Genomic DNA, 54,802 nt, shown 5'->3' with positions numbered 1-54,802 from the left:
CCGCCGCCGTACGGTCGGCCAGGACCCGGCGGCCGGCACGGCGTCCACGACGCCGAAGGCCGGAAGCGATGACCGGGCCTCCTTCGCCACGCTCTCCGGGGCGGTCATCTGCCGGTCCATAGTGTTCGTCGGCCGCAGCGCCTTCGTCTCCCTCTACACCCGGCAGCGCACCGGCGGCGGCTCCGCCGCAGGCACCGCGGTCCTGTTCATCCTCTACATCGGCACCGCCATCGGCACCGTCCTCGGCGCCGCAGTGGCCAACTGGTTCGGCCGCATCCGCGTGGTGCGCTGGTCCTACACCCCCGACAATCCTGGCCGTCGCCGGCGTCGTCTTCATCCCCGGCCCCTTCATCTACCTCTTCATCGCGCTGACCCCGGCCGACCTGTACGTCCCGTTCTCCCTGCACGTCACGCTCGGACAGGACTACCTGCCGGGACGCGTGGGCACGGCCGGCGGCGTGACCCCGGGCCTTGCCGTCAGCATTGGCGGCCTGGCCACACCGGTGATCGGCACGATCGCCGACCACACGTCGCTGCAGGTGGCCCTGATGCCCCTGATCGTCCCGCCCGCCATCGGAGGGCTGCTGCTCCAATCGCTCCAAGAGCCCAAGAAACCGGGCACCTCCCCGAAGCGCCTCACACAGGACGCGGCCGCCAGCCGCACCGCTCCGTAAGCGCGACGGCCAACGGTCACACCCATAGGACGGGGCACTCACCCATCGGCAACTCCTGAAAAGGGCAAACGCTCCCCCACAACACGCGGACGGACAACCCAGAATCGGGAGTAAACGCCGATAACGGCGCATATGACGACTGCCGGTGTCCTCATACCTCAGCTCCCTTCCCTGCATTGGGAAGGGAGCTGAGGTATGGGCCGGTGAACCAGCTGCTGGCGCGGCAGATCCCGCCGCCCTTGCCCCAGAAGGCCTGTTCGATGCCGAGCAAGACTTTTCTGCATGTCCGGGCCGCCAACGCACGGAAGGAGCTGGGACCTTCTCATCTCTGCACACTTGCACGGGGCAGGATGAAGATTTCAAACGCGTAAATAGCGCTCAACGGGTAGTGGCCGCCCGCCTTATGCGGGGCAGTGCACGTTGCCCCAGAAGGAGCACAGCACCGCACAGAACGATTCCGGCGGCGCTCCACAGGCTCGGGGCGACCGGACAGGAGGTGTTCAGGAGGTTCTCGAGGGCGTCGTGCTCAGCCTGGGTCATCCAAAGCCCTACTTGGCCTTCACAGCGGTCTGCAGCGCAACGTATTCACATCGCAAGCCCTTGTTCGGCGGCAGCCAAGTGGCGGCGTCGCCGTCGCCCTTGGCGCCATTGGTCCGGCCGTCGGCGGCCATTAGGTTCAACGGATCGTTAGCGAACGCCTCCCGCTGGTCGGTGGAGAGCTGTTGGGCACCCTTCTCCCAGGCGCCGGAGAGGGCCACGGTGTGGTCGATCTGGACGAGCGTGCCGGTCTTGTTGCCCCGGACGATGTCGATGGAGGTGCCCGTGTAGGGGTCGGCCAGCACCATGCAGTCGGTGGTGCCGGGCTTGAAGCTCTCGTTGGAAAGGTCGCGGGCGAGGGTGTTGTTGCGCGCATCGCACCCCTTGCGGTCCGGGTCCGGCCAGCCGTTGCCGAACTGCTCGCGCGAGTACCCGGTTTTCGGGGCGCGGCCCTTGATCGTGATGCTGGCCAGCTGCTCCGGTGGCGTTCCGGCGGCAGCCGGCTTCGACGGCCCCCGGGCGGCTTCCTGGGTCGGAGTCGAGGCCGGTTCAGTCGAGGGCGCTGCGGTCCAGGTGGTCTCGGCGGCGCTGGCCGGGGCCGGAACCTCGGTTTCGGTGGCCGGGATGAGGACCTAGGCTGGCCGCGTACCCGGCGGAGAAACAGGAGAGGCCCATGGATGCTGGAGAACGCCGCGCGATGCTGACGCGGCAGGACGCGGCCCTGTCCGTCTACAGCTACGGACCGCCTCCGGGGCCCGGAGTCCCGGCCATCGTGTTCGTCCATGGTTATCCGGACGATCATGCCGTCTTCGCACCCGTCATCGCCGAGCTAAGCGTCGACCACCATGTCATCGCCTATGACACCCGCAATGCAGGGGCCTCCCGCGCGGCTCGGGAGCGGCTGGATTCCTACCGGCTGCCGGCCTTGGTCGATGACCTCTTCGCCGTAATCGACGCCTCCAGCGCCGGCCCGGTCCATCTGGTAGGGCACGACTGGGGATCCATCCAGGGCTGGGCGGCCATCCAGAATGCCCGCGCCGAGGGGAGGATCCTGAGCTTCACCAGTATTTCCGGACCGGACCTTGGGCACCTGCGCCGCTGGATGCGTCACCGGCTGCACCACCTGGCACTGTGGCCGCAGGCTCTGGCCCAGGTGCTGCGCAGCTCCTACGTTGCCGTCTTCCAGCTGCCGATGCTGCCGGAACTGGCCTGGCGGATGTTCCTAACCCGCCGCTACGAGCGCCTCAGCGGCCGGCGCATTGGCGACAATGCCATCCGTGGTCTGGCCCTGTACCGGGCGAACTGGCTCCGCGCTCAGCAGTTGCCCGGCCGCTGTACGGTCCCGGTGCAGGTGATCGTCCCACAGCGGGATCCGTTTCTGTCGCCCCTGCTCGTGGACGGGCTTCAGGACTGGGTGCCACAACTGAAAATCGTGGACGTGAATGCCGGGCACTGGTGGCCGGCAGAGGAGGCGCAGTCGTTCGCCTTGCTGCTGAGGAAATGGATCGCACAAACGCCAGGACCCTCCGCACCCCAAGCGAAGAAACGCCGATAACAGCGCATATGTCCGTTCCGGCGCTACTTGGTGACGCCGTCGTCAGGGGCCCCTGTGTAGCTGCCGGGGCGGGCTGCTTCCAGAGAGTTGACATCACGGTCGGTTCGACCCGTGTCACAGTGCCTCAGGGCGGGCGAAAGCACGATAACCCTGTCCCGGGTGGGGGTCTCCGCCAACGGCTCGGGCCTGGTGCCGGCGGTTTCCCGGGCCGTCCTGGTCATCCGGGATTGGCGGCAACATGTCCGGTTGGTGTGCCCGGGACGGTGCTGCCGGTTGTCCCCGGCAGCACCGTCCCCTTGGTTTTTATCGCGCCGGTACGGTTGCGGGTTCCGCGGACCCGGCGGCTTGTGCGGCTTGGCGTGCGGCGGCATTGTCCTGCAGCCGGCGCCGGTAGGCGGCGGCTGGGTGGTCCTCGCGGATGCGCGTCTGGCCGGGTTCGTAGATGCGTTCGCGCAGGGTGGTGGATTCGTCGTAGTCGCTCCAGTAGCGGCCGCGGGCCTGCAGTTCGGGCACGACGTGCTCGATGAAGTCCTCGAAGGTACCGGGGGTGGTGACGTAGGCGATGTTGAAGCCGTCAATGTCGGCCTCGTCGATCCAGTGTTCGAGTTCGTCGGCGATGGTTTTCGGTGAACCGACGAGGACCGGGCCCATGGCGCCGATGGAGACGAAGTTGGCCACCTCGCGCGGGGTCCAGGTCCGGTCCGGGTCGGCCTTGGAGAAGATTTCCAGGGCGAAGCGGGCGGAGTCCGTTTCGACGTATTCGAGCGGCTGGTCCGGATCGAGCGTGGACAGGTCGATCCCGGTGATGCCGGCGTAGAAGGCGAGGGCACCTTCGTAATCGGCCCAGGTGAGGAACTCCTCGTACTTGGCCCGGGCTTCGGCGTCGGTGGGGGCGGTGACGGTGGCGATTTCGGTGTAGATTTTCACGCTGCGCGGGTCGCGGCCGTGGTCGGCGGCGACGGCGCGGATGTCGTCGACGTATTTGCGCAGGATGGCCGGTGTGGGTGCGACGGTGAAGACGGCTTCGGCGTGCCGGGCGGCGAAGGCGCGGCCCTTGGTGGAGGTGCCGGCCTGCCAGATGACGGGGGTGCGCTGCGGGGAGGGTTCGGAGAGGTGGATGCCGGGGACTGAGAAGTATTTGCCCTTGTGGTTGATGGGATGGACCTTGTCCGGGTCGGCGTAGACCTGGGTCTTGCGGTCGGCGATGACGGCGTCTTCTTCCCAGGAGCCTTCCCAGAGCTTGTAGCAGACGTCGACGACTTCCTCGGCCAGGTCGTAGCGTTCGTCGTGGGACATCTGCCGGTCCATGCCCAGGTTCCGGGCGGCGCCGTCGAGGTAGGAGGTGACGATGTTCCAGGCGATGCGGCCGCGGGTGAGGTGGTCCAGGGAGCTGAAGCGGCGGGCCAGGGCGTAGGGCTGTTCGTAGGTGGCCGAGACGGTGATGCCGAAGCCGAGTTTTTCGGTGGCCGCGGCCATGGCGGAGACCTGCATGAGCGGGTCGTGCACAGGCACCTGCATGGCCCGGCGCACGGAGGCGTCGTGGGAGTTCTGGTAGGTGTCGTAAACGCCGAGGACGTCGGCGATGAACAGGCCGTCGAACTTCCCCCGCTCGAGCAGTTTGGCCAGGTCGACCCAGTAGTCCAGGTCGTTGTAGCGGGTGGACTGGTCGGTCGGGTGTGCCCACAGGCCCGGGGACTGGTGCATGATGCACGTCATGTCGAAGGCGTTGAAGCGAATCCGTTTCTTGGTCATCGTCTCTACTTTCCGGTCGGGTTCAGGTGTGCCGCAGGGCGCGGGAGGTGCGGCGGACCAGGTGGTCGCCGAGGAACTGGATGGTCTGGGCGGCGGCGATCAGCAGGATCACGCACACGGCCATGATGGTGGCGTCGAAGCGCTGATAGCCGTAATTGACCGCCAGGTAGCCCAGGCCGCCGGCTCCGATGGCCCCGGCGATGGCGGAGTATTCGATCATGGCGATCAGGTTCAGGGTCAGGCCGGCGAGGAGGCCGGGCAGGGCTTCGCTGAGCTGGATCCTGCCGATGATCTGCAGGGTGCTGCCGCCGGAGACGTGGCCGATGTCGATGCGTTCGGCCGGGACTTCGCGGATGGCGTTTTCGACCAGCCGGGCGAAGAACGGGATTCCGGCCAGGGACATCGGCACGATTGCGGCCTGGATGCCCAGGGTGGTGCCGACCAGCAGTTTGGTCAGCGGGATGACCGCCGCCATCAGCACCAAAAACGGCAGGGAGCGGCCGAGATTGGCGATCCAGGAGAGCACGGCGTGCACGCGCGGGCGGGGAAACAGGCCGGCCGGGCCGGTGTTGTGCAGGATGATGCCGAGCGGGATGCCGGCCAGCACGACGATGAGCATCACGAGGCCCACCATCAGCGCGGTCTGCCCGATCGCCGGCAGCACCAGTGCGGGCACCTCGGACCAGGGAGTGTTCACGGGGCACCGACTTCCACTCCGGGTGCGTCCGAATGAACGGTTGCCGGCAGGGCCGGGTGGCCGTGCAGGCCCACTGCGGCCAGGGACTCATGGACGGAGGCCTCCGGCAGGCCGGCCCGGACGGAGATGGTGGCGCGGCCGGCGGGCGGACCGCCGATGGATTCGATGCTGGCGGCCAGCATCTCCACCGGGCTGCCCAGGGCGGCGCCCAGGCGCTGGGGCCAGTCCAGGGCCACGGCCCCGGGGCCGTACTGCACCTGCCACACCTCGGTCCCGGGGGTCGGGCGTACCGGCGCGCCGTGGCGGAGCAGGTCTGCGGCCAGGGCCGAGGACGGGTCGGCGGCGATCGTGCCCACCGGCCCGGACTCCACGATCCGGCCGGCTTCCAGCCGGGCTACCGTGTCCGCCGCGGCGCGCACGACGTCCATTTCATGGGTGATGAGCACGACGCTGACGTTTTGCGTGTCGCGGATGCTGCGGATCAGGTCCAGGATCGAGACGGTGGTGGACGGGTCCAGTCCGGAGGTCGCCTCGTCGGCCAGCAGGACGGAGGGCTTCAGCGCCAGCGCCCGGGCAATGCCGACGCGCTGGCGCTGGCCGCCGGACAGCTGGGCCGGATAGGCGCCGGCTTTGTCGCCCAGGCCGACCAGGTCCAGCAGTTCGCCCACGCGCCGGGCGGCCGAGGCCCGGGTCGCGCCCAGGAAGTCCAGCGGCAGCGCGATGTTCTCGGCAACGGTGGCGCGGGCGAGCAGGTTTGATCCCTGGAAGATGGTCCCGATGGACTGACGGGCGGAGCGCAGCTGCCGGCGCCCCAGGCGGGTCAGGTCCTGCCCGTCCACGGACACGGTGCCGGCGGTGGGCCGGGTCAGCAGGCTGATGCAGCGGGACAGCGTCGATTTGCCGGCCCCGCTGGGGCCGGTGATGGCGGCGATTTCCCCGGCCTCGACCCTGAGGCTGACCTTATCCAGGGCCTGGAACTTCTTCGGGCCCGGTCCGTAGGCCTTGCTGACCCGGTCCAGTTCGATCATGGCCGGCTGACCGGGGCGAGCTGGTCCTTGACCGCCGGATCGTCGGTGGTGGCCAGATAGTCCTGCAGCTTCGGGTCCTTGAAGGCCTCGATGAGCTTTTCGATGTTGGGATCGTCCAGGTAGCCGGTGCCGATGGCCAGCTGGGAGGCGAAGACCTGGGGTGCCTCCGGGGCGTAGATCCTGTACTTGGCGGGCGTTCCGGCGGCGACGAATTCAAAGTTGTAGCTGATGATAGCGTCCAGGTCACCCAGGCTGCGGGCCGCGGTGCCGAAGGCGATCGGCTGCAGCTTCAGGCCGCGCGGGTTCTCCTTGATGTCCTTCAGCGTGGCCTTGGAGGCCTCCACGGCCGAATCCAGGGTGATGGCGCCGGCGCCCTGCAGCAGCATCAGGGCCTGGGCGGTGTTGGCCGGATCGTCCAGGATCCCGATCCTCGCCCCGTCGGGAAGGTCCTTCAGGGAACCGTACCGGGAGGAGTAGAGGGAGTAGGACCACTGGAACACGGGTTCGGCCGGGGTGATCTTCCAGCCCTTCGCGGCGTTGGTCTGCTCGATCCAGGGCTTGTGCGCGTAGATGGTGGCGGCCAGTTCGCCGTCGTTGGCGGCCTGGGAAATCTGGTTCGGATCCCCGATCCCGGTCGGGATGACGTGGATGCCGTAGTCCGGGGCGATGTCCTCGGCAACATATTCGAGCACCGCCTCCTGCGCGGCGTCGGTGGACAGGTAGCCGACCTTCAGGTCCGTGCCGAACGCCGCGGTGCTGCCGCTGCCGGCCGCGTTCACGCCGATCACGGCCCCGACAGCAGCGGCGACGACGAGGGCCGCCCCGCCGATCAGCGCCGGCTTTCTGGACTTCTTCTTCAGTTCAAGACCGTGGCCCGCGGACGGTTTGTCGGCATGTTTGGTTTCGCTGGGGGAAGACATCTTGCTGTGTACCTCTGTCTGGTCACGGCACAACACCGCGTGCGGCGCCGTACTTGCCGGCAGCGGATCCTCTTCCCGCCGCGGGCCGAATCTTCATCTGGGGCACCCCGCTACAGCGAGAGGGTTGCCGTCCAACCAGCCAGGACTTCACGTTGGAGCTCTTGATTCAGTAAAAAAATGATGGTGGAAATGTGACGCGAAGAAAACCCCGGCCATGGTTCCAGCCATACGGGGAAATGGAACGAAATACGCGGACATAAAACTCAACAACGGGTCACACAGCCATCGCGGTCCCGGACGGGGCAGGCATATGGCAGGGCGATCACCACGATCCCTGCCGGACCGGCCGCGTCACCGGCCTGCCCGGTGCACATGCACCCGCCGCCGCTGGTCCGGCCCAAGGCACGGGAAGCGAAGACGTGCGCCTTCTGACTCCTGATGTGTGGCCGGCGACGTCGTTTCACCGTGCCGTGAACCCGTCTTCCTGCCGACACTCTCCGTAACTGCCTATGCAGCGGTCCAAGGAACACTGATAACAGCGCATATGTCCCAGTAGGGAACCGGGCTGCCCCGGCGTCCTGGTCCCGCCGTTGGTCCTGCAACACGGGATGGCCATCGGGTGGGAGGCGGCCGGATGAGCCGGCCGGGACCGGGCATGGGCAGTCTTCGGGCACCGGCCGTTGGCCGGCTTGCGTGACGTTTGCTCCTGCAGCGGCGTGTTGGACGGTCCGGTCCCGTGCCAGGGGTGACGATATGACGGTGGGGGACATGCGGAAACGGGGGAATGCGCCGGCGGGCACAGGTAGGTCTGCCTTCGGCGTGGGCTCCGGACCGCGTTTCGGCGGCCCGGAGCAGCAGCGCCAAACGGTCTCTCCGGTTCTGCAGGATCGTCCCGGCGGTCCGCGTCCCCGGCCGCTGCCGGCCCGTCTCCCTGCCGGGCGCAGCCCGTGGGCGGCCCTGGCCGCAGCCGCCCTGTTTTGGGTCTGGGTCGGCCTCGGGGGCCTGGCTGCCCCTGCGCACCCGTCCCTGCCCGCTGCCGCGGTATCCCTGTACCTGGCCGGCGCGCTGCTGGCGTCCGGCGTCATTCTCACCTGCGCCGCGCTGGCTTCCATCCTGGCCCGCCGCAGCCTGCCGCTTCGGGCCGGGCGCCGGGAAGGAACGGCAGAGGTTTCCTCCCCGGCGGCCGGCACCGTGTGACCGAAGGACATGCATCGGCCACTCTTATGCTGGAAGGGAGGGCGCCTGCGTGACCGGCCGGGCACCGGTGGCAGGAGGAGCTCCGTTCATGGCATTTGTGTTCCCGCAGCGGGCCCATGTCTTCGTGGACGGGTCCAAGGCCCGCGGGTACTACATCGCCGCTGCAGTCATCTCCCCGCAGGACGTCGCCTCGGCCCGGTCCGTGATTACCGGCCTGCGCCACAAGAATTCGGCCTCGGTCCACTTCAAGAACGGAAAGGACGCGCAGCGCCGGGCCTTCCCCAGGGGCGCGGCCGCCACCGGGGCCCAGACGCTCCTGTACGTGGTGAAGGACCGGCCCGACAAGATCGCCCGGCCGGCCTGCCTCGAGGCCCTGGTCACGGACCTGTGCCGGAACGCGGCCGGACGCCTGATCCTGGAACAGGACGATTCGCTGACCGCGGCCGACCGGCGGATCATTGCCGCCCGGCTGCGCGCCCACCGATGCCGGGACCTGGACTACCTGCATCAGAAGCGCCGGGAGGAACCGCTGCTCCGGGCCGGTGACTCGGTGGCCCGGAGCTGCCGGAAGGGCGGGGACTGGATCCGTCAGGCGGCTCCCCTGGTCGCGGGGTCCGTGTCCTGTAAAAGCGCGGGCCTGGCTCGTCGTACCATCCGGAAGCCGGTTACAACCAGGCGCCCGTGACGGCCCGACGCAACCAACGCCGAGAACGGCGCCTATGACAGCTTCCTGGTTGGGGGACGTTGACGAAAAGCTGGCGCGTGGATGGGACGCCCGCGAAAAAGCCCGTGAAGGCATCCGGCCGCCGGCACTGGTTGTCCAACGGGTGGAGTAATTTTCGGAAAAATTACGACACGGTTGTTTTGCGTAATCCCATGCGGTGTGTACCCTTCCGTTGTTAGGCAAGCCTCAGCTTAGTTCTCCGAAGTCTGAGTACCAGCTGGCGACAAGCTCCTGCCTCATGGGACAGCATGAGGCAGGGCAAACTCACTGCCACCGTGCAGACCGGCCTGCCTGCACCAGACACCGCCGGTGTGCTGCCGTGACCGCGCACCGGTGCCGTCTGGATCGCTCCCGACCGCACCCGAGACATTCCAAGGATCCCAATGCCTGGCTTGACCCTGCCCAAAAACGGGCCTATTGCCGCTTCCCGTGCGGCCTTCATGGCAGCGGCAGCCGTACTGCCGCTGGCCCTGGCCTCCTGCACCGGCCCTGCACCGGCTGACCCCGCCTCCTCCGGCGCCATCAGGGTGACCAGCACCGGTTCCGGGTGCAAGGTCTCCACAACTGAAGCATCCAGCGGCAACCTCACCTTCGCGGTCACCAACAACGGCGCGGAGGTGACCGAGTTCTACCTGCTGGCCGGGGACGGCCTGCGCATCATCGGAGAGGCGGAGAACATCGGACCCGGGCTGACCCGGAACCTGGTGGTGACGGCCCCGGCCGGTACGTACATCACCGCCTGCAAGCCCGGCATGCAGGGCGAGGGCATCCGCGCCGGCTTCACCGTCAAGGAGTCCGGCGGGCAGGCCGGCGTCGATGCCGGTTCCCAGGAACTGGTGGACACCGGCGTCGCCCAGTACACCGCCTACGTCAAGGACCAGGCGGAGCAGCTGGTGGCCGGCACCCAGGCCTTTGCCGAGGCCTACGCGGCAGGCGATGCCGCCAAGGCCCGCAGCCTCTACGCGGCCACCCGCATGCACTGGGAGCGTATCGAGCCCGTGGCCGAGTCCTTCGGTGACCTGGACCCCAGGCTGGATGCCCGCGAAGCCGACCTCGAGCCCGGCCAGGAATGGACCGGCTGGCACCGGGCCGAGAAGGACTTGTTCCCTCCGGCCGGCTACACGCCGCAGACGGCGGGTGAGCGTTCCGTGATTGCCCGGCAGCTTGTGGCGGACACCGAGCACCTCGGACAGCGCACACGCTCGGTGGAACTGAGCGCCGACGACCTCGGCAACGGTGCCAAGGAGCTCCTGGACGAGGTGGCCAGGGGCAAGGTCACGGGCGAGGAGGAAGCCTGGTCGCACACCGACCTGTGGGACTTCCAGGCCAACGTCGACGGCGCGCGGATCGCCTTCGAGAGCCTCCGGCCGGCCCTGCTCCAAAAGGACGCAGCACTGGCCGCGTCCCTGGACGGGAAGTTCGCGGCCCTGCAGGCGGAGCTGAAGAAGTACCGCAAGGGTGAGGGCTTCGCCTCCTACGACGAGCTCAGTCAGTCCGAGGTCCAGCGGCTTGCCGGCCTGGTTGATTCCCTGGGCGAGCCGCTGTCCCAGCTCACCGCGGCGGTCGTGCTGTGACCGGCTGCCCGTTCGGGGGCAGCCAGCCACCGTCCCCCGACAGTGCGGCGCCTCAACAGGTGTCTGTGCCGGACGGCGCGGACCGCCGGCTGTCGCGCCGGAAGCTGCTCTCCCTGGCCGGCGGTGCCGGGGCGGCCGTCGGCATCGCTGCAGGCTTCCTGAGCCAGAATGCGCTCTCCGCTGCCGCGGCGCCGGCAGGGGAACCCCTCGGCGCCACCGTCCCGTTCCACGGCGACCGCCAGGCAGGGATCACAACGCCGGCGCAGGACCGCCTGCACATGGCGGCGTTCGATGTCACCACGGAGGACCGCAGCGCACTCATCACGCTCCTTCGGGATTGGACGGCAGCAGCCAAAGCGATGACGGCCGGGCGCACGGTCGGCGACACCGGCGCCGTCGGCGGCCCTTACGACGCCCCGCCGGATGACAGCGGTGAGGCTTTGGGCCTGGCCCCCGGCAGGCTCACGCTGACGTTCGGCTTCGGGCCGGGACTGTTCGACAAGGACGGCAAGGCGCGCTTCGGGCTGGAGGGCCGCCGTCCCGATGCCCTGGTCGACCTGCCCCACTTCCCCGGCGATGCCCTGGAAGCAGCCCGCACGGGCGGGGACCTGGTAGTCCAGGCCTGCGCCGACGATCCGCAGGTGGCCGTGCACGCGGTCCGCAACCTGGCACGCATCGGCTTCGGCAAGGTACGGGTGCGCTGGTCGCAGCTGGGCTTTGGCCGGACATCGTCCACGTCGCGGACGCAAACAACCCCGCGCAATCTCTTCGGCTTCAAGGACGGAACCAACAACCTCAAGGCCGAGGACACGGACCTTCTCAACGAGCACGTTTGGGTCACCGCCGGTTCCCGTCCCGGGGAAGCGTGGATGACCGGCGGCAGCTACCTGATAGCCCGGCGCATCCGGATGCATATCGAGATCTGGGACCGCACGTCCCTGCGCGAACAGGAAGGCCTGATCGGCCGGACCAAGGGCGAAGGAGCACCGCTTTCCGGAGGCACGGAATTCACCGCACCCGACTTCACCATCAAGGGCCGCGACGGCCAACCCCTCATCCCCCTGGATTCCCACCTGCGGCTGGCCCACCCGGACCACAACGACGGCGTGCGGATGCTGCGCCGCGGCTACAACTACACCGACGGATCCGACGGGCTGGGGCACCTCGACGCCGGCCTGTTCTTCATCGCCTTCGTCAAGGATCCGCGGACACACTACGTGCCCATGCAGATGGCCATGGCAAAGCAGGACGTCCTGGCCCTTGAGTACCTCAAGCACACCGGCTCGGGCCTGTTCGCCGTGCCGCCGGGCGCCAGGCCCGGCGGCTTCATCGGTGAAGGACTCTTCACATGAGCACCGCCGGCCTCAAGCCCCGCGCCGGTACGGACACCCGGGAACCCAGACCGGTCCCTGCCGAACGGAACCCCGGCAGCCAGTCCCCCGCGGCGCCCGGGCAGCCGGGGCGCAGGAGGGGCATGTTCCTGGCCACCGGCTGCACGCTGGCATGGCTGATGTCCGTGTCCGTCGGGGCCCTCGTGGACTGTGGTCCGGTCCTGCACCGCGTGGGCCTGGCCTGCCATATCATTGCGCTGGTCCTGTCCTTCGGTGCCATCCTGATCGTCGACTGGGTGGGCCTCCTCTGGCTGCTGGGCAAACGGGACATCCACGACACCCGCCGCCTGGAGGCTGCCGCCCAGCCGCTGATCTGGGGCGGGCTGGCCGTGCTGCTGGCATCAGGTGCCATGATCAAGCCGGACATCACCAACCCCCTCACGCAGGCCAAGCTCCTGTGCGTCCTGATCCTCATGCTGAACGGCATCGCCCTGGCACCGGCCATGCGCCGGCTCCGTGCCCTCCCCGCGGGGACACATTTCAGGTCAGTGGCCGTGCGGCTGCGGATCCGGATACTGACCGCCCTGTCCATCTCACAGTGCTGCTGGTGGACAGCGATCATCGTGGGCCTGGTCAACAGCACCCTGCGCCGCTGGGCGGGAGGATAACCGGACAGGCGCCACTGCCGCCCGGTTGATCCCGGGCTCAGCAGCCCCTGAATCCATCACCAACCCTGATGTATCGACCACAATATTCAGCGCCGACACCAGAGCATTACAGACATCATCAAGGACGTCGAGCCGTTGCGAACCAGCTGACCTGCCCCAACACAAGTGCCGATATCGGCGCATATGACAACTGGAAGCCGGTGAATCGCGCTGCGATTCCGGAGTTTGATACTGCCGTCCGTCTGGCAGTACCGGGTCTGGCGCCGCCCCGATACCGTGCCTGGCGGCTGGGATGGCCGCCACGCTCCCGCATCCGGTCCTTTCTATATGTCTATATGGTCCCGGTGCATCACGGACGAGACTGAAGGCATGACGATCCGAAGTCCGTTGTCCTGTTTACCTTGGCCGCCCTCGCCGCGATCGGGGTGTCTGACTGATCCGGCAGGCCGTGCGCGAGGGGCGCTCCTGGTGGTGGATAGGCATGTGCGCCATTGTCCTGTGGTTCTAGGGATTCGTCGCAACGCTGCAGCCAACGCTCACTTCGGACGCATCCTTGCCACCTGCGCAGGCCTCCTTCCAGCATGCTAGGATCCGAGGCGTCACCCGTCCCTTTGGAAGCCCGGGAGAGCCTATGGCACAGACAGGTCCGGCGCTCCGCCGGGAAGAGATTACCGTTGGCGGGACCGGGCTGTCCGTCCTGACCTGCGGGGATCCCGGTGCCGCTCCCTTGCTGCTGCTGCACGGCACCTTCTGGAGCCGAGTCTGGCAGCCGGTCCTGCCGCAGTTGGCCTCCCGCCTGCACTGCATGGCGCTGGATTTTCCCGGCTTCGGCCGCAGCGGCGGGGAACTGGACGAGGCCGAAGCCACCATCCCGGCCCTGGCGCGGACCGCCCTGCAGGCCGCCGACGCGCTGGGGCTGGATGCCTTCGCCCTGGCCGGGCACGACATCGGCGGAGGGGTGGCTCAGCATGTGGCCGCCTACAGCGGCCGGGTCAGCCGCCTGGTGCTGATGAACTCGGTCATGTTCGATTCCTGGCCGGTCCCGGCCGTCGAGCGGTTCCGCGATCCGGCCGTGCGCGCTGCCACCACCGGCGAGCAGCTGCTCGAGGCGCGTGCCCGGTCCACCCGCGGCGCCGTTGCCCGGGAACTGTCCGAGGCGGAACTGGACGACTACCTCTCCCCCTGGCACAGCCCCGCCCGGGTCCGGTCCTGGACGGCCATGGCCGCGGCCGCCGACAGCAGCTACACCCTCGACCTGGTCCCTGCCCTGCAGGCGGCCGCCGTGCCGACCCGGCTCGTCTGGGGACGCGGCGACGAATTCCAGAAAATCGGCTACGCCCGCCGCTACGTCGAGGAAATCCCCGGCTCGGACCTGGTCGAGGTCGCCGGCAAGCACATTCCCACCGAGGACTCACCCGCCGACGTCGCCGACGCAATCCTTCAGCACCTCGCGCACTGACCTGCCATGCAGCGGGGCAGGGCACCCGTTTACGGCCCGCAGACCTCAGGAGAGCCGGCTCGGCGTGCGGGACGGATACTCAGATTCCGCCGTCCTGCCCGCCGGTGCCATCGATGCCGCTCAGGAGCCGCGGGTCGAGCGGGGCACCGCGTTTGATGATGCTGATTGCGCCGGTTCCTTCCAGCACGACGAGGGCGACTTCGGTGAGGTTGCGGATCCCTCCGCTGCGCAGGGTTTCCCACAGTTCCGCTTCCGAGACCCGGGCACGTTTGAGGTTGCCGGCCAGGATGCGCTCCCCGTCCACCAGCAGGATCGGCCGGTCGCGGACCAAAAGCGCGCCGATCCGTGTCCGTGCCAGCTTGTCGGCGGCCCACCGCAGTACCGCCAGGGCGGCCAGGGCGATGGCACCGGCGGCCAGGGTCGGTGTGTAGCCGGTAATGACCCGGCCGCCGGCGGAGCCGAGAACGAGCAGAACGGCGACGTCGAAGGTGGACATCCGCGCCACGGACCGCTGCCCGAGCAGCCTCAGAAGCAGCAGGAACACGAGCGCAATCCCGACCGCCGACACGACCACGGCCACCGCCTCGAAGGGCGAGACCCCCAGCGCCTTCCACATGCCTACTCCTCCCTTGACCCGGCCGCGGCAGGGCTCTGTCCTTCCCGGCCCTGCCACGGCCACCTGCCCGTGATCTCCAGTTCCAGCGACCAGCTCAGGAAGGTGCGGATAAGCACGATCAGGGCCAGCACCCCCACGCTCCCCAGGGACGGACTCACGGCGACGGTGCGGATAATGTCGGCTGCGACCAGCAGTTCCAGCCCCAGCAGGATCGAGCGGCCCAGGAACCGGCGGAACCCCCCGTACACCCCGGCCTGCCGCCGCATCAGCCGGGGCACGGCCAGCAGGGCGGCCAGCACGGCACCGACAACCACCGCGGCCACGCCGGCGGCATCGATGACCCGGCCGACCGACTCAATCACTTCCTGGAATTCCATGGCGACCACGGTACCTGCACGGCAGCCAAAAACCCTCCAGGCACGGACGCCCGAAACAGCCCGCCGGAGCGGATACCGGCCAGACCGTGACAGGAGACAAGATCAGGGCGGCAGACTTGCTTCCGGTGGATGCAGTCCCGGCCTAAAAGGGCAACAGCCGGCACCGGCACTGTTACCGGACGGGCCCGCCGTGTGCCGAACCGGCACCTGCTGCCAGCAAAAGATCTGGCAGCAGGCACAGACCGGAGTCCGGGCCCCGGTTCCAGGCGGAGGCCGCGTTCCCGAAAAAGCCCCCGCATACTTCGCACGGAAGCCACGGTGGTGGCGAAGTATGAATTCATCGACTCCCTGCGAACCGGCCCGGCGCACACGGTCCCGGTGGTAAAGATGTGCCGGGGCGGACATCACAGCCAGGCTCTGGCAGGCGGTTGAACGGGACTGTCCGGACGCGGTGGCAGCGTCGGTCCGCGGCGAACATGTGCAGATCCGGACAGGCCGGGTGCCGGTACGCGGCGGACGGGCGTAAGCTGCCCGGCGTCGGCTGCGCCACCTGCGAGGAAGGACCTTCCCATGAGTACCACACCGTCGGTCATCGTTTTCGATGTCAATGGAACCCTCTCGGACATGTCCGCCATGGCCCGGCACTTCACGGAAACCGGAGCACCGGCCCATTTGGCTCAACTGTGGTTCGCCGGCGTGCTCCGGGACGGCTTCGCCCTGGCAGCCAGCGGAGACAACGCCGGCTTTGCCGACATCGGCGCGGAATCCCTCCGCGGGCTGCTCCGGCCGCTGCCGCTGAACCGGGACCCGGACCAGGCCGTCGAACACATCATGGGCGCCTTCTCCGAACTGGCGGTCCACACGGACGTTCCCGGCGGGATCCGGCAGCTGAAATCGGCAGGCTTCCGCCTGGTCACGCTCAGCAACGGATCGCCGGAGGTGGCCGGCAGGCTCTTCCGCACCGCCGGGATCCGCGAGGACTTCGAGGCCCTGCTCTCCGTCCAGGACGCCGCGGCCTGGAAGCCGGCCAAGGCGGCCTACGACTACGCCGCGCGCGCCTGCGGCACCGGCCCGGCCGAAATGCTGTTGGTTGCCGTCCACCCGTGGGATATCCACGGCGCCTCCCGGGCCGGACTGCGGACGGCCTGGCTGAACCGGCCCCGGACCGAATACCCCGCCTATTTCCAGGCACCCGACTACACCATTGGCAGCTTGGAGGAACTGCCCGCCGTCCTTGGCCGCGGAGCCTGAACGGCGGGCCTTGGCCCGCCTCGTTACCCGCCGTAGGAGGCACGCCGCCGGATGAAGGAGGCTGCGGCCGAAGAACCGGCAGACAGCGGAAACCAGGCTCCGCGTCGACTTCAGCTGCCTCGCAGATGATCCCTCCTCCAGCGGATCGACTCCGGGAAGCCCGGTCGTCTGTCTCAGCCGCGTGCGGCAGCTGGGATGAGTGGGTTCCGCTGCGGGTCGGCCGTAACACCTACTCGCCGGTCCGGTCCTAGCCACAACCGAAGGGTTCAAAACTGCCTCGAAACGGGCAGCTGATTCAGGAATCCCTGCATCCCGGCCTAATGCTCCTAACCGCGGGCGGCTTCCTCATAAACGCCGATAACAGCGCATATGACAACTGCCAAGGTCGGCAGTTAATGCCATCGTTCCAGTGCGATCCAGCGGATTGGGCATGATCCGAGCTTTGTCCTGCACCGGTCCCCTGCCGATGGTGACATCCGCGAAGTCGCCCAGTGGTCCCACTTTTGGTTGCGCGGTTTGGTGGTGGTGATCCTTCGGAACCGATGGCTGTTCAATGCCCGGAGTGCAGCGGAGAAATAAAAATACAGCAAGCACGCTTACAATCATTTGGAGATAATGCCTGTCACAAGTTGAGGAGCCGACGAGGATGCCCCCACGAAATACCGATGAGCAGCCCTTGTCCGGCTTCGGGGCACTGGTGCCCGCGGGCCAGGCGGGGCTGGGAGAGTATCTGCACTGCCGCGAACCGATGCGCCGGCACGACCCGGCGGAACGCTCCATTTATGATCCGGTCGAGACCGACGAGACCGATCCCCTGCCGGCAGTCCGGCTGGAGACCTGGATCCTGCGGTGCCGGTGCGGCTTCCAACTCGAAGTCCCGCACTGACACGTCCGCTCCTGCCGCACGTGCCGCGGCGCAACAAGAGGGTATCCCGAACGGGACCCGGTCATGATCCCTGACTTCCCGCAAGCCCCGCCTGCAGCTGTCCGCCGTTGCTTCACCGTGGAAACGCCGATAACAGCGGAGATGATCTCAACCGGCTCCGGGCCCAGGCCGTCGCCGGTTCTGCGCATCCACCAGGCCCGGCAGGTGCCGCCGCCGAACTTGACCCCGACAAACCACAGCCGGGCCACGTACTCTCCCTCAGCACCGGCCACGGCGGTTTAGGCCTGGTGGGCGAGCATCAGGCGCGCCTGGGCCTCCGGCCTCCCGAATACAAGAAATCCACTCTGGCACCCCGGACCGGGCAGGACCCTGCCGGCTGAAGCCGGCACTCCGGGCAGGGAAACGGGGCTGCCGCAGGCGGGCCGCCGTGAACCGAAGGAATCTCCCCGCCGCACCGCGGCCAGGCGACCCCGGCGAAAGGCAGGTGCCGGCATCCCGGGTGAGGCAAGCCGCCCGCCGTCCATGCCGGCCCGATCTCCGGGGAGCCCGCCGCGTCCCCGTCCGCTGCGGCCTGCGCCCGGGCCGGTTCCCGTCCTGCTGGCTGTCGGAACCATGTATTAGATATCTGCTTAGCCGAAGTCGACGGGGGGCTGGACATTCCACTCCGCCAGGTCCTACCGTCTCCACAGGCGGTGGCAGACCACAAGCGGAAGGACCCCGGTGCTGAGGCAGGTCGCGGAGGATGTGCTGGTTCACCAGAGCAGGTTCTGCCGGAGCAACGCCGTTGTCGTGCAGGGCCGAGCCGGCGTGTTGCTCATCGACCCCGGGGTGCAGGACAACGAAATGGCTTGTCTCGCGGACGACCTCGATGAGCTGGGCCAGCCCGTGGTGGCAGGGTTTTCCACGCATCCGCATTGGGACCACCTGCTCTGGCACCCCCGGCTCGGCGCGGCGCCCCGGTACGGCACGGCCCGCTGCGCGGCCACCGTCCGGGCTCGGCTGGCGGATCCGGGTGCGAAGGCCCGCCTCGCCGAGCTGATCCCGCCGGACATCGCCGGGCAGATACCGCTGGACCTGCTCGGCCTCCTGACCGGCCTGCCCGCCGAAACCGCGCGGATTCCCTGGGACGGCCCGCGGGTCCGGATTATCGAGCATCAGGCGCATGCCCCGGGCCATGCGGCGCTGTTGATCGAGGAGCGCGGCGTTCTCGTCGCCGGCGACATGCTCTCCAATGTCCTGATTCCGCTGCTCGACCTGAACGACACCGCGGACCCGATCGAGGACTACCTCGCCGCGCTGCGGCTGCTCGAGGGCGCGGCGGGCGAGGCCGAGGTCCTCGTCCCGGGCCACGGGTCCATCGGCGGAGCTGACCAGATACGCGCACGGATCGAACAGGACCGCGCGTACGTGCACGTCCTGCGTGACGCCGGTGTTCCCCGCGACCCGCGGGTCGGCCCATCGGCCACGTTCGGCAAGGATTGGCTGCCCGGCGTGCATGAACGGCAACTACAGCTCCTCGCCCGAAGAAGATAGCGCGACGGGACGCCCGGTAAGGGATCGGCGGATTCCGGCGCTCACTGCAACAGGAATTCTCCGATCACTTCGGTCGGCTTTTGGAACCCTGGCCGTTCGCGCGGCCGGTCGTTGAGTTCGGCGGCTACCCGGCCGAGGTCTTCGGCGGTGGAGACGGACAGGTCGGTGCCTTGGGGAAGTATTGGCGCAGCAGCCCGTAATGTTGATCATTCCCGGGATTTGGTTCCGTGCTGCACAGAGGGTTCAGGAGCCTAGGGCTGCGCTGATCCGGTTCGCAGTATGCCTGACGGATTCGATGATCCTGCGGGATTTTTCGTCATTTAGGCGGAAGGTCGGGCAGGGCACCGACAAGGTCCCGATGATTCTGCCTTCGCTGCGTATGACCGCCGCTGCGCTCCAGACACCTTCGTCGATTTCTTCGGTGCTGACTGCCCAGCCCCGTTCGGCGTCCTGCCGGACTTCTGCCAGGAAATCCTCGACACCGGAGACCGGCGGCAGGTCACCGCGGGCCAGTGCTTCCTCCACATATTTTCTGCGGTCCCCCTCCGGCAGCGCCGCGAGCAGCAGATGCGCGCTGGCGCCTCGAAGCGGGGGCAGGTGTTGCCCGATCTCAAACGACAGCCGCAGACGTTGCTCCGCTTCGACGCGGTGCGCACAAACGGGCAGTCCGGCCACGGGCTGGATCAGCAGGACAGTTTCGTTCGTCTCCTCGGACAGGGCCTGCATGAATGGCTGAAGCACATCGATCAGGGATGTGGCCCGGCGTGCCGCCTGGCCCAGCGCCGCAACACGCATGGTGAGGCGGTACTGCCCGTGCCGGGCTTCCTCGATCAGGCCCATCTCCCGCAGCATCGCCACGTATCGGTGGGCCGAGGGAAGCGGCATTGCCACGCTTTCGGAGAGTTCCCGAACGGTGGCCACCGGTTTCCGCTCAAACGCGAACAGCAGGTCAAGCGCACGTCTGGCGCTGTCGGCGCCGGCCTTTGTCGCAGCCATAAATCCCCCTTGTTGACTCGGTCACAGTGCCGGGTCTATCGTTGACGCACCGAAGTGATAATAGGTTATCACAGAGCGATAATAAGTCAATGCCGTACTTCTCCGGTTCGCCTTCCTCCCTGTCGCGGGCGAACCTCCACAGTTCTGGAGCTTCAATGTCGAGCACTGAAACAGCTGCGTCCAAGGCAGCGGTCAAGTTGTCGGGCTACCGATGGCTGGTCCTCTTCGCCGCCTGGGCATCCTTCACCCTGACCTCGGTGGACCGCTCCACCTGGGGACCGGCCTCGGTTTTCGTCGGGGAAAGCCTCGCGGTCCCCCTCGCCAGCCTGGGCGCCTTCGCCACCGCCTACTACATTGGCTATGTCGTCTCCAACGCCTTCAGCGGCTTCGCCTCGGATGCGTTCGGGGGCCGGGCTGTCCTGACCATCTCCCTGCTTGGCGCCGGCGTGGCGATGTTCCTCTTCGGCTCGGTCACCTCCCCCGTGGTGGGCATCACCGTCCAGGCAATCGTGGGGTTCTTCGCGGGGGCCGATTACTCGGCAGGCATCCGATTGATCACCAGCTGGTTCCGCCCGCGTGAACTGGGCCTGGCGATGGGCATCTTCACCACCGCCACCTCGATCGGCACGGCCATCGCCAACCTCGTGGTCCCGGCCCTGATCACCCGGTCCGGCTGGGGGACCTCATACCACCTCTTCGGTGCCATCTCCGTGGTTATGGCCGTCGTCCTTTTCTTCACGGTCCGTCCGGGCCCCCTGCTGGAGGAACGGGCCAGGAACCGCAAGGACCGCCGAAAGCCGGAGTTCGGCACCCTGGCCCGCAACCGCAATCTGCTGCTGACCTGCTTCGCCGGCTTGTGCGCCTTCTGGGGCCTGTACGGTTTCGTCACCTGGTCCAACGCGCTGATGATCAAGGGCCACGGCATCTCCCCGGAAACCGCCGGCGTCGTGGTGGCGATCTTCGCGATCAGCGCGATCCTTGCAAAGCCGGTCATCGGATTCGTATCCGACCGCTTCTTCAGGGGCGCCCGCAAGGTCCCCTCCATCGTCCTCTTCGGCCTGTTCGGCGCCATTCTCATCCTGTTCGGGACCCTGGAGACGTCCACCGCGTTCATCATCGCCGCCCCGTTCCTGGGCATCGCCGCCTACGGCTGGTCCCCGCTGCTCGTCTCGCTGGTGCCGCGGCTTGTGCACGGCTCCGTCACCGGCGCAGCCTCCGGCCTCGCCAACGCAACCTGGCAGCTCGGCAGCGTGTTCGCGCCGATGGCCGTGGGCGCAGTCTTCGCTGCTGCCGGATCCTTCAACGCGGCCTTCCTTACCCTGGCCGCCGGCCCCATCGTGGGCATGGCCGTGATGTTCTTCGTGCGGGAACAGGTCCCCGGCTCGACCACTTCGACCCCAACCGAGAAAGAAAAAGCGTGATGTCCAAGATCCTGTTTGTCCATCCAGAAGGCGAGACCCAGGAGGTCGAAGCCGCCGAAGGCTCCAGCGCGATGCGCGCGGCACTGACCGGCGGCGTGCAGGGAATCGCGGCCGACTGCGGCGGCGAGGCCTCCTGCGCCACCTGCCACGTGTACGTCGGCGAAGAATGGGCCGACAAGGTCGGCGGACCCGGCCTCGACGAAGACGACATGCTGGAGTTCACCGCCTGCGAACGGAAACCCACCAGCCGCCTGTCCTGCCAGATCCGGATCGACCGGAACCTCGACGGCCTGGTCCTGAACCTGCCGGAGTCCCAGTGAGCGCCGGCACCGTGATCATCGGCGCGGGACAGGCCGGCGCCCAGCTGGCCATGTCGCTGCGGGAGGCCGGCTACCTCGGCGGCATCGCGCTCATCGGCGACGAACCGCACGCCCCGTACCACCGCCCCCCGCTCTCGAAGGACTTCATGGCCGGCGGACTCACGGAGGCCGAACTGCCGATCCGCACCCGGGAGTTCTACCAGGGGCAGGACATCTGGCTCCTCACCGGAACGCCGGCGGCGGCCATCGACCGGGACGCCAAACACGTCGTCCTCGCCACCGGCGCGGAACTGCCGTACGAGCACCTCGTCCTGGCCACCGGCGCACGCAACCGGATGCTCCCCTTCGATGGACAGGAGCCGTCGAACGTCCACTACCTCAGGACGCGCGACGACGCCGACAGTCTGCGCGGCGCGCTGGCGGATGCCCGGAACGTCCTGGTCATCGGGGCAGGCTTCATCGGCCTGGAGTTCGCCTCGGTTGCCGCCGGGCACGGTGCCCGGGTCACCGTCGTCGAGATGGCCGACCGAGTCATGGGACGGGCCGTCTCCGAGGAGATCTCCGCCCACTTCGCCGCCCGGCACACCGCCGCCGGCACCGACGTGCACTGCGGAACCTCCGTCGAGGAGTTCCTCCGCGGCGCGGACGGGCAGGTCACCGGGGTGCGCATTGGCGGACAGGTCCGCGACGTCGACCTCGTCCTCGTCGGCATCGGGGTCATCCCGAACACCGAGCTTGCGCAGGACGCCGGCCTGGCCGTGGACAACGGCATCATCGTCGACTCCGGCCTGGCCACCTCGGATCCCGCGATCTCCGCAATCGGGGACTGCGCCCGCCACCCGCGCCCCGAGGTCACGGGGCTGGTCCGGGTCGAGTCGGTGCAGAACGCTGCCGACCAGGCCCGCTTCCTCGCCCGCCGCCTGACCGGCACGGCCGCATCGTACGCCGACGTGCCCTGGTTCTGGAGCCACCAGGCCGGCGACAAGCTGCAGATCGCCGGGCTGTCCCAGCCGGGCGACGGATCGGTCGCCATGGGCGATCCTGCCGCCGGCCGGTTCTCGGTGTGCCGAATCCGCGACGGGTACCTCGTGGCCGTCGAATCCGTGAACAGCCCGGGCGACCATCTGGCCAGCCGGAAGCTTCTGGCCTCCGGAACCGGCGTGGACGAGGCACAGCTGCGCTCCCCCGGCTTCTCGCTGCGAAAAGCCGCTGTCAGCACCCCGGCCCTGACGGCGGCCGGCTCCGCCCCGTCCCGTCCCAGCCACCTCTAGAAAGGACCAACACGATGACCGAAATGACCCGCGAAATGATGAACGGGTACGTTGATATGGAAAACGGCTACATCAGCCGCGAGCTGTTCGTCGACCCCGGCCTGTACAAGGAGGAACTGGAGAAGGTCTTCACCCGGGCCTGGCTGTTCGTCGGACACGAGAGCCAGATCCCCGAGCCCGGGGACTTCTTCACCTCCCGCATGGGCGAGGAGTCCGTGATCCTCTGCCGCGACAAGCGCGGCGAAATCCATGTCTTCCTCAACTCCTGCCGCCACCGCGGCATGAAGGTCTGCCGCTACGAATCCGGCAACACCTCCCTCTTCACCTGCCCCTACCACTCCTGGACCTACACCACCGACGGCAAGCTGCAGGGCGTGCCCCAGTACCGCTCCCTCTACGAGGGCAACCTCGACCGCGAGGCCAACGGACTGGTGTCCGTGGGCAAGCTCGCCAACTACAAGGGCACCATCTGGGCCACCTGGGACAAGGACGCTCCCGACTTCCTGACCTACCTTGGCGACGCGAAGCTGCACCTGGACCAGGCGCTGGATTGCCGCGACGGCCGCGAGGGCGGCTCCGAGGTCATCGGCATCCACAAATGGATCTTCCCCGCCAACTGGAAGTTTGCCGCCGAGAACTTCCTCGGCGACACCTACCACAACCCCAGCCACCGCTCCGTGGACCTGATCGGCATCGGCCCCAGCGCCGAGTCCGGCAAGAAGGGCCGCCGGGATGATGAACTCGAGAAGGCCCAGCACATCTGGGTCAGCTTCCCGCAGGGACACGGCGTGCACTCGGCGGTCCAGCCCTCGGCCAACGAATACATCGAATCCTTCCTCGACAATCCGGTCCTCGAGGAGTACTTCCGGCACTGCTACGAGGAGCGCAAGGCCCGGCTCGGCGAGCAGGCCCGGCTGCTGCCCTTCGTCGGCTCGATCTTCCCCAACACCTCCTACCACGGCCGCCAGCCGCGCGGGCTGTGCGCCTGGCACCCGCACTCCCCCACCAGCACCGAGGCCTGGCGTTTCTTCCTCGTGGACAAAGACGCCCCCACCGAGGTCAAGGACTACCTGCGCCATTACTACATGCGCTACTCCGGCCCGGCGGGCATGACCGAACAGGACGACATGGAGAACTGGCTCTACGCCACCGCCGCCAGCACCGGCACGGTCGCCCGCCGCTACCCGTTCAACTACCAGCAGTCCCTGGGCAAGGCCACCGGCGAATACGACTACCCCGGTGACGTGACCCTGCAGCCCACCGAGCAGATGGCCCGCGGCTACTACCGGACGTGGCAGAACTATATGAACGGCGCCTCCTGGGACACCCTGCTCGGCGGGGACGTGCGGTGACGGACTCCAAAGTCGTCGTCGTCACCGGCGGAACCTTCGGCATCGGCCGGCAGATCAGCACCGGGCTGGCCGAACGCGGCCACCGCGTCGTCGCCTTCGGCATCGACGCTCCCCAAAACTCCAGCACTGCCGAAGGGTCGGTCAGCAGCTTCCGGAAGGAGATAGCGAAGCTCGGCCTCGACGTAGACGTCCTCGAAGCCGACGTCACCGACTCCTCGGCCGTGGCCCGGGTGGTCGAGCACGCCCGGTCCCGCCACGGCAGAATCGACGCTCTGGTCAACAACGCCGCCATCGGCCCCCTCGGCACCGTGCTCGACACCGACGAGGAACTGTTCGACAAGATCCTGGCCGTGAACCTGAAGGGCCCCTACCTGTGTTCCCGGGCCGTCCTGCCCCACCTCGTGGAGGCCGGCGGCGGGTCGATCGTGAACATCGGCTCCGGCGCCGGATGGGGCAAACCCAACATGGCCGCCTACTCGGCCAGCAAGGGCGGAGTGTTTGCCCTGTCAGCGGCCACGGCCTACGACTTCTTCCACGACAAGGTCCGCGTCAACACCGTGGTCCCCGGCGGCGGGGCCATCATCTCCGGCATGACGCTCGGCCGGGTCGGCGGGGAGGTCTCCAAGGTCGACCGGGGCGCCCCCGGCTCGGCGGCCGGCCGCCCAGTCCAAGGCACAGATATCGCCCACACGGTCGCGTTCCTGATCAGCGACGAGGCCGAAGCCATCTCCGGGACCGTGATCGACGTCGGATGCTTCGCGCACCAGGGCGGACCAGTCAAAAGGAAGGAAACCAAATGACCGCACAATCAATCTCCGATGGAGCCAGCCTTCAGCAGGACCTCATCCGCGACGACGAGTACTACCGGCTGAAGGCCGACATCGAGGACTTCCTCTACACCGAGGCCGACCTCCTCGACGGCCGCCGGTTCAAGGACTGGCTCGACCTTCTCAGCGAGGACGTCACCTACTTCATGCCCATTCGCCGCAATGTGAAATTCGGTCAGCACGCCGAGAAGGAAAACACGCGTCTGGGCGAAGGCATCAGCTGGTTCGACGAAGGCAAGTGGACGCTGAACAAGCGCGTCGAACAGATACTCACCGGAGTCCACTACGCCGAGGAACCGCTCTCGCGGGTCTGCCACATGGTCTCCAATGTCCAGATCCACGCCATCCGTGAAAACGGCACGCAGCGCGAAGTGGACGTCCGCTCCCGCTTCCTCGTCTACCAGAACCGGGTCGAGTACGAGACATACTTCTTCGTCGGGAAACGAAACGACACGCTCCGTCTCACCGAGGACGGGTGGAAGATCGCCCGCCGGGAGATCATTCTCGACCAGAACGTGCTGCTGGCCAAGAACCTGACCACCTTCTTCTAAAAAGGAAAACCGATGATTAACGTCTTTGATCTGACCGCAGGCACCCGCGTCGAACTGGTCGACGGCCGTCAGGTTACCGTGCGGGAAAACATGGAAGACGGCCAGTGGGTCCAGGTGTCCGAAGACGAAGGTGCTGAAACCGAACTGGCCCACTCGCAGGACATCCTGCGCGTCGTCGAGAACTAGCCAGGAGGAGTCACTGTGCTGCGCTTTGACCACATGCCAAGCGATTTCCACCCGCTCTTCCTTTTCCTCGGCGACAGCAGCGACCTGATGCAACTGGCAGGACTGCTGCGGGACTTCGCCGAGAATCCGAGGGAGACCGACGTGCGGGGAGCAATTCGCGATACCGGGGGACGCTCACAACTGACCCTCCTGCCCGGAGAAGGGCCGGATGCACCCTACGGATTGAGACCGGCCTTGGAAGATAACCACTTCACCTGGATGCTCAACGCCTGGCAGGCAGAACAGATAGCCCTCCGCATCGACGCCCTCACCCCTGCCGGCCTCAAATCCGGCAACGACATCCTCGAACTCGGGCTCGAAGGCGAAATCCCCGTCAAGGTATCCCGCGGGGAATTCACCGACAACTTCCTCACACCCAAACACCATCTGGATCCGGACTACCGGCCCTCCGCTGAAGAAAATTGATTGAATCTCCCCTGTGGCTGAACCAGCCCGGGAGGAAACCGAGATAGGAATCAGCCGACTGCGGTCATCGCTGGGCAGCGCTCAGCGATGACCGCTCGCGTCCAGGGCTCCTGCCGCCAGACCGCAGCGGGCATCGATCGAAACCGGAGGCCACGAAGAACGCGTCCGTCAAGAAGGGCGGGAAGGTCGACCACGCCATCATGCACAACGGCGAGGTCCAGATCCTGATCGAGTGCAAGAAGTCCAAGGACCCGGTTGCCGCCCACCAACAGGAAGATCAAAAACGCCATCAACTGCGCCAGGCCAGGTGGTAGGGCGTAGATCGCCTGCCAAGCCGGACGAAGCGCACCGCCTGACGCTTGCCATCCGATCCGCCGCCCTGGCCGAGCCCGGCGAGCAACTGCCGGGGATCATTCCGGGAGTCTTCAGTGGTCGACGTGTTGGGGGGCGTTTTCCTCGAAGCGCTCCAGGTCGTAGTTGAGCCCCTCGTACACCTCCGGCCGGTTCCTGCGCAGGTGCGCGGCCCACAGGAGTCCGCCTGCCAGCGCCGCGAGCAGCAGGAGCGGGAGGGCGGCGATGACGGGCGCGTCGGAGCCGGCGAGGACGGGGAAATTGAGGATGGCCAGCAGGACGATGACTGCGAGTCCGAGCAGCCCGATGCCGGGGGCGACGAGGGTGGAGAAGAGCCTTGGGTCGCGGGTGCGGCGGAAGTGGACGACGATGGCGAGGGCCGCGAGCAGCTGGAGGGTGATGATGCCCAGGGTGCCGAAGCCGGTCATGCTCGGCACCAGGGAGGTGATGGGGTCGAGTCCGGCCAGGGCGAAGAGCCCGGCCACGGCGGTGGCAAAGGCGAACTGCACGATCGAGGCGCGCTCGGGCACTCCGTTGGCGCGGGTGCGGCTGAGGCTGCGCGGCAGTATGCGTGCCCGGCTGAGGGAGTAGAGGTAGCGGGTTGCGGAGTTGTGCAGGGCCATGAGCGCGGCGAAGAGGCTGACCAGCAGGAGCATCATCATCGCGGTGGTGAGCGGGCTACCGAGGTAGCTGCTGGAGAGGGAGAAGACCAGGTCGCCCGCTTCCAGGTGTCCCAGGGCGGTGTCCTGGGCCTGCGCGGCGCCGGTCGCGCTGACGATGGCCCAGGTGGTGAAGGCCGCGAAGAGGCCGATGAAGCCGATGGCGACGAAGGTCGCGCGGGGGATGGTGCGTTTGGGGTCCCGGGCTTCTTCGCTGAAGAGGCCCGTGGCCTCAACGCCGACGAAGGCGTTGCCGGCGAAGAGGAATCCGACGCCCACCGCGCCGGAGAAGGCGATTCCGGGGTTGAACGCGGCGGGGTCGAACCCGTGGGTGAAGAGCACCGCGAAGTCGAAGACCAGGAGGATGAGCACTTCGCAGACCAGCGAGATCCCGAGGACCTTGGCGCTGAAGCCGATGCCCTGGCGGCTGAGGGCGAAGGCGGCGACGACGGCGATGATGGCCCAGAGGTACCAGTGCAGGTCGAGTCCGGTCAGCTGCGCGATCACGGTCTGTGCGAAGAAGCCGATCGTGCCGACGGCGCCGGCCACGAAGAAGTTGTAGCCGATCATGGCCACGAGCCCGGTGACCAGTGCCGCGGGCCGGCCCAGGCCGCGCAGGACGAAGGCATAGAAGCCGCCGGCGTTGACGAGCTCGGCCGACATGCGCGCGTAGCCGGTGCCGAACAGCAGCAGCACGGCCGTCACGGCGATGAACGATGCGACCATGCCCCCGCCGTTGCCGAGGGCGATGCCGATGGCGGTGACGACGACGATGCCGGTCAGGGGTGCGACGGCGGCCAGGACGAGGAAGGCCACGCCGAAGACCCCGAGGGAGTTCTTCGACAGGGCGTCCTGCTGGGAGGTGGCGGTGGGAAGGCTCATGGGTTGGTCTTTCGTCTCTTTATGCCGGGAAGGAGGAGCGGCCGGTGTAGCCGAAGTCGGAGAGCAGGTTCACGCCGTTGACGGCACGTGACCGGCGGGAGGCCAGGTAGCCGACGGACCAGGCGATGTCGTCGGATTCCTGAACCGGGTAGGCGGCGTCGGCGAAGGACTCGACCCCCAGGCCGCGCCGGGCCATGGGCGTGTCCACGATGGACGGGCACACGCTGTTGACCCGGATGCCGTGGGCGTCGAAGAGTTCGACGGCGAGGGCACGGGTGAGCTGGACCAGGGCCCCCTTGGAGGCGTTGTAGGCCAGCATTCCGGGCACGGCGACGAAGCCGGAATCGGATCCGATGATCACGATGCTGGCGTCCCGGGCCCGCTTCAGGTGTGGCAGCGCGGCCTGGACCGCCAGGAACGTGCCGGTGACATTGATGTCGAGGACGTCGCGGAAGGAGGCTGCGGTAATGTCCTCGCAGGCCGCCCCCATCTCGCCCTCCGCGCCGGCGGCCGCCACAAGGGCGTCGATGCCGCCCATGCTGCCGGCGAGTTCGCCGATGGCCGGGCCGATCTTCTCCTCGTCACGGACATCGGCGCAGGCCGTCCGGACGTTGCCAGCGGTTGTCCGGCGCAGCTCCTCGGCAGCAGCCTCGAGCCGCGCAGCATCGCGGCCGATGATCCCGACGCGGGCGCCGGACTCGAGGAAAAACCTCGCCACGGCGAAGCCGATTCCGGAGGATCCCCCCGTCACCACTATCCGCCGGGGCAATCCGCGGTGAAGGAGTTCGTTCGTCATGTGTGCTCCGATGCTGACTGCTGGATGCCGGTCCTCGTATGCCGGTGGCAGCCAATGTACTCGTGGCTCCCACAGCACGAAATAGTGTTCTGCTTCCCAGACTCTCAGTCTGATTACTGAACCGGTGTTCCATTCCCCAGCCACCGGTGCCAGCATTGGTGGCAGCTTGTACTGCGGCCGGTCGGCCCCGATGGAAGGAACAAACATGTCCAACCTCTCCCGCGAGGACGCCCTCTCACTTGCCCGGCGCGCCCTGGATTCCTTCGGGATCTCGGCACATGCCGAGATCGAATTCGTCAAGCATCGCGAGAACGTGGTCTTCCGGGTGACCGATGCCGCGGGCTCCTACGCGCTGCGCATCCACCGGCAGGGGCACCGCAGCGATGCGGAAGTCCACACCGAGAACGCCTACATGGTGGCCCTGCGCGACGCCGGCCTCCCGGTCCCCGAAGTCGTGCCGAGCCTGGACGGCGGCCTCTTCGCGGTCCTTGACGATCTGCATAACGGCGCGCACCAGGTGGACGTCCAGCGCTGGGTCGAGGACTCGGCCCCCCTCGGCGACGCCGCAGACGCCTGGCTGGGCAGGGACAACCCGGCAGCGGAGTCCTTCGAGCAGCTCGGAGAGCTCTGCGGCCGCCTCCACGCCGCCACCGGCAGGCTCGGCCGGATCCCGGGCTACTCCCGGCAGGCGTGGGACATCGACGGCCTGACGGGACCGGACGCGGTGTGGGGCGACCCGCGCCGGCTGGCGGACACGGAGGATGACCGTGCAGCGATCGAGGAGGCACTGGCCGGGATCCGCCGGCAATTGCAGGTCCTGGGCACCGGCCCCGAGGTCTACGGCGTCATCCACTCGGACTTCACCCCCGAGAACCTGCTCATCGCGCAGGGGCGGCTCACGCTCATCGACTTCGACGACCTCGGGGAAGGCTGGTGGCTGTTCGACCTGGCCACCATCCTGTTCTGGTACCACCGCCACCCCCGCGCGCAGGAGTACCGCGAGGCCCTGTTGAGGGGGTACGAACGGCAGGCCCGCATCCCGGCCGGCGCCCTCCAGGCGCTGGAGGCATTCGTCCTGGCCCGCGGCCTCACCTACCTGGGGTGGGCGGCCGACCGGCCCGGGGACGAGACCAGCGCCTTCCTGCACGCCGAGATTCTGCCGGTCGTCCTGGACCTGTGCCGCGCGTTCAACGCCGCCGGCCGTACGGATAACCCTGCCCTCCCCGAACGCGACAGGAGCCTGCTGGCCAGGCGTGCCAGGACCATCGGCCCCTACTCGCCGCTGTTCTACGACCGGCCGCGGCACTTCGTCGCCGGTGACGGTGCGTGGCTCACCGACGCGGAAGGCCGGCGCTACCTCGACGCCTACAACAACGTGCCCCAGGTCGGGCACGCCAACCCCCGGGTCGCCGACGCCGTCTGCACGCAACTGCACACGTACAACGTGCACACGCGCTACCTCAGCGAGCCGGTCGTCGACTATGCCGAACAGCTGCTGGCCACCTTCGACGCGCCGCTGGACCGGGTCTACTTCACCAACAGCGGGTCCGAGGCGAACGAACTGGCACTGCGGATCGCCCGGCACCGCACGGCCCGCAGCGGCGTCATCGTCACGAACCACAGCTACCACGGCAACACCATCGCACTGGCCGCCCTCACGACCGGGCTGCCCGTCTCCGAACCGTTCGGCCGGCACGTGCGGGCCATCAGCGTCCCCGACCTGGACGAGCCCCGCCAAGACGACCCGGCACACCTGCTGGCCGCAGCGTTCGCCGAGATCGACAGGGCCATTGCCTCGCTCGAGGAAGAAGGATTCGGCCTCGCCGCGCTGCTCATCGAGCCGGCCTTCTCCACCGAGGGCCTCCCGCGCCTGCCGGAAGGCTACCTGCCGGGACTGGTCGAACGGGTCCGCGCCGCAGGCGGCCTGGTCATCTCGGACGAGGTGCAGGCCGGCCTCGGGCGCCTGGGCGATGTCTGGTGGGGACACCAGGCCACCGGCATCACCCCGGACCTGGTCACCCTCGGCAAACCGCTGGGCAACGGGTACCCCCTCGGGGGCGTGGTGACGACGCAGGCCATTCTGGAGGACTTCAGCAGCTCGAACCTGTACTTCAACACGTTCGCGGGCACCCCCGCGGCCGCCGCCGCCGGCCTGGCCGTGCTGGACGAACTCAGGGACCGGGACCTCATCGCCCGCACCGGCGACCTCGGACGCCATGTGGCCGAACGCCTCGGCGAACTCGTCGCCCTGCATCCCCGGGCCGGATCCGCCAAGGGGCGCGGGCTGTTCTTCGGGCTGGCCCTCGTCGACGAACAGGGCGCACCGGACGGTGGGCTGGCCAAACGCATCGTCGAAGGCCTCCTGCACGAAGGCATCCTCATCAGCCGCATCGGCCCCCACGAAAACGTCCTGAAAATCCGCCCGCCCCTCGTCATCGAGCGCGACGAGCTGGACCTCGTCATTGACGCCCTCGGTCATGCCCTCGTCGCCGAGGCCCGAACCATCGAGGTGGGCGCATGACTACCACCGAGGCAGCCCACGGACGGGCCGGCCACCCGCGAAGCCAGCCGCCCCGCACCGGGGCCGACCCCACCGCATCCCCGCCCTCCCTGCGCATGCGCCAGCAGCTGCGTACCCGCGAGGACCTTGTCCGGGCCGCCCTCGACGTCATCACCGCCGAGGGACTCGAGGCCGCCACGATCGACCGGATCACCAAGCGTGCCGGAACCTCCCGGGCCACCCTCTATGCCCACTTCCCCGGGGGCCGGGCAGACCTCCTCGCCGAGGCCTACCAAACCCTGGGCCGGGACCTCATCGGGGCAGCCGAACAACATGCTGCCCGGCAAGCGGACTGGATCGACCGGCTCTGCGCCTATCCGCGCGCCATGCTCGACCTGGCGGCCACGCGCCAGCTCGGCCTCTTCTACAATGTCTCCGGGCCGCAGCTGGTCGGTATGAAGCGCCGGGGCATCGGATCGCAACGCACACTCGATACGATCGCCGCAGAACTGGCACAGGCCCGGGAACGCGGCGACGTTCCGTCCCACCTGGACGTCGAGGCCATCGCGGCACTGCTCGTCGGAGCGATCCGTGAAGCCGGCATCGACGCGTCCCGCGACCCCGCCACGGCCCCGCGGCGCCTTGCCGCCTTCCGCCAATTACTGGAGGCGTTGTCAGGTCACTGACCCGCAAGGCGCCCGGGGCAAGGATATTGAGGCACCGCCGCTGAGTGGAAGGACAGAGTATGTTGCCGGCAATGCCTTCTGCCGCGGTGTCTTCCCGGCCCCGGCCGGCACGGGGCACAGCCGGGCCGGCAGCCGGATCCGGATCCTGTCCGGGACCGCGGCGCCTTGTCCCGGGATTCGACGCCACGTGCACGTGGAAGCGGCGCTGTTTCCCGGGACAAGGCAAACGCTGATCCCACGGCCGTGTCGCGGGCGACGGGCCCCTCGTGCAGCAGGGATCCCGGCTTGCCCGCCGTGTTTCCGACAGAGGCAGTTCAGGCGGCCAAGGCCACACCGGCGGGGGTCCGGACGAGCCTGGCCGCGGGAGTGATGCTCAGCCGGCATTCGAACTGGTCCGGGTCAACCCGGCGCGGCAACTGCCGTGCCTCGGAACACTCCAGAAGCTGTTCCATGGCTTCCGGCTGAACGGTGGCCCGCTTCAGGTCAAGGACAATGTCCAGGCCGGGAGCGAGGGAATTGGCTCGCCTGGCCAGGATGTAAAGGGCTTTGACATTTCGGGTATCCACCGAACCCCTGATCTCGATTCGGGCCTGCGAGCCGTCAATGTCCAACTGGACGAGGGCCTTCAATTTATCGTTCCTTCGGCCGTCTTGGCCGCCCGTCGAGCGGAGGGGCAGGCGGGGTGGTGTGTTCTTTTCGGGATCGCGGAAGCCCCGGTGAGCGGCGGATGCGGCCGGCACGACCGAGGCACCCCGGGTGGGCGGAACGGAAGCACCGGGGTGGCGTCGGAATGATTCGTTGGTCATGTTCTGCCTCCAGTGGTTGATGTGCTCGATTATCGGCAAGGCCCGAGCCTGGCAGGATCGGCCGGCCAGCCGAACCTGATCTGTCGTGCAGCGGGTCCGGGTACCCGCCTGGTCGCTGCGGCTTTGCAGCCGCAACGCCGGCACCGGGCAGGACGCCGCCCTGCCCGGGGCCGGAAGAAGAGCCGCTGCCCTTCCGGGTGTGGTCACCGGTTGGCGATGGCAGCGGCCTCGGCAAAGTATTCGGCGTCGACCATGACGGCGTAGCGCTCGGCCTCCAGGGACGTGACCGACTTGAAGTCCCGGCGTCCGCCGCTGGCCCAGTGCCCGATGAAACCGAAAACGGCTCCCCAGGCCGCGGCGATGAGCACGCTGCCCGGCAGCACGCTCAGCCAGACAATGCCGGGGACGAAGAGCCCGAACAGCAGGCCGATAAGCAGGCCCAACCAGGCGCCGCCGGCGGCTCCGGCCAACGCGGCCTTGCCCTTGGTCATCCGGCCTGTGACCTGCTCCACGCTGCTGATGCCCAGGCCGACAATGCGCACGTGTTCGACCGGGAACTTCTCATCCGAGAGCCGGTCCACCAGGCGCTGCGCCTGCAGGTAATTTCCGAACTCGGCCAGCACGGCCGAAGCCCCCGGAGCCGCCGCAACGGAAACGCCGGACCGGTGTTGGAAAGTTTCGCTGGTCATGTTCTGCCTCCAGTAGCTCGTTTTGCTGCGGATACCCCCGACTCTAGCAAATTTAGTTCGGTTAGCCGAACGAAACCTTTTTGGTAGGCTGGTGCCATGACGGATTCCTCGACAAGGATGGGCGGCAGGGAGGACCCGACGCCGGGGGTGCAGGTGCGCCACGGCTTCGCCCTGCTGCTCCAGTGGGCCAGCAGGAGTGAATTCCGCCGCTACGTCTTTGGCCCCGCCGCTGCGGACCTCTCAGCCACCGATGCGGCGCTGCTGGAATATCTGACCCTCAACGGCCCGATGAGGCTTTCGGACCTGGCCGCGCGTTGGGGTGTGAACAAATCCACCATGACCTCGCAGGTCCACCGCCTCGAAGCCAGGGGCCTGATCGACCGCCGGCCGGACCCGGCCGACCGCCGCGCCACCCTGCTGGGTACGTCCGCCGCCGGCATTGAACTGCAGCAGCGGATCGGCGCGGCCGGCGCGGCAGCCTTCGATGAAATACTCTCCACCTGGGCACCGGAAGACAGGGAAGCCCTCGGCGCAATGCTGGTCCGCTTCGCCAACGAACTCTCCGCCGCCACCCCCCGGCTCTTCCAAACCCCTGCCTCCGCGGGCCCCGGCGGCCCGCCCCCGCCCAACGACCCGGAAAAGACCGCCCCCGATGCCTGAACAAATCCTGGACCGGAAATTCCGCACCATCATCGCCTCAATTACCTCCGGCGGCCTGGACCCCCTCATCCGTTACGACATCGTGGACCATAACCGCTTCCCGGCCCGGGGCGACGGCCTGCCGGGACCCAAATACTGGGCCCGCGCCCTCCGGGAGGCCATCCCCGACCGGGCCGGCGCCATCCTCATCCTGTCCGGCGCCAAGCGGTAGGGCCGGGGCAGGCATCAAAGCAAACCGCCGGCTTCGGCCGGTCACGAGATGACGCATCTGCCGGAGTGACACCCAAACCCGCCGAGCGTGGCGGTCAGAACGCGAGCGGACATCAGGTCATGAGTGCTTCATCATGCAGGGACGGCCCCTACCTGCAGTGCCAGGCGGGCCCGCCCAGCTCGAACTGCGGCCTATCAAGGGCGACAGCCCGGCTGCCCCGGGCCCGTCGCTCGGCTTCCGCCCTACACGGACGTCCCAGCGCCGACAACGGCGCCTATGACAAACCCCGCCCCGAGGCCACGCCCGCCCTACTCCAGGACAGGGAGGTCCTCCGTGGTTGGTCCTTGCAGCACCTTCCCGGTGGCGGAGAAGCGGGAGCCGTGCAGGGGGCAGTCCCAGGATTTCTCCGCATCGTTCCAGCGGAGGATGCCTCCCAGATGGGTGCAGACGGCGGAGAGCCGGCAGGTGGCGCCGTCCACGGTGGCAATGGCCGCCGGCCTGCGGCCCAGGCGGACGACCGTGCCCGTGCCTTCGGGCGGCACAGTGCCGGCGTCGGTCCCGGGCTTGGCCAGCTCTGCCTTCGCCCAGCCTGCGGCCAGGGTCTTGGCGACATCGGCATTCAGGGCAATCGCGGCCGCTGCCCCCGCCGGCGACGTGATCCGGTGGTGGATCGTGCCGGCCCAGTGAAGCCGGCCGCCGAGAATCTCGGCGCTGATGGCGAGCGCGGCGGCAATGGCGTTGGCCATGCCCCATTTGTTGTATCCGGTGGCGAAAAAGATCTTGCCGCCGCCGCGGGGCAGTTTGCCGAAGAAGGGCATCAGGTTGGTGGCCTGGTAATCCTCGCCCGACCAGGTGTGCGTCACCTCCACGCCTGGAAAATGGCGGCCGGCCCAGTCCACCAGCTCGGCGATACGGCGCCGGGGCGAGGGCTCCCTGCCCACCTGGTGCCCGTTGCCCCCGACCAGCAGCAGTTCCTCGCTGCCGGCCGGATAGGTCCGGAGGGAGCGGCCCGGGGATTCCGCCGAGAGGTACATCCCGGAGGGGATCGGGGTCGAAGCAGGGACACGCAGCGCCACTGCATAGGACTGCGAGGCCTTCAGCTTCGCAAAGTACAACCCCCGGTCCAGGATCGGGATTCCCGTGGCCAGCACCACCTGGTCCGCGTGGACCGTGCCGGCGTCGGTCACGACGGCGGCACGGCTGCCCGTCGTGACGTTCCGGACCCGCACCCCTTCCACCAGCACACCTCCGTGGGCGCGGAAATCCGCCGCCAGGCTCTCCAGCACATCCATGGGGTTGAACTGCGCCTGGTCGGCGAGGCGGATGGTACGGCGGGTATCGAAGGGCAGTTCGGCGCCGCCGGATTCCTCCACCTCCAGGCCGGCAGCCCGGCAGGCGGAAAGCTCGGACTCCACCCGCTGGGCGCCGTCGGCCGTGACCGAGAAGGTGTAGGCGTCCCGGCGCTGGAAGGGGACGCGGTTGTCCTCGAGGTGGCGCAGCAGCCAAGCCTGCCCTTCCCGGTTGGCTTCAACGTACGCGCTGACCATTTTCCGGGAGTACTGCCGGCGCAGCCCGGACAGCATGGTGCCCTGGAGCAGGGTCAGTTTGGCCGTGGTGTGGCCGGTGGTCCCGGCCCCCACGGTTCTGGCCTCCAGGACCCCCACCCGCATCCCGGACCGCGCCAGCAGGGCGGCGGTCGCCAGTCCCGTGAGCCCGGCTCCGACGACGACGGTGTCGAACCCGGCCCCGGGAGTAAATGCATCGACGGGAATAGCCTTGTCGCGGTCCATCCATAGCGAGGTCATCGGTAAACTCCCTGTCCTTTTCCTGGTGATGTTCCTGGTGATGTTCCTGGTGATGGGATCCGGGGGCGGACAGTCTGGTCAGCTGCCCTTCCCGGGGCTGCGATGGATCAATCGTGCTGCTGGCAGGCCTGGCTGTTAAGCCGGTTGCCACCATTATGGATGCGGTCAGGGACCGTGCGGCCATGTATTTTCCTGCCGCCTTTGCCCCGATGGAACAAATCCGGTTTCCGGCAGCCGGCGGTCACCGCACTTGCCAGCCAAGACTGGGATTGCCGACGGCCAGGGCTCGCAGCCCGGAACTGGGCGGCCCGTTTCAGCGGTCCGGCCGTGGGACCGGCCGATGCAATTCCTTCACCGGTATGAAAAGCTCGGCATCATGGGAAGTACCGGGGACGGGCCTGGTTCAATCGAGGCCTTTGTGGCACGGCTGGCTGCCGTCGCGGCCGGTCCGGACAGCACCAATTTCCTGGCCGGCCCCGACCCCGGGAACGCCGGGCGCCGGAGCAACCTGGAGCTGTATTTGCAGGAGATGCTGGAGCGAGCGCCCAAGGTGCTGCTCCTGGGGGAAGCCCCCGGGTACCGGGGCATGCGGGTCAGCGGCGTTCCGTTCACCAACACTGCCATGCTGCGCAGCCCGGACCACCCCTTCGGCCTCTTCGGGCCCGGAAAGGGCTATGTGCTGCCGGACGGGTCCGGCACGGTGGCGGCCGAACCGACGGCCACCGTGATGTGGCAGGTGCTGGCTGACCTTGATTTCCTGCCCCTGCTGTGGAGCTCCTATCCGCTGCACCCCCACCAGCCGGGCCGGCCCTGGTCGAACCGCACCCCCACGGCCGCCGAGGTGTCCGCCGGAGCCCCGTTCTGGCTGGCCCTGGCACAGCTGTTCTCCATCCAAACCGTCATTGCCGTCGGCAATGTGGCCGGCCGCAGCGTCCGCGCCAGCGGCCGGTCCGCACCGCAGGTGCGCCACCCCGCCCACGGGGGCAAGGCCAGGTTCCGGCTGGGCCTGGAGGAGCTCCTGGCAGCAGGGATCAACGATTAGCCCCGGTCCGGCCGCGGCACCTGGAGCAGGATCCGGCGGCCGCGGCCGGCCCGGGTGGCAGCTATCGACCTTGTCCTGCCAGTGCGGCGGTGGCACACTTTCTTGGACCGAGGCGGGACCGCTCGCAGCCGTCTGCTGTGCGGCCCCGGCCCACCAACGGGCGGATCGGCGGGAGACCGGCGCCGTGCCAAGGAGGCTGTCATGAACGTGTTGCACAACCTGGTGGAGCGCCTGGAGCGCCTGGAGTCGCTGGACAAGGCCGCCCTGCCCCTCAGGGCAGGAATAGGGCGGGCCGTGCGGCCGCGGATTGTCCGGAACCTGCTCAGCGGCACCGCACTCGGCCACGCCCTGCACCCGGTGCTGACCGACCTGCCGATCGGCGCCTGGAGCATGGCAGCGCTGCTGGACACCGCCGGGCCCGCCGCCGGTCCGGCGGCCGACCTGCTGGTTACCGTCGGCATAGCGGCAGCTATTCCTACCGCCGCTGCCGGGCTCAACGACTGGTCGGACACCCGGGGGCCGGAAAGCCGGGTGGGCCTGGCGCATGCGGCCGCCAACAGCACCGCCCTGAGCCTCTATGCCGTCTCGCTGGTGGCCCGCAGATCCGGTCACCGCCGTGCCGGCAGGGCGCTGGCGCTGGCCGGCTTCGGGGTGCTCATGGCCGGAGGCTACCTCGGCGGCTACCTTGGTTATGCCCAGGGCGTCAAGGTCAACCGGACGGCCTGGCGGCGGGGACCTGCCGAGTGGACCAGCGTGCTGGCCGAAACCGAACTGGCCGAGGGACAGCACCGGCGGGTCCGGGCCGGGGAAATCTCGGTCCTGCTGGTCAGGGATGCCGGCCGGATCGAGGCCTTGGACAGCGTCTGCAGCCACATGGGCGGTCCCTTGGAGGAAGGGACAGTCGCCAACGGCTGCGTCACGTGTCCCTGGCACGGCAGCACCTTCCGCCTCACGGACGGCAATGTTGTCCGCGGTCCGGCCAGCAACCCGCAGCCCAGCTATGAAACCCGTCTGCAGGACGGGCAGATCCAGCTCCGGGCCCGGACCCCGGCGGCGGGCCGGTACTAAAGCTGCGGGCCGGCGGTGTCCCGGAGGGCGAGCGCGGCCTGCACCAGCGCGGCATGGGTCAGGGCCTGCGGGAAGTTGCCCAGATGGGCGCCGGTGGCAGGGTCCATTTCCTCGCCGTACAGGCCGAGCGAAGTGGCCCGCTCCAGCAGCGCTTCGAACAGCCCGGCCGCCTCGCGGCAGCGGCCGGTACGGGCCAGGGCCTGGACCAGCCAGAAGGAGCACGGCAGGAAGGCCCCTTCGGTGCCGGGCAGGCCGTCGCATCCCGGCGGGTAGCGGTACAGCAGGGGGCCGCCGGCGGACAGCTCGCGCCGGACGGCGTCGACCGTTCCTCTCATCCGGGCTGAGCCGGCGTCCTCGAAGCCCAGCAGGGGCAGGATGAGCAGCGCTGCGTCCAGGTCGGCGGAGCCGTAGCTGCGGGTATAGCTGCCCCGGGCCGGGTCAAATCCCCTGGCCCGCACCTCCGCGGCGATGGCCGCCCGGGCCGACTGCCACCGGCGCCGCTGCCGGTCGCCCAGGCGGTGGCTTTCACCGATGCGCAGCGCCCGGTCCAAGGCGAGCCAGCCCATCAGTTTGGAGTGCACGTGGTGCGCGGCATCGCCGCGGATCTCCCAGATTCCGGCATCCGGTTCCTGCCAGCGCAGGGCCACCAGGTCGGCGAAGCCGCGCATGGCCCGCCAGGTCTCCGAGTAGAGCCGGTGTCCGGCCTGCACCAGCACCCAGGCGGCGTCGATGACCCAGCCGTAGCCGTCCAGCTGGTGCTGGTCCGCGGCGCCGTTGCCCACCCGTACCGGCACGCTGTTGGCGTAGCCGGGCCAGCCGGGCAGTTCCCGTTCCCGGGGTGCATGCCGTCCCGTCAGGCTGAGCAGCGCCGGCAGCCGCGGCCGCTGCAGCCGGCTGGCGTGCAGCAGCCAGCCGAGGAAGCCGCGGGCCTCGCCGGTCTTGCCGGCCGCGAGGAAGGCACCGACGCCGATGCTGGCATCACGCGGCCAGGCATAGCGGTAGTCCCAGTTGCGGATGCCTCCCGGGTCCTCCGGCAGCGACGTGGTCGGTGCCGCGACCGGGGCCCCGGACGGGGAATAGGTCAGCAGCCGCAGCGTCAGCAGGCTGCGCACCACAGCCTCGCGGAAGGGGATGCGTTCGTCGATCCCGGCGGCCCAGGCCCGCCACCGGGCCTCGTCCGCCTCAACCAGGCCCCACGCGGCGGCGGGATTGACGTGGACGAGCGGTTCGCCGGCGGCCACGGACAGCACGAGCGTGACCGGGCGGCCGGGCATGACGGTGATGGCAGCGGGCCGGCCCGGTTCCAGGTCCAGTTCGGGATCACTGCCCAGGGACAGGGCAAGCGGGCCCCACTCGCATACCAGATCCGGTCCCCGGCGGACCCGGGGGCTGCGGTGGTGTTCTCCGAGCCGGGGGTCGAACTCGATCACGGCCGCCACGGGGGCACCCTCGGCGGAAAGCTGCCGCACCAGCACCGTCGCCGGCAGCAGCTGCCCGGACACCTCGGCCACCATCGCTTCGGTCAGGACCAGCCGGCCCCGCCCCGCCGCCCACACCGTCTCCAGCGTGGCACAGTGCCGCAGGTAGCGGCGGCTGAGGCGCTGGGCGGGCAGGGCGGGTCCGGCACGGAAGGTTCCCGCCGGGGGGCCGCCGAGGAGGCGGCCGAACACCGGCTCGCCGTCGAACGCGGGCACGCAGAACCAGTCGACTGCACCGTCGCCGGAAACCAGGAGGGCGGTGCGGGTATCCCCCAGCAGCCCGTAGTCCCCGATGGGAACAGGCGGCGCCGCGGTATCGGGTGCCGGCAGCGGCCGGGCGGCGCGGCTCATCGTGCCTGGAGGAGCAGTCCGAGGACGGCGCCGTAGAGCAGGTGGGCGCCGGCCGCCACCGCCGGGGTCTGGATGCCGTAGTTGAGGGCAAGCAGGCCGGGCGGCTCCAGGACCGCCCTGCTTGCCGGTCCGGCCCGGTGCGAGGCCATCCGCGGGTGGATTCCCGGCAGCAGCGGCAGGATCACCGTCAAGGCCACGGCGACATGAAGCAGTCCGAGCAGTGCCCCGAGCCACCAGGTGCTCCACCCCAGCAGGGCGAACGTTGCCGCATAACCCAGCGCAAAGCCCTGCCCGGCGGCGAGGTGGAGGAAGAACCCTGCGACGCGGGCCCGGTCGGGGTCGGCGGTGACGAGGGTGCCGAGCACAAGCGGCAGGTCGAGCCGGGTGAGCCCTGCCATCTGCGCGGCGATCATCACCACCGTCAGGGCTGCGGTGGCCGCCAGCCCGAACAGGGCCCACCCCGGCCAGTCCATCTCAGCATCCTCGCGGACGGCCGGCCCCGAACGCGGCCACGCCGGCGTCGGCCAGGGCCAATGAAGCTGTCATGGTACCCGCCCTTCGGCTGTCGGAACCGGCGTGGAGGGCCTGCCGGCTCGGAAGCATGGCTCCCGGAATTTCTAAAATTTAACTATTTTGATTTTAGAATCCGCCGCCGGCCCGGTCAAGGCCCGCGTCAAGGTGCACGGGGCCTGGCAACGTCGCGCCGGCCACGGCGGCCGCGCCCTGAGGAGCTTGAACATGCGCTCCACCGATTGCACTCCGCCTGATGCAGGCCGTATGGTCTCCCTATCTCCGTCCGTCGATCTCTACAGGGCGCGGCGCCCCGCAGTACGGTTCAGGTAGTCGGTTCATTGCTCCAGGAGAAACCATGGCAACGCGCAGTCCCGGATATTCAATGATCCTCCGCGGGCAGGCCCCGGCCTTCAGCGCCACAAGCGAGATCGCCGCGGCACCGGCCACCGCCGGCTGCGCGCACGAGGACGAACCCAACGCCAGCGGCATCGTTCCCGGCATCTTCGACCCCCATCTCTGCCAAGCCGTGGCCCGAGCCGTGCGGCACATCGCGGAGACGACGGCACGGACATAACCACCTCACGGGCACCCGGAGCAGGCACAGCAACAGAGGGAGCTGCACCATGACACTCAAGTTCACCACCCCGGCCGGCCTGGACCGCGCGGGCGAGATCCTCACCGACGAGGCCCTCGCCTTCGTCGAGGCCCTGCACCGGAACTTCGCCGGCCGCCGCGAGGAACTGCTGGGCGGGCGGGTCGCCGCCCGCCGGCAGGCCGCCTCGAGCGGCCGCCTCGACTTCCTCCCGGAGACCCGGCAGATCCGCGAGAGCGAGTGGAAGGTCGCCCCGGCGCCCCCGGCCCTGCAGGACCGCCGGGTGGAGATAACCGGCCCGGCCTCGCCCGCGAAGATGGCGATCAACGCCCTGAACTCCGGGGCGAAGGTGTGGCTGGCCGACCTGGAAGACGCCTCGAGCCCCACCTGGTACAACCAGGTGGACAGCATCCTCAACCTGCGCGACGCCGCCTCGGGCACCCTCAGCTACACCTCTGCCGAGGACAAGAGCTACAGCTTGCGCCAGGACGCGCCGTTGGCCGTGGTGGTCACCCGCCCCCGCGGCTGGCACCTGCCGGAGTACAACGTGATCGTGGACGGCGCGCCGGCCTCGGGCTCGCTCGTGGACTTCGGCCTGCACTTCTTCCACACCGCCAGGCTGCTGCTGGACAACGGCCACGGCCCGTACTACTACCTGCCGAAGCTGGAGTCCCACCTCGAGGCCCGGCTGTGGAACGACGTGTTCACCTTCGCCGAGGAGTACCTCGGGATCGGGCACGGCACCGTCCGCGCGACCGTGCTCATCGAGACGGTCCCCGCCGCGTTCCAGATGGAGGAGATCCTTTACGAGCTGCGCGAGCACGCCTCCGGGCTGAACGCCGGGCGCTGGGACTACCTGTTCAGCATCATCAAGTACTTCCGCGACGCGGGCGGGAAGTTCGTCCTGGCGGACCGCTCCACCATCACCATGACCGCTCCGCTGATGCGCGCGTACACCGAGCTGCTGGTCAAAACCTGCCACCGCCGCGGGGCCTTCGCGATGGGCGGCATGGCCGCGTTCATCCCCAACCGCCGTGAGCCCGAGATCACCGAGGCCGCGTTCGCCAAGGTGCGTGCCGACAAGACCCGCGAGGCCACCGACGGTTTCGACGGCTCCTGGGTGGCCCACCCGGACCTCGTGCCCACGTGCCGCGAGGTCTTCGACGGGGTGCTCGGCGAGAAGCCCAACCAGGTGGACCGCCTGCGCGAGGAGGTCCAGGTCACCGCCGGAGAGCTGCTCGACGTCCCCAGCGCGGGCAGCGTGCGCACGCAGAAGGAGCTGGCCCTCAACCTCTACGTCGCCATCCGCTACACCGCCGTGTGGCTGTCCGGCAACGGGGCGGTGGCCATCCACAACCTGATGGAGGACGCCGCGACCGCCGAGATCTCCCGCTCCCAGGTCTGGCAGCAGATCAAGAACGGGGTGGTCTACGAGGACACCGGGAACACGGCCACCCGCGAACTGGTCTCCGGGGAGTTGGAACGGCAGAAGGAGGTGCTGCGCGGGGAGGTGGACGCCGAGTCCTTCGCACGGTTCTTCGAGCCCGCCGCCGGCCTGATCGCCGACCTCGTCCTCGGCGAGGAGTACGTTGACTTCCTGACCCTGCCCGCCTACGACCTGCTGGAGAAGGCCGCTCTCGACCTGCTGGAGACAAAGTGAGCGCCGTCCCCCGGGAGACCGGAGTCCTGGGCGCGGAGTTCCGGCAACGGGCGGCCGAGCGGCTGAGCGGCACGGACGAGTTGCTGGCGCGGGCCTACCCGGGCGATCCAGGCACCCGCCAGCCGGTCCACACGGTCTACGTCCCGGCCGATGCCTTTACCGCGGACACGGTCCGGCAATGGGGCGTGCGCGCTGCCGAGGCCGTGGCCCGGCCCGGCCTGCGCTCCCTGGCGGAGCAGGTGGCCCCCGAGGGCGCGGATCCCGGGCTAATCGACCAGGTGGTCCGGGCGGTCGAGCGCAAGCTGGCCGACGAACCCATTGAAGACCTCCGCCTCGACTTCGAGGACGGCTTCGGCGACCGCGGGGACGAGGCGGAGGACGCCTGGGCCGTGCGCGCAGCCCGCACCGCGGCCGAGGCCGTCCGCGCCGGGACCGCCCCGCCGTTCATCGGCATCCGCTTCAAGTGCTTCGAGGCCCCCACCCGGACCCGGGGCCTGCGGACCTTGGACCTGTTCCTGGCCACCCTGGTGCGCGAGGGCGGGCTCCGCGAAGCAGGACTCAGCGAGGACGGGCTGCCCGCCGGCTTCGTCCTCACCCTGCCCAAGGTCAGCACCCCGGAACAGGTCCAGGTCATGGCGGAGGCCTGCGGCCAGCTGGAGGCGGCGCTCGCGCTGCGCCCCGGCCGCCTGCGCTTCGAGGTACAGATGGAGACGGCCCCGATGATCCTCGGACCCGACGGCACGTGCCCCATCCCGGCGATGCTCCACCGCACCGGGGGCCGCGTCGAGGCCCTGCACTACGGCACCTACGACTACTCCGACTCCCTGCAGATCGCCGCCCGGTACCAGTCCCTGGAGCATCCGGCGGCCGACCATGCCAAGGCCGTCATGCAGGTCGCCGTTGCCGGGACCGGGGTGCGGCTGTCCGACGGGTCCACCAACGTCCTCCCCGTCGGCGACGATCACCAGCGGCAGGCGGCCTGGCGGCTGCACGCCCGCCTGGTGCGCCGCTCGCTCGAGCGCGGCTACTACCAGGGGTGGGACCTGCACCCGGCCCAGCTGCCCACCCGGTTCCTGGCCACGTATTTCTTCTACCGGCAGGGGTTCGCCGCCGCCGCCCGGCGGCTGCGGAACTACGTCCACGGCATCGAGTCGGAGATTCTGGACGAGCCGGCCACGGCCCGTGCCCTGGCCCGGTTTGTCCACCGCGGTGTGCTCTGCGGCGCCGTGTCCCCGGCCGAGCTGGCGGACGCGGCGGGCGTCGCCGAGCAGGAGCTGTTCGCCCTCGCCCACCCCAAGGCTGCGACCCCCTCGACTCCCGGAGACAACTGAGATGACCAAACGCGCCTACTCCGCCCCGCACGGCGGCCATCCGCCCCAGACCGAGCTGCTCACCGACCGGGCAATGTTCACGGAGGCCTACGCGGTGATCCCCCGCGGGACCATGCGCGACATCGTGACCAGCCGGCTGCCGTTCTGGGACGACACCCGGCTCTGGGTGCTCGCGCGCCCGCTCTCCGGCTTCGCCGAGACGTTCTCGCAGTACATCATGGAGGTCGGCCACGGCGGGGGCAGCGACCGGCCCGAGACCGCCTCCGGCGTGGAGGGCGTCCTCTTCCTCATGGAGGGCACCCTCACCCTGACCCTCGAGGGCGAGGAACACGAGCTGGTTCCGGGCGGCTACGCGTACCTGCCGCCGGAGTGCGAGTGGACGGTGCGCAACCACGGCGACGAGCCCGCCCGCTTCCACTGGATCCGCAAGGCCTACGAGTACGTCCGGGGCCTCGGGGTCCCGGAGCCGGTCGTGGCCAACGAGCAGGACGTCGAGCCGATCCCCATGCCGGGCACCGACGGCCGGTGGGCCACCACGCGGTTCGTGGACCCCGACGACGTCCGGCATGACATGCATGTCACGATCGTCACCTTCGAGCCCGGCGCGGTCATCCCGTTCGCGGAGACCCACGTGATGGAGCACGGCCTTTACGTGCTCGAGGGCAAGGCCGTCTACCGGCTCAACCAGGACTGGGTCGAGGTGGAGGCAGGCGACTTCATGTGGCTGCGCGCCTTCTGCCCGCAGGCCTGCTACGCGGGCGGGCCCGGCCGCTTCCGGTACCTGCTTTACAAGGACGTCCACCGGCAGATGAAGCTTGCCTGAACCGGGCGGCGGCGTCCCGCCCCGTCCCCCGTCCCGAGGGCCCCAGGAGGTCAGCGTGTCCTACACCGTGAACTGCTCCATCCTGCTCACCGACCTGCCCCTGCTCGAGCGCCCTGCCGCGGCGAAGGCCGCCGGGTTCGACGCCGTCGAGTTCTGGTGGCCGTTCGCCGGGTCCGTGCCCGGGGACAGGGACGTCGATGCGTTCGTGGGCGCCCTCCGCGACGCGGGCGTACAGCTAACCGGCCTGAATTTCAACGCCGGCAACATGCCCGGCGGCGACCGCGGGCTGGTTTCATGGCCGGCCCGCTCCCAGGAATTCCTGGACAACCTCGACGTCGTCGCCGCCATCGGCGAACGGACCGGCTGCCGGGCCTTCAACGCCCTCTACGGCAACCGCCAGGACGGCTGCACGCCCGAGGAGCAGGACGAGCTGGGCGTGCAGAACCTCGTCCGTGCCGGCCGGGCCGTCCAGCGCATCGGCGGCACCGTGCTCCTCGAGCCGGTTTCGGGCGCCGACGCCTACCCGCTGAAGACCGCCCGGGACGCCCTGGGCGTGATCGCCCAGGTCCGGCAGAACGGTGCGGACAACATCAGGCTGCTCGCCGACTTCTACCACCTGGCCGTCAACGGCGATGACGTCGCCGCCGTCATCGAGAACCACACGGCGGAGTTCGGCCACATCCAGATCGCCGATGCCCCGGGACGGAACGAACCGGGCACCGGCGAGCTGCCGCTGCAGCAGTGGATCAGCCGCAGCCGCCAGCTCGGCTACTCGGGCCACGTGGGACTCGAGTACAGGGCATCCCAGGAGGACCCCTTCGCCTGGATCGCCGCATGGGCCCACGTCTGAGGCACTTCCGCCGCCCCCCGCATGCCACCCGCCCGCCGCACGCACCGTCCGGGCCCCACAGTGAGGACAGCACAATGACCAACGTCACCGTCATCGGACTCGGCATCATGGGTCTGCCCATGGCGAAGAACCTTGTCAAGGCCGGCCACGACGTCACCGGCTTCAACCGCTCCCGGGACAGGATCGACCAGCTCGTCGAGGCCGGCGGCAATGGCGCCTCGAACGTCGCGGGGTCCGTCCGGGACGCCGACGTCGTGATCACCATGGTCCCGGACTCCCCCGACGTCGAGGGCGTCGTCACCGGCGAGGACGGCGTCTTCGCCAACGCCAGGCAGGGCACCATCTGGATCGATGCCAGCTCCATCCGCCCCGACGTCGCCGCCCGGCTGTCCCAGGAGGCTTCCGAGAAGGGCCTGCGCCCGCTCGACGCCCCGGTCTCCGGCGGCGAGCAGGGCGCGATCGACGCCGCCCTGTCGATCATGGTCGGCGGCGAGGCCGCGGACTTCGAGGCCGCCCGTCCCGTGCTGGAGGCTGTCGGGAAGACCATCGTGCACGTGGGGCCCGCCGGTTCCGGACAGACCGTGAAGGCCGCCAACCAGCTCATCGTGGCCGGCAACATCCAGCTGCTGGCCGAGGCGATCGTGTTCCTCGAGGCCTACGGCGTGGACACCGACGCCGCGCTGAAGGTCCTCGGCGGCGGCCTGGCCGGTTCCAAGGTCCTGGACCAGAAGGGCCGGAAGATGCTCGAGCGCAACTTCGACCCCGGCTTCCGCCTCGCCCTGCACAACAAGGACATGGGCATCGTCACCGCCGCGGCCCGCGAGGCCGGCGTCGCCATCCCGCTCGGGGCCCTGGTCGCGCAGTTCGTAGCCGCGACCGTCGCCCGCGGCGACGGGGGCCTGGACCACTCCGGGCTGTTCAAGCTCATCGAGGAGCTCTCCGGCCGCTCCGGCCGGTAGCTCCTTCACCCGGCCCGGACACCGCCGCTTCCCGCTCCCGCGGTGTTCCCGTACCCTTCTCACCGCTCTCGGACCAAGGAGCCCATCATGGCCAGAATGCGCACCGTCGACGCCATCGTCGCCATCCTCCAAAAGGAGGGCGCCACCGAGGCCTTCGGCCTGCCCGGTGCCGCCATCAATCCCCTCTACTCCGCGATGCGCGCCCACGGCGGCATCCGCCACACCCTCGCCCGCCACGTCGAGGGTGCCTCGCACATGGCCGAGGGCTACACCCGCTCCGCTCCCGGCAACATCGGTGTGTGCATCGGCACGTCCGGCCCCGCCGGCACGGACATGGTCACCGGGCTGTACGCCGCCGCGGCGGACTCCATCCCGATCCTGTGCATCACCGGGCAGGCCCCGGTGGCCAAACTGCACAAGGAGGACTTCCAGGCGGTGGACATCTCCTCCATCGCCGCGCCGGTGACCAAGATGGCGATGACCGTGCTGGAGCCGGGCCAGATCCCCGGGGCCTTCCAGAAGGCCTTCCACCTCATGCGCTCCGGGCGTCCGGGCCCGGTCCTGCTGGACCTGCCCCTGGACGTGCAGCTGGCCGAGATCGAGTTCGACATCGACGTGTACGAGCCGCTGCAGGTGGCCCGCCCCGCGGCCACCCGCGCCCAGGCCGCGAAGGCCCTGGACATGATGTTCGCCGCGCGCCGGCCCCTCATCGTGGCCGGCGGGGGCGTGATCAACGCCGACGCCTCCGACAAGCTGGTCGAGCTGGCCGAGCTGCTGGACGTTCCGGTGATCCCGACCCTGATGGGCTGGGGCACCATCCCGGACGACCATCCGCTGATGGCGGGCATGGTGGGGCTGCAGACCTCCCACCTCTACGGCAACGCGACCCTGCTGGAGTCCGACTTCGTGATGGGCATCGGCAACCGGTGGGCCAACCGGCACACCGGCGGGATCGAGACCTACACGGCCGGCCGCACGTTCGTGCACATCGACATCGAGCCGACCCAGATCGGGCGCGTATTCGCCCCGGACCTGGGCATCGTCTCGGACGCGGGCGCCGCCCTCGACGTCCTGCTCGAGGTGGCCCGGGAACGGACGGAGCAGCACTGCGTGCCGGACTGGACAACGTGGGCCAAGGACTGCGCGCGGCGCAAGGGCAGCATGCAGCGCAAGACCCACTTCACCAACGTCCCGATCAAGCCGCAGCGCGTGTACGAGGAGATGAACTCCGCCTTCGGCAAGGACACCACCTACGTCTCCACGATCGGGCTCTCCCAGATCGCCGGCGGGCAGTTCCTGCACGTGTACGGCCCGCGGCAGTGGATCAACGCCGGCCAGGCCGGGCCCCTGGGCTGGACCGGCCCGGCGGCGCTCGGGGTGGTCCGCGGCAAGCCCGGGGAAACGGTCGTGGCCCTGTCCGGGGACTACGACTTCCAGTTCATGATCGAGGAACTGGCCGTCGGCGCACAGTTCAACCTGCCCTACATCCACGTGGTGGTGAACAACTCCTACCTGGGCCTGATCCGCCAGTCCCAGCGCGGGTTCGGGATGGAGCAGGACGTCTCCCTGGCCTTCGAGAACCTCAACTCCCCCGAGACCAACGGCTACGGCGTGGACCACCTCAAGGTGGCCGAGGGCCTCGGCTGCAAGGCGGTGCGGGTGACGGACCCGGAGAGGCTGCAGGACGCCTTCGCCGAGGCCCGCTCCCTGATGGGCGAGTTCAGGGTGCCCGTGGTCGTGGAGGTCATCCTGGAGAAGGTCACCAATATCTCCATGGGCACCGAGATCGACAAGGTGGTGGAATTCGAGGAGCTGGCCGAGCGCGGGGAGGACGCCCCCACCGCGATCGCCCTGCTCGATTAGACCGCCGGCCGGGAAGGAGGACGAACGTGCGCATCGCCGTGGCCCCGGACAAGTTCAAGGGTTCCCTCGCGGCCCCCGACGTGGCCGTCCCGGTGGCCGACGGCAGGGGGGTACCCTCGGGGCCGCCGTCGGTGCCGGGTTCACCCCCGGACCTCGTCCATGCCAGGACAACAGACGTGCCGGCACGCACCGGCGCCGATGAGCAGGAGGAAATCCGATGACGGAGAAGAACACACCCCAGCAGCCGGAGACTCCCCACCGGAGCCGGAAGCCAACCGGGAAGCAGAAAGAGGTCCCCCGGCAACCGCCCGCGGAGGACCGGCGTACGGCCTCCGCGCCCCCGGACCCCGCCGGGCGTCCACAGCAGATGCCGGGTGACCCGGTGGAGATCGCCCAGGAGGACTCGGCCCGTTCGGCGACCAAGCCGGCGGCGGCGCAGGACGCCTACGCGTCGGAGCAGGCCCACAAGCTCGAGGTCAGCGAGAACGTCAACGACCCCGGGCGGATCCGGCGCCTGATCGCCGAGTACAGGCGCGAGCACGGGCTGCCGGCAGACGCCGTCGACTCTCCCCACATGGGGGCGGACGACCACGGCGCCTTCGCCGGCGACCACCGCGAGTTCGACCTGGTGATCCGGGGCCGGAGCATCCTCACCACGGCCGGGGTGGTCGCGCGCGAGGTGGGGATCCGGAACGGGAAAATCGTGGCCATCGAACCCCTCGGGACCGGCCTGCGCGGGCGCGAGGTCGTGGAACTCGCCGGCGACGAGACGCTGCTGCCCGGGCTCGTGGACACCCACGTGCACATCAACGAGCCCGGCCGCACCGAGTGGGAGGGCTTCGCCTCCGCCACCCGGGCCGCGGCCGCCGGCGGGGTCACCACGGTCCTGGACATGCCGCTCAACTCCATCCCCGCCACCGTCAACGCCCCGGCCCTGGAGTACAAGCGGCTCTTCGCCCAGAACAACGTCTTCGTGGACGTGGGCTTCTGGGGCGGGGCGATCCCCGGCAACAAGCCCCATCTGCGCGAGCTGCACGACGACGGGGTCTTCGGCTTCAAATGCTTCCTGCTCCACTCGGGGGTGGACGAGTTCCCGCACCTGGAGGCGGACGAGATGGAGGAGGACCTGGCCGAAATCAGGACGTTCGACTCGCTGCTGATCGTGCACGCCGAGGACTCCCGCGCCATCGACCGGGCCCCGCGCCCCGAGGGGGACGTGTACGCGAACTTCCTGCGGTCGCGTCCGCGCGGCGCGGAGAACCTGGCGATCGCAGAGGTCATCGAGCGCACCCGCTGGACCGGGGCCCGTTCCCACATCCTGCACCTGTCCTCCTCGGATGCGCTGTCCATGATCGCCACGGCCAAGCGCGACGGGCTGGACCTGACGGCCGAAACCTGCCCGCACTACCTGACCCTGCTGGCCGAGGAGGTGCCCAACGGCGCCACCGCCTTCAAGTGCTGCCCGCCGGTGCGGGAGGTCGGCAACCGGGAACTGCTGTGGGAGGGGCTGCTCGACGGGACCATCGACTTCATCGTCTCGGACCACTCCCCCTCGACGCTGGACCTCAAGGACCTGGAGAACGGGGACTTCGGCGTGGCCTGGGGCGGGGTGTCCTCCCTGCAGCTCGGGTTGTCCCTGATCTGGACCGAGGCCCGCCGCCGCGGCATCGGCCTCGAGCGGGTGGTCGAGTGGATGTCCACGCAACCCGCCCGGCGGGCCGGGTTGCGCTCCAAGGGCAAGCTCGCCCTGGGCTACGACGCCGACCTGGTGGTCTTCGCCGCCGACGACGCCTTCGTCGTGGACGCCCGCAAGCTGCACCACAAGAACCCGATCACCCCCTACCAGGGCAGGGCGCTGTCCGGGAAGGTGCGCAAGACCTACCTGCGGGGCACCGCGGTGGACTTCGACTCGCCCCGGGGCAGGCTCATCCGGCGGGGGGAGAGCTGAGCGGTTTCCGGAACACCGTACGGGGCGGCAAAGCCGAACCCCTGCACGGCCGGAACCCTTGACTGTGATCTCCGCCACAGATAGATTTATTTCACGAAACGAGATGTGTTTTCCGTAATGCGAAAGCATGGCTTCCACGAGTGTCCCGCGAAGGCCGGCGTTCCCGCAGCCGGCAGCACGGTTCCGTCGACACAGCCCGGCTCCGGGCAACATCCTTTTCCGCCGCAGGGAGGTCTGCACCATGTCCCACCAGCACGGTCCCGGCTCGCACGACGAACACGGGCATCCGCACCTGATCGACCCGGAACCGTGGGGCACCGGCGATCCCGCGGTCGAGGAGATCGTCCGGGGAGAACCCGTCGTCCCGGCACAACTGCCCGCAGGCATCAGCCCCCGGCTCTATAACGAGGACCTGGCGCCCACCACGCGCAAGGGCCGCACATGGCACGCCTACAGCATCTTCACGCTGTGGGCCAACGACGTGCACTCGCTGGGCAACTACGCGTTCGCCATCGGACTGTTCGCCCTGGGGCTGGGCGCCTGGCAGATCATGCTGGCCTTCCTGCTCGGCGCCGTCCTGCTGTTCCTGCTCCTGAACCTCTCCGGGTTCATGGGTGAGCGGACGGGCGTGCCGTTCCCGGTCATGAGCCGGATCGCGTTCGGCATCCGGGGCTCCAACATCCCGGCCATCATCCGGGGCGCCGTGGCCGTGGCCTGGTTCGGCATCCAGACCTACCTGGCCTCGATGGTGCTCCGGGTGCTGATCCTGGCCCTGGCACCGTCCCTGGCACCGCTCGACGCGAACTCCTTCCTCGGCCTCTCGACCCTGGGCTGGATCTCGTTCGTGGCGCTGTGGGCAGTGCAGACCGTGATCGTCAGCTTCGGCATGGAAATGATCCGCAAGTACGAGGCCTTCGCCGGGCCCATCATCCTGCTCACCATGCTGTCCCTGGCCATCTGGATGTTCATGAAGGCCGGCGGGTCCATTGCCTGGTCCACGGCGGAGTCGCTGACGGGCGGGGAGATGTGGGTGCGGATCTTCCAGTCCGCGGCGCTGTGGGTGGTCGTATACGGGACGTTCGTGCTGAACTTCTGCGACTTCACCCGGGGCGCGCCTTCGGAGCGGTCGGTGGTGCGCGGCAACTTCTTCGGCATCCCCATCAACATGCTCTTCTTCGCCGCCATCGTCGTCGTCCTCTCCGGCGCCCAGTACAAGATCAACGGGACGGTCATCGAGTCGCCCACCGACGTCGTCAATGCCATCCCGAACACCTTCCTGCTGGTGCTGGCCTGCCTGGCCCTGATCGTCCTGACGGTGGCCGTGAACCTCATGGCCAACTTCGTGGCGCCCATCTACACGCTGGCCCACCTGTTCCCGCGCACCCTGAACTTCCGCCGGGCAGCCATCGTCTCCGCCGTGATCGGCCTGGTGATCCTGCCGTGGAACCTGTACAACTCGCCGCTGGTCATCGTGTACTTCCTCGGCGGGCTGGGCGCCCTCCTGGGCCCTCTGTTCGGCGTCATCATGGCCGACTACTGGCTGGTCCGGAAGGGCAGGGTCAACATCCCGGACCTGTACTCGGAGTCCCCGGACGGGGAGTACGCATACACCCGCGGCGTCAACCGCAAGGCCATCCTCGCGGGTACACCGGCGGCCGCCGTCGCCCTGGTGCTGGCGCTCGTCCCGGCATTCACCTACATCTCCGGCTTCTCCTGGTTCATCGGCGCGATCCTGGCCGCCGTAATCTACCTGCTGCTCGCGGACCGCCACGCGCCGTTCCGCCAGGTCGACGGCGAGCCGATCGCCGTCGCCCCGAAGCACTGACCGGCAAGGACCCCGGCAACACCGTCCCCGTTCGAAAGGCAACCCACCATGCGCATCCTCGTGGTCAACGTGAACACCACCGAATCCATGACCGCGTCCATCGGGCGCGAGGCAGCGGCCGCGGCCTCCCCCGGGACCCAGATCGTGCCCCTGACCCCGCTGTTCGGGGCGGAGTCCGTCGAGGGCAACTACGAGAGCTACCTGGCCGCCATCGCCGTGATGGAGACCGTGAAGGCCTACCCGGAGCCCTTCGATGCGGTCATCCAGGCCGGCTATGGCGAGCACGGACGGGAGGGCCTGCAGGAGATTCTGGACGTGCCCGTGGTCGACATCACCGAGGCGGCCGCGGGCACCGCCATGTACCTCGGGCACCGCTATTCGGTGGTGACCACCCTGGACCGCACGGTCCCGCTCATCGAGGACCGCCTGAAGCTGGCCGGGCTCATGGACCGCTGCGCGTCCGTGCGGGCCAGCGGCATGTCCGTCCTGGAACTGGAGTCGGACCCCGAGGCCGCGGTGCAGGCCATCATCGACCAGTCCCTGCGCGCCGTGCGGGACGACCATGCCGAAGTCATCTGCCTGGGCTGCGGAGGCATGGCCGAACTGAAGGCTAAGGTCGCAGAGCGCACCGGGGCGCCCGTGGTGGACGGGGTCGCCGCGGCCGTCACGATCGCCGAGTCGCTCGTCCGGTTGAACCTCACGACGTCGAAGGTGCGCACCTACGCCGCTCCCCGGCAGAAGGCGTTCAAGAACTGGCCCCCCGTGTCCCCTCAGGCCGATGCGCTGTCGGAGGCGGCGCTCCGGCACGACAGGTAGGATGGCACCGGCTCCGCCACCACGGCGGGACGTGCCGAGCGGCTGCGCCACGCGGTCCACGCCCGGGGAGGAAGGTGCCGGGCCCGGCCGCTGCCAGCCTGCCTTCGCCGGGTCCTGCCGGATGGTTTCTCCAGCGCGGCGCCCTCGTTTCACGTGAAACCATCCCGCCTGCACACAAATGGCGCGGCCCGGCCACCGCGGGGGTGGCCGGGCCGCGGGGACGGCCGGACGGCTCAGCCGTTGATGACCTGCGGGGCCCCGAGGTGCTTCAGGCCCTCGACGCCGAACTCCAGGCCGTAGCCGGACTGCTTGGCCCCGCCGAAGGGCACGCGCGGGTCCACGGCGCCGTGCTTGTTGATCCACACGGTGCCGGCCTCGATCCGGGCGGCGACCTCCCGGGCCCTGTCCTTGTCCGCGGACCAGACCGAGGCGCCCAGGCCCACCTCCAGGGCGTTGGCCATCGCCACGGCCTCGTCCACCGTGGAGTACTTGACGATCGGCAGGGCCGGGCCGAACTGCTCTTCGGCCACGAGCGGGTTGGCGTTGTCGATGTCCGCGACCAGGGTCGCCGGGTAGAAGTAGCCGGGCTGGTCCGGCTCCGGGTTCCCGCCGGTGACGATCCGGGCGCCGGCGTCCTTCGCGGCCTGGACCAGGTTGGCGACGATGTCGAACTGGGCCTTGTTCTGCAGCGGGCCGAGCACGTTGTTCTCGTCCAGGCCCGGGCCCATCGGCATCTGCCGGGCGACCTCGGCCAGGGCGGCGACGGTGTCCTCGTAGATGTCCTCGTGCACGTACAGGCGCTTCAGCGCCGCGCAGGTCTGGCCGGTATTGATGAACGCGCCCCAGAACAGGTCCTGGGCGATGGCCTTCGGGTCCGCGTCCGGCAGCACGATGCCGGCGTCGTTGCCGCCGAGCTCCAGGGTCAGGCGCTTGACCGTGTCCGCGGAGGAGCGGATGATCGCCTTGCCGGTGGCGGTGGAGCCGGTGAACATCACCTTGGCGACCTCCGGGTGGGAAGCCAGGGCCTCCCCCACCTCGCGGCCGCCCGGGACGACGGTGAGCACGTTGTCGGGGAAGACCGTGTTGAGCACCTCGGCCAGGGCCAGCACGGACAGCGGGGTGTACTCGGAGGGCTTCATGACCACGGTGTTGCCCATGCGCAGGGCCGGGGCCAGCTGCCAGACGGCGATCATCATGGGCCAGTTCCACGGCCCGATCGCCCCGACCACCCCGAGCGGGCGGTAGAACAGCTCGGCACGGGTGCCGTCCTCCTCCACCAGGGTCTCCGGCTCGAGCTCGAAGGAGGCGGTCGCCCGCAGCCAGGCCGCGCAGGCGCCGACCTCGAAGCGGGCGTTCGGCCCGTTCAGCGGCTTGCCCTGCTCGCGGGAGAGCAGCACCGCCAGCGCCTCGGCATTGGCCTCGACGGCGTCGGCGGCCCGGTTGAGCAGTTCGCGGCGCTGCCCGTGCCCG

55 protein-coding genes and 1 riboswitch are annotated in these 54,802 nt (G+C 69.0%); of the genes, 37 read left to right on the top strand and 18 right to left on the bottom strand.

Features of this window, described 5'->3' with window-relative positions:
• Positions 1-458: 458 nt before the first annotated feature.
• Complete coding sequence (locus ACFQ36_RS03370) at positions 459-674, top strand: hypothetical protein (protein WP_377010615.1); 216 nt, start codon at positions 459-461, stop codon at positions 672-674.
• 548 nt (positions 675-1,222) lie between these two features.
• Here ACFQ36_RS03370 and ACFQ36_RS03365 read toward each other — a convergent pair.
• Entirely contained in the window at positions 1,223-1,669 is a 447-nt protein-coding gene (locus ACFQ36_RS03365) for an HNH endonuclease family protein (RefSeq protein ID WP_377010637.1), read from the bottom strand.
• Here ACFQ36_RS03365 and ACFQ36_RS03360 point away from each other — a divergent pair.
• Together ACFQ36_RS03360 and ACFQ36_RS03355 are read left to right on the top strand one after the other, a co-directional pair.
• Complete coding sequence (locus ACFQ36_RS03360) at positions 1,578-1,847, top strand: hypothetical protein (protein ID WP_377010613.1); 270 nt, start codon at positions 1,578-1,580, stop codon at positions 1,845-1,847. The two genes, ACFQ36_RS03365 and ACFQ36_RS03360, sit on opposite strands and share 92 nt — an antisense overlap.
• A gap of 37 nt (positions 1,848-1,884) precedes the next feature.
• The gene (locus ACFQ36_RS03355; protein ID WP_377010611.1) at positions 1,885-2,766 is read left to right on the top strand and encodes an alpha/beta fold hydrolase; all 882 of its coding nucleotides are present in this window, start codon (positions 1,885-1,887) and stop codon (positions 2,764-2,766) included.
• A gap of 303 nt (positions 2,767-3,069) precedes the next feature.
• On the opposite strand, the gene ACFQ36_RS03350 is transcribed toward ACFQ36_RS03355, so the two are convergent.
• The 4 genes from ACFQ36_RS03350 to ACFQ36_RS03335 are packed head-to-tail and all read right to left on the bottom strand — an operon-like array spanning position 3,070 to position 7,163.
• A complete protein-coding gene (locus tag ACFQ36_RS03350; RefSeq protein ID WP_377010609.1) occupies positions 3,070-4,518 on the bottom strand; it encodes an LLM class flavin-dependent oxidoreductase in 1,449 nt (482 codons plus the stop codon).
• Between the two features lie 22 nt (positions 4,519-4,540).
• Positions 4,541-5,215 (bottom strand): methionine ABC transporter permease, encoded by a 675-nt coding sequence (locus tag ACFQ36_RS03345; RefSeq protein ID WP_377010607.1) that lies wholly within the window; start codon positions 5,213-5,215, stop codon positions 4,541-4,543.
• The gene (locus ACFQ36_RS03340) at positions 5,212-6,243 is read right to left on the bottom strand and encodes a methionine ABC transporter ATP-binding protein (RefSeq protein WP_377010605.1); all 1,032 of its coding nucleotides are present in this window, start codon (positions 6,241-6,243) and stop codon (positions 5,212-5,214) included. The genes ACFQ36_RS03345 and ACFQ36_RS03340 overlap by 4 nt, the downstream gene beginning before the upstream one ends.
• On the bottom strand, positions 6,240-7,163 hold the full coding sequence (locus ACFQ36_RS03335; protein WP_377010604.1) for a MetQ/NlpA family ABC transporter substrate-binding protein: 924 nt from the start codon (positions 7,161-7,163) through the stop codon (positions 6,240-6,242). The genes ACFQ36_RS03340 and ACFQ36_RS03335 overlap by 4 nt, the downstream gene beginning before the upstream one ends.
• A 44-nt stretch (positions 7,164-7,207) precedes the next feature.
• Positions 7,208-7,330, bottom strand: a riboswitch (SAM riboswitch).
• A 652-nt stretch (positions 7,331-7,982) separates the two neighbouring features.
• On the opposite strand from ACFQ36_RS03335, the gene ACFQ36_RS03330 reads away from it, so the two are divergent.
• The 6 genes from ACFQ36_RS03330 (at position 7,983) to ACFQ36_RS03305 (ending at position 14,116) form a co-directional block, all read left to right on the top strand.
• On the top strand, positions 7,983-8,360 hold the full coding sequence (locus ACFQ36_RS03330; RefSeq protein WP_377010602.1) for a hypothetical protein: 378 nt from the start codon (positions 7,983-7,985) through the stop codon (positions 8,358-8,360).
• Between the two features lie 88 nt (positions 8,361-8,448).
• Positions 8,449-9,045, top strand: coding sequence for a hypothetical protein (locus ACFQ36_RS03325; RefSeq protein WP_377010600.1), 597 nt, complete (start codon positions 8,449-8,451; stop codon positions 9,043-9,045).
• 422 nt (positions 9,046-9,467) lie between these two features.
• Positions 9,468-10,658: an iron uptake system protein EfeO gene (gene efeO / locus ACFQ36_RS03320; protein WP_377010598.1), complete on the top strand. Its 1,191-nt coding sequence runs from the start codon at positions 9,468-9,470 to the stop codon at positions 10,656-10,658.
• Positions 10,659-10,723: 65 nt separating this feature from the next.
• Complete coding sequence (gene efeB / locus ACFQ36_RS03315; protein WP_377010596.1) at positions 10,724-12,010, top strand: iron uptake transporter deferrochelatase/peroxidase subunit; 1,287 nt, start codon at positions 10,724-10,726, stop codon at positions 12,008-12,010.
• On the top strand, positions 12,007-12,657 hold the full coding sequence (locus tag ACFQ36_RS03310) for a hypothetical protein (RefSeq protein ID WP_377010594.1): 651 nt from the start codon (positions 12,007-12,009) through the stop codon (positions 12,655-12,657). Before efeB ends, ACFQ36_RS03310 begins: the two co-directional genes overlap by 4 nt.
• 631 nt (positions 12,658-13,288) lie before the next feature.
• Positions 13,289-14,116 (top strand): alpha/beta fold hydrolase, encoded by an 828-nt coding sequence (locus ACFQ36_RS03305; RefSeq protein ID WP_377010592.1) that lies wholly within the window; start codon positions 13,289-13,291, stop codon positions 14,114-14,116.
• A gap of 79 nt (positions 14,117-14,195) precedes the next feature.
• Here the strand turns inward: ACFQ36_RS03305 and ACFQ36_RS03300 are convergent, their stop codons facing one another.
• Both ACFQ36_RS03300 and ACFQ36_RS03295 read right to left on the bottom strand, forming a co-directional pair.
• On the bottom strand, positions 14,196-14,732 hold the full coding sequence (locus ACFQ36_RS03300; protein ID WP_377010590.1) for a YetF domain-containing protein: 537 nt from the start codon (positions 14,730-14,732) through the stop codon (positions 14,196-14,198).
• Between the two features lie 2 nt (positions 14,733-14,734).
• The gene (locus tag ACFQ36_RS03295; protein ID WP_377010588.1) at positions 14,735-15,109 is read right to left on the bottom strand and encodes a DUF1622 domain-containing protein; all 375 of its coding nucleotides are present in this window, start codon (positions 15,107-15,109) and stop codon (positions 14,735-14,737) included.
• A 570-nt stretch (positions 15,110-15,679) separates the two neighbouring features.
• Between ACFQ36_RS03295 and ACFQ36_RS03290 the strand changes: the two genes are divergently transcribed.
• Positions 15,680-16,360 carry a haloacid dehalogenase type II gene (locus ACFQ36_RS03290; protein WP_377010587.1) on the top strand — a complete coding sequence of 227 codons (681 nt, stop codon included), beginning with the start codon at positions 15,680-15,682 and terminating at the stop codon, positions 16,358-16,360.
• Positions 16,361-16,705: 345 nt separating this feature from the next.
• Here ACFQ36_RS03290 and ACFQ36_RS03285 read toward each other — a convergent pair whose 3' ends face one another.
• Complete coding sequence (locus tag ACFQ36_RS03285; RefSeq protein WP_377010585.1) at positions 16,706-16,954, bottom strand: hypothetical protein; 249 nt, start codon at positions 16,952-16,954, stop codon at positions 16,706-16,708.
• A 52-nt stretch (positions 16,955-17,006) separates the two neighbouring features.
• Here ACFQ36_RS03285 and ACFQ36_RS03280 point away from each other — a divergent pair, with 52 nt between their 5' ends.
• Both ACFQ36_RS03280 and ACFQ36_RS03275 read left to right on the top strand, forming a co-directional pair.
• Positions 17,007-17,246, top strand: coding sequence for a hypothetical protein (locus tag ACFQ36_RS03280; protein WP_377010583.1), 240 nt, complete (start codon positions 17,007-17,009; stop codon positions 17,244-17,246).
• A 720-nt stretch (positions 17,247-17,966) separates the two neighbouring features.
• Entirely contained in the window at positions 17,967-18,779 is an 813-nt protein-coding gene (locus ACFQ36_RS03275; RefSeq protein ID WP_377010581.1) for an MBL fold metallo-hydrolase, read from the top strand.
• 243 nt (positions 18,780-19,022) lie between these two features.
• Here the strand turns inward: ACFQ36_RS03275 and ACFQ36_RS03270 are convergent, their stop codons facing one another.
• A complete protein-coding gene (locus tag ACFQ36_RS03270; RefSeq protein WP_377010579.1) occupies positions 19,023-19,775 on the bottom strand; it encodes an IclR family transcriptional regulator in 753 nt (250 codons plus the stop codon).
• A 155-nt stretch (positions 19,776-19,930) separates the two neighbouring features.
• Here ACFQ36_RS03270 and ACFQ36_RS03265 point away from each other — a divergent pair, with 155 nt between their 5' ends.
• From ACFQ36_RS03265 to ACFQ36_RS03230, 8 genes are read left to right on the top strand one after another with little or no spacing between them, the layout of a single operon-like run.
• Positions 19,931-21,196 (top strand): nitrate/nitrite transporter, encoded by a 1,266-nt coding sequence (locus tag ACFQ36_RS03265; protein WP_377010577.1) that lies wholly within the window; start codon positions 19,931-19,933, stop codon positions 21,194-21,196.
• Positions 21,196-21,516 (top strand): 2Fe-2S iron-sulfur cluster-binding protein, encoded by a 321-nt coding sequence (locus ACFQ36_RS03260; protein ID WP_377010575.1) that lies wholly within the window; start codon positions 21,196-21,198, stop codon positions 21,514-21,516. The genes ACFQ36_RS03265 and ACFQ36_RS03260 overlap by 1 nt, the downstream gene beginning before the upstream one ends.
• Positions 21,513-22,787 (top strand): NAD(P)/FAD-dependent oxidoreductase, encoded by a 1,275-nt coding sequence (locus ACFQ36_RS03255; RefSeq protein WP_377010573.1) that lies wholly within the window; start codon positions 21,513-21,515, stop codon positions 22,785-22,787. The genes ACFQ36_RS03260 and ACFQ36_RS03255 overlap by 4 nt, the downstream gene beginning before the upstream one ends.
• Before the next feature lie 14 nt (positions 22,788-22,801).
• Positions 22,802-24,139, top strand: a complete 1,338-nt coding sequence (locus tag ACFQ36_RS03250) for an aromatic ring-hydroxylating dioxygenase subunit alpha (protein ID WP_377010572.1) — start codon at positions 22,802-22,804, stop codon at positions 24,137-24,139.
• Positions 24,136-24,939: an SDR family NAD(P)-dependent oxidoreductase gene (locus ACFQ36_RS03245; protein ID WP_377010570.1), complete on the top strand. Its 804-nt coding sequence runs from the start codon at positions 24,136-24,138 to the stop codon at positions 24,937-24,939. The genes ACFQ36_RS03250 and ACFQ36_RS03245 overlap by 4 nt, the downstream gene beginning before the upstream one ends.
• Positions 24,936-25,517: a 3-phenylpropionate/cinnamic acid dioxygenase subunit beta gene (locus ACFQ36_RS03240; RefSeq protein ID WP_377010569.1), complete on the top strand. Its 582-nt coding sequence runs from the start codon at positions 24,936-24,938 to the stop codon at positions 25,515-25,517. Before ACFQ36_RS03245 ends, ACFQ36_RS03240 begins: the two co-directional genes overlap by 4 nt.
• A 12-nt stretch (positions 25,518-25,529) precedes the next feature.
• A complete protein-coding gene (locus ACFQ36_RS03235; RefSeq protein WP_377010567.1) occupies positions 25,530-25,703 on the top strand; it encodes a hypothetical protein in 174 nt (57 codons plus the stop codon).
• 15 nt (positions 25,704-25,718) lie between these two features.
• Positions 25,719-26,168 carry a hypothetical protein gene (locus ACFQ36_RS03230; protein ID WP_377010565.1) on the top strand — a complete coding sequence of 150 codons (450 nt, stop codon included), beginning with the start codon at positions 25,719-25,721 and terminating at the stop codon, positions 26,166-26,168.
• Between the two features lie 50 nt (positions 26,169-26,218).
• On the opposite strand, the gene ACFQ36_RS03225 is transcribed toward ACFQ36_RS03230, so the two are convergent.
• The 3 genes from ACFQ36_RS03225 to ACFQ36_RS03215 all read right to left on the bottom strand — a co-directional run bounded on the left by ACFQ36_RS03225 (position 26,219) and on the right by ACFQ36_RS03215 (position 28,856).
• On the bottom strand, positions 26,219-26,458 hold the full coding sequence (locus tag ACFQ36_RS03225) for a hypothetical protein (RefSeq protein ID WP_377010564.1): 240 nt from the start codon (positions 26,456-26,458) through the stop codon (positions 26,219-26,221).
• Between the two features lie 135 nt (positions 26,459-26,593).
• Positions 26,594-28,060, bottom strand: coding sequence for an APC family permease (locus ACFQ36_RS03220; RefSeq protein ID WP_377010562.1), 1,467 nt, complete (start codon positions 28,058-28,060; stop codon positions 26,594-26,596).
• 19 nt (positions 28,061-28,079) lie between these two features.
• Complete coding sequence (locus tag ACFQ36_RS03215; protein ID WP_377010560.1) at positions 28,080-28,856, bottom strand: SDR family NAD(P)-dependent oxidoreductase; 777 nt, start codon at positions 28,854-28,856, stop codon at positions 28,080-28,082.
• A 205-nt stretch (positions 28,857-29,061) separates the two neighbouring features.
• Here ACFQ36_RS03215 and ACFQ36_RS03210 point away from each other — a divergent pair, with 205 nt between their 5' ends.
• Together ACFQ36_RS03210 and ACFQ36_RS03205 are read left to right on the top strand one after the other, a co-directional pair.
• Entirely contained in the window at positions 29,062-31,377 is a 2,316-nt protein-coding gene (locus tag ACFQ36_RS03210; RefSeq protein WP_377010558.1) for an aminotransferase class III-fold pyridoxal phosphate-dependent enzyme, read from the top strand.
• Positions 31,374-32,042, top strand: coding sequence for a TetR/AcrR family transcriptional regulator (locus ACFQ36_RS03205; protein ID WP_377010556.1), 669 nt, complete (start codon positions 31,374-31,376; stop codon positions 32,040-32,042). The genes ACFQ36_RS03210 and ACFQ36_RS03205 overlap by 4 nt, the downstream gene beginning before the upstream one ends.
• A gap of 314 nt (positions 32,043-32,356) precedes the next feature.
• Here the strand turns inward: ACFQ36_RS03205 and ACFQ36_RS03200 are convergent, their stop codons facing one another.
• Complete coding sequence (locus ACFQ36_RS03200; protein WP_377010554.1) at positions 32,357-32,671, bottom strand: hypothetical protein; 315 nt, start codon at positions 32,669-32,671, stop codon at positions 32,357-32,359.
• A 380-nt stretch (positions 32,672-33,051) separates the two neighbouring features.
• Entirely contained in the window at positions 33,052-33,537 is a 486-nt protein-coding gene (locus tag ACFQ36_RS03195; protein ID WP_377010552.1) for a general stress protein, read from the bottom strand.
• Positions 33,538-33,633: 96 nt separating this feature from the next.
• Between ACFQ36_RS03195 and ACFQ36_RS03190 the strand changes: the two genes are divergently transcribed.
• Together ACFQ36_RS03190 and ACFQ36_RS03185 are read left to right on the top strand one after the other, a co-directional pair.
• Positions 33,634-34,197: a MarR family winged helix-turn-helix transcriptional regulator gene (locus ACFQ36_RS03190; protein WP_377010550.1), complete on the top strand. Its 564-nt coding sequence runs from the start codon at positions 33,634-33,636 to the stop codon at positions 34,195-34,197.
• On the top strand, positions 34,190-34,408 hold the full coding sequence (locus tag ACFQ36_RS03185; protein ID WP_377010548.1) for a hypothetical protein: 219 nt from the start codon (positions 34,190-34,192) through the stop codon (positions 34,406-34,408). The genes ACFQ36_RS03190 and ACFQ36_RS03185 overlap by 8 nt, the downstream gene beginning before the upstream one ends.
• Before the next feature lie 308 nt (positions 34,409-34,716).
• Here ACFQ36_RS03185 and ACFQ36_RS03180 read toward each other — a convergent pair whose 3' ends face one another.
• Positions 34,717-36,213 (bottom strand): FAD-dependent oxidoreductase, encoded by a 1,497-nt coding sequence (locus ACFQ36_RS03180; RefSeq protein WP_377010545.1) that lies wholly within the window; start codon positions 36,211-36,213, stop codon positions 34,717-34,719.
• A 376-nt stretch (positions 36,214-36,589) separates the two neighbouring features.
• On the opposite strand from ACFQ36_RS03180, the gene ACFQ36_RS03175 reads away from it, so the two are divergent.
• Both ACFQ36_RS03175 and ACFQ36_RS03170 read left to right on the top strand, forming a co-directional pair.
• A complete protein-coding gene (locus ACFQ36_RS03175; RefSeq protein ID WP_377010635.1) occupies positions 36,590-37,255 on the top strand; it encodes a uracil-DNA glycosylase in 666 nt (221 codons plus the stop codon).
• Positions 37,256-37,456: 201 nt separating this feature from the next.
• Complete coding sequence (locus ACFQ36_RS03170) at positions 37,457-38,323, top strand: Rieske 2Fe-2S domain-containing protein (RefSeq protein WP_377010542.1); 867 nt, start codon at positions 37,457-37,459, stop codon at positions 38,321-38,323.
• Here ACFQ36_RS03170 and ACFQ36_RS03165 read toward each other — a convergent pair.
• Entirely contained in the window at positions 38,320-40,152 is a 1,833-nt protein-coding gene (locus tag ACFQ36_RS03165) for a glycoside hydrolase family 15 protein (RefSeq protein WP_377010540.1), read from the bottom strand. The genes ACFQ36_RS03170 and ACFQ36_RS03165 overlap by 4 nt on opposite strands.
• Positions 40,149-40,625, bottom strand: coding sequence for a hypothetical protein (locus tag ACFQ36_RS03160; protein ID WP_377010538.1), 477 nt, complete (start codon positions 40,623-40,625; stop codon positions 40,149-40,151). The genes ACFQ36_RS03165 and ACFQ36_RS03160 overlap by 4 nt, the downstream gene beginning before the upstream one ends.
• Before the next feature lie 395 nt (positions 40,626-41,020).
• Here ACFQ36_RS03160 and ACFQ36_RS03155 point away from each other — a divergent pair, with 395 nt between their 5' ends.
• From ACFQ36_RS03155 to ACFQ36_RS03105, 11 genes are all read left to right on the top strand, one after another.
• The gene (locus ACFQ36_RS03155) at positions 41,021-41,239 is read left to right on the top strand and encodes a hypothetical protein (protein ID WP_377010536.1); all 219 of its coding nucleotides are present in this window, start codon (positions 41,021-41,023) and stop codon (positions 41,237-41,239) included.
• Between the two features lie 49 nt (positions 41,240-41,288).
• Positions 41,289-42,917: a malate synthase A gene (gene aceB / locus ACFQ36_RS03150; RefSeq protein ID WP_377010533.1), complete on the top strand. Its 1,629-nt coding sequence runs from the start codon at positions 41,289-41,291 to the stop codon at positions 42,915-42,917.
• Positions 42,914-44,248 (top strand): DUF6986 family protein, encoded by a 1,335-nt coding sequence (locus ACFQ36_RS03145; protein ID WP_377010531.1) that lies wholly within the window; start codon positions 42,914-42,916, stop codon positions 44,246-44,248. Before aceB ends, ACFQ36_RS03145 begins: the two co-directional genes overlap by 4 nt.
• Before the next feature lies 1 nt (position 44,249).
• The gene (locus tag ACFQ36_RS03140) at positions 44,250-45,071 is read left to right on the top strand and encodes a bifunctional allantoicase/(S)-ureidoglycine aminohydrolase (RefSeq protein ID WP_377010529.1); all 822 of its coding nucleotides are present in this window, start codon (positions 44,250-44,252) and stop codon (positions 45,069-45,071) included.
• A 55-nt stretch (positions 45,072-45,126) separates the two neighbouring features.
• The gene (locus ACFQ36_RS03135; RefSeq protein ID WP_377010527.1) at positions 45,127-45,921 is read left to right on the top strand and encodes a hydroxypyruvate isomerase family protein; all 795 of its coding nucleotides are present in this window, start codon (positions 45,127-45,129) and stop codon (positions 45,919-45,921) included.
• A gap of 74 nt (positions 45,922-45,995) precedes the next feature.
• Positions 45,996-46,880: a 2-hydroxy-3-oxopropionate reductase gene (locus ACFQ36_RS03130; protein WP_377010525.1), complete on the top strand. Its 885-nt coding sequence runs from the start codon at positions 45,996-45,998 to the stop codon at positions 46,878-46,880.
• A gap of 87 nt (positions 46,881-46,967) precedes the next feature.
• Positions 46,968-48,743, top strand: a complete 1,776-nt coding sequence (gene gcl, locus ACFQ36_RS03125) for a glyoxylate carboligase (protein WP_377010523.1) — start codon at positions 46,968-46,970, stop codon at positions 48,741-48,743.
• Between the two features lie 26 nt (positions 48,744-48,769).
• On the top strand, positions 48,770-48,964 hold the full coding sequence (locus ACFQ36_RS03120) for a hypothetical protein (protein WP_377010521.1): 195 nt from the start codon (positions 48,770-48,772) through the stop codon (positions 48,962-48,964).
• Between the two features lie 353 nt (positions 48,965-49,317).
• Complete coding sequence (gene allB, locus ACFQ36_RS03115) at positions 49,318-50,691, top strand: allantoinase AllB (protein WP_377010632.1); 1,374 nt, start codon at positions 49,318-49,320, stop codon at positions 50,689-50,691.
• A gap of 241 nt (positions 50,692-50,932) precedes the next feature.
• Positions 50,933-52,516 (top strand): NCS1 family nucleobase:cation symporter-1, encoded by a 1,584-nt coding sequence (locus tag ACFQ36_RS03110; RefSeq protein WP_377010519.1) that lies wholly within the window; start codon positions 50,933-50,935, stop codon positions 52,514-52,516.
• A gap of 48 nt (positions 52,517-52,564) precedes the next feature.
• Positions 52,565-53,332 (top strand): aspartate/glutamate racemase family protein, encoded by a 768-nt coding sequence (locus ACFQ36_RS03105; RefSeq protein WP_377010517.1) that lies wholly within the window; start codon positions 52,565-52,567, stop codon positions 53,330-53,332.
• Between the two features lie 233 nt (positions 53,333-53,565).
• On the opposite strand, the gene ACFQ36_RS03100 is transcribed toward ACFQ36_RS03105, so the two are convergent.
• Positions 53,566-54,802 (bottom strand): aldehyde dehydrogenase family protein (locus tag ACFQ36_RS03100; protein ID WP_377010515.1); only part of this gene is annotated, 1,237 nt, incomplete at its 5' end.

Source organism: Arthrobacter sp. GCM10027362, assembly GCF_042679445.1.
Classification (GTDB): Bacteria; Actinomycetota; Actinomycetes; order Actinomycetales; family Micrococcaceae; genus Crystallibacter.
The sequence above is the reverse complement of the archived record's forward strand: the minus strand, read 5'-3'. Positions and strand labels throughout refer to the sequence as shown.

Excerpts from the sequence above, each read along its gene's own strand:
- ACFQ36_RS03355 (WP_377010611.1), top strand. The coding sequence starts at position 1,885 with ATGGATGCTGGAGAACGCCGCGCGATGCTGACGCGGCAGGACGCGGCC.
- ACFQ36_RS03350 (WP_377010609.1), bottom strand. The coding sequence starts at position 4,518 with ATGACCAAGAAACGGATTCGCTTCAACGCCTTCGACATGACGTGCATC.
- ACFQ36_RS03340 (WP_377010605.1), bottom strand. The coding sequence starts at position 6,243 with ATGATCGAACTGGACCGGGTCAGCAAGGCCTACGGACCGGGCCCGAAG.
- ACFQ36_RS03335 (WP_377010604.1), bottom strand. The coding sequence starts at position 7,163 with ATGTCTTCCCCCAGCGAAACCAAACATGCCGACAAACCGTCCGCGGGC.
- ACFQ36_RS03325 (WP_377010600.1), top strand. The coding sequence starts at position 8,449 with ATGGCATTTGTGTTCCCGCAGCGGGCCCATGTCTTCGTGGACGGGTCC.
- efeO (WP_377010598.1), top strand. The coding sequence starts at position 9,468 with ATGCCTGGCTTGACCCTGCCCAAAAACGGGCCTATTGCCGCTTCCCGT.
- ACFQ36_RS03310 (WP_377010594.1), top strand. The coding sequence starts at position 12,007 with ATGAGCACCGCCGGCCTCAAGCCCCGCGCCGGTACGGACACCCGGGAA.
- ACFQ36_RS03305 (WP_377010592.1), top strand. The coding sequence starts at position 13,289 with ATGGCACAGACAGGTCCGGCGCTCCGCCGGGAAGAGATTACCGTTGGC.
- ACFQ36_RS03300 (WP_377010590.1), bottom strand. The coding sequence starts at position 14,732 with ATGTGGAAGGCGCTGGGGGTCTCGCCCTTCGAGGCGGTGGCCGTGGTC.
- ACFQ36_RS03295 (WP_377010588.1), bottom strand. The coding sequence starts at position 15,109 with ATGGAATTCCAGGAAGTGATTGAGTCGGTCGGCCGGGTCATCGATGCC.
- ACFQ36_RS03290 (WP_377010587.1), top strand. The coding sequence starts at position 15,680 with ATGAGTACCACACCGTCGGTCATCGTTTTCGATGTCAATGGAACCCTC.
- ACFQ36_RS03280 (WP_377010583.1), top strand. The coding sequence starts at position 17,007 with ATGCCCCCACGAAATACCGATGAGCAGCCCTTGTCCGGCTTCGGGGCA.
- ACFQ36_RS03270 (WP_377010579.1), bottom strand. The coding sequence starts at position 19,775 with ATGGCTGCGACAAAGGCCGGCGCCGACAGCGCCAGACGTGCGCTTGAC.
- ACFQ36_RS03265 (WP_377010577.1), top strand. The coding sequence starts at position 19,931 with ATGTCGAGCACTGAAACAGCTGCGTCCAAGGCAGCGGTCAAGTTGTCG.
- ACFQ36_RS03260 (WP_377010575.1), top strand. The coding sequence starts at position 21,196 with ATGTCCAAGATCCTGTTTGTCCATCCAGAAGGCGAGACCCAGGAGGTC.
- ACFQ36_RS03250 (WP_377010572.1), top strand. The coding sequence starts at position 22,802 with ATGACCGAAATGACCCGCGAAATGATGAACGGGTACGTTGATATGGAA.
- ACFQ36_RS03240 (WP_377010569.1), top strand. The coding sequence starts at position 24,936 with ATGACCGCACAATCAATCTCCGATGGAGCCAGCCTTCAGCAGGACCTC.
- ACFQ36_RS03235 (WP_377010567.1), top strand. The coding sequence starts at position 25,530 with ATGATTAACGTCTTTGATCTGACCGCAGGCACCCGCGTCGAACTGGTC.
- ACFQ36_RS03225 (WP_377010564.1), bottom strand. The coding sequence starts at position 26,458 with ATGGCGTTTTTGATCTTCCTGTTGGTGGGCGGCAACCGGGTCCTTGGA.
- ACFQ36_RS03220 (WP_377010562.1), bottom strand. The coding sequence starts at position 28,060 with ATGAGCCTTCCCACCGCCACCTCCCAGCAGGACGCCCTGTCGAAGAAC.
- ACFQ36_RS03215 (WP_377010560.1), bottom strand. The coding sequence starts at position 28,856 with ATGACGAACGAACTCCTTCACCGCGGATTGCCCCGGCGGATAGTGGTG.
- ACFQ36_RS03210 (WP_377010558.1), top strand. The coding sequence starts at position 29,062 with ATGTCCAACCTCTCCCGCGAGGACGCCCTCTCACTTGCCCGGCGCGCC.
- ACFQ36_RS03205 (WP_377010556.1), top strand. The coding sequence starts at position 31,374 with ATGACTACCACCGAGGCAGCCCACGGACGGGCCGGCCACCCGCGAAGC.
- ACFQ36_RS03195 (WP_377010552.1), bottom strand. The coding sequence starts at position 33,537 with ATGACCAGCGAAACTTTCCAACACCGGTCCGGCGTTTCCGTTGCGGCG.
- ACFQ36_RS03190 (WP_377010550.1), top strand. The coding sequence starts at position 33,634 with ATGACGGATTCCTCGACAAGGATGGGCGGCAGGGAGGACCCGACGCCG.
- ACFQ36_RS03185 (WP_377010548.1), top strand. The coding sequence starts at position 34,190 with ATGCCTGAACAAATCCTGGACCGGAAATTCCGCACCATCATCGCCTCA.
- ACFQ36_RS03180 (WP_377010545.1), bottom strand. The coding sequence starts at position 36,213 with ATGACCTCGCTATGGATGGACCGCGACAAGGCTATTCCCGTCGATGCA.
- ACFQ36_RS03175 (WP_377010635.1), top strand. The coding sequence starts at position 36,590 with ATGGGAAGTACCGGGGACGGGCCTGGTTCAATCGAGGCCTTTGTGGCA.
- ACFQ36_RS03170 (WP_377010542.1), top strand. The coding sequence starts at position 37,457 with ATGAACGTGTTGCACAACCTGGTGGAGCGCCTGGAGCGCCTGGAGTCG.
- ACFQ36_RS03165 (WP_377010540.1), bottom strand. The coding sequence starts at position 40,152 with ATGAGCCGCGCCGCCCGGCCGCTGCCGGCACCCGATACCGCGGCGCCG.
- ACFQ36_RS03160 (WP_377010538.1), bottom strand. The coding sequence starts at position 40,625 with ATGGACTGGCCGGGGTGGGCCCTGTTCGGGCTGGCGGCCACCGCAGCC.
- ACFQ36_RS03155 (WP_377010536.1), top strand. The coding sequence starts at position 41,021 with ATGGCAACGCGCAGTCCCGGATATTCAATGATCCTCCGCGGGCAGGCC.
- aceB (WP_377010533.1), top strand. The coding sequence starts at position 41,289 with ATGACACTCAAGTTCACCACCCCGGCCGGCCTGGACCGCGCGGGCGAG.
- ACFQ36_RS03140 (WP_377010529.1), top strand. The coding sequence starts at position 44,250 with ATGACCAAACGCGCCTACTCCGCCCCGCACGGCGGCCATCCGCCCCAG.
- ACFQ36_RS03130 (WP_377010525.1), top strand. The coding sequence starts at position 45,996 with ATGACCAACGTCACCGTCATCGGACTCGGCATCATGGGTCTGCCCATG.
- gcl (WP_377010523.1), top strand. The coding sequence starts at position 46,968 with ATGGCCAGAATGCGCACCGTCGACGCCATCGTCGCCATCCTCCAAAAG.
- allB (WP_377010632.1), top strand. The coding sequence starts at position 49,318 with ATGGGGGCGGACGACCACGGCGCCTTCGCCGGCGACCACCGCGAGTTC.
- ACFQ36_RS03110 (WP_377010519.1), top strand. The coding sequence starts at position 50,933 with ATGTCCCACCAGCACGGTCCCGGCTCGCACGACGAACACGGGCATCCG.
- ACFQ36_RS03105 (WP_377010517.1), top strand. The coding sequence starts at position 52,565 with ATGCGCATCCTCGTGGTCAACGTGAACACCACCGAATCCATGACCGCG.